Annotated in this window: 73 protein-coding genes (1 of these 73 cut by a window edge); 32 read left to right on the forward strand and 41 right to left on the reverse strand. The window is 50.8% G+C overall.

Annotated features, from left to right (window positions below):
* From RTP97_RS07505 to RTP97_RS07515, 3 genes are all read right to left on the reverse strand, one after another.
* On the reverse strand, window positions 1-362 hold the 5' portion of the coding sequence (locus RTP97_RS07505; protein WP_312412239.1) for an RES family NAD+ phosphorylase. 352 nt of this gene lie to the left of the window's left edge; only the first 362 of its 714 coding nucleotides appear in the window; it begins with the start codon at window positions 360-362; its stop codon lies beyond the left edge, outside the window.
* A gap of 209 nt (window positions 363-571) precedes the next feature.
* On the reverse strand, window positions 572-1231 hold the full coding sequence (locus RTP97_RS07510; RefSeq protein ID WP_312412242.1) for a fumarylacetoacetate hydrolase family protein: 660 nt from the start codon (window positions 1229-1231) through the stop codon (window positions 572-574).
* A 55-nt stretch (window positions 1232-1286) separates the two neighbouring features.
* Window positions 1287-1571 carry a YcgL domain-containing protein gene (locus tag RTP97_RS07515; protein ID WP_312412245.1) on the reverse strand — a complete coding sequence of 95 codons (285 nt, stop codon included), beginning with the start codon at window positions 1569-1571 and terminating at the stop codon, window positions 1287-1289.
* A 259-nt stretch (window positions 1572-1830) separates the two neighbouring features.
* On the opposite strand from RTP97_RS07515, the gene RTP97_RS07520 reads away from it, so the two are divergent.
* Genes RTP97_RS07520 through RTP97_RS07530 form a run of 3 tightly spaced genes read left to right on the forward strand, consistent with a single transcriptional unit; the run spans window position 1831 to window position 4549 of the window.
* Window positions 1831-2193: a GtrA family protein gene (locus RTP97_RS07520; RefSeq protein WP_312412248.1), complete on the forward strand. Its 363-nt coding sequence runs from the start codon at window positions 1831-1833 to the stop codon at window positions 2191-2193.
* Entirely contained in the window at window positions 2190-3110 is a 921-nt protein-coding gene (locus tag RTP97_RS07525) for a glycosyltransferase family 2 protein (RefSeq protein ID WP_312412250.1), read from the forward strand. Before RTP97_RS07520 ends, RTP97_RS07525 begins: the two co-directional genes overlap by 4 nt.
* A gap of 23 nt (window positions 3111-3133) precedes the next feature.
* Complete coding sequence (locus RTP97_RS07530; RefSeq protein WP_312412253.1) at window positions 3134-4549, forward strand: glucosyltransferase domain-containing protein; 1416 nt, start codon at window positions 3134-3136, stop codon at window positions 4547-4549.
* A 21-nt stretch (window positions 4550-4570) separates the two neighbouring features.
* On the opposite strand, the gene RTP97_RS07535 is transcribed toward RTP97_RS07530, so the two are convergent.
* The 37 genes from RTP97_RS07535 to RTP97_RS07715 form a co-directional block, all read right to left on the reverse strand.
* A complete protein-coding gene (locus RTP97_RS07535) occupies window positions 4571-6601 on the reverse strand; it encodes a phage tailspike protein (RefSeq protein WP_312412255.1) in 2031 nt (676 codons plus the stop codon).
* 153 nt (window positions 6602-6754) lie between these two features.
* On the reverse strand, window positions 6755-8764 hold the full coding sequence (locus RTP97_RS07540) for a lytic transglycosylase domain-containing protein (RefSeq protein WP_312412256.1): 2010 nt from the start codon (window positions 8762-8764) through the stop codon (window positions 6755-6757).
* Entirely contained in the window at window positions 8764-9954 is a 1191-nt protein-coding gene (locus RTP97_RS07545) for a phage DNA ejection protein (RefSeq protein ID WP_312412258.1), read from the reverse strand. The genes RTP97_RS07540 and RTP97_RS07545 overlap by 1 nt, the downstream gene beginning before the upstream one ends.
* 9 nt (window positions 9955-9963) lie before the next feature.
* A complete protein-coding gene (locus RTP97_RS07550; RefSeq protein WP_312412261.1) occupies window positions 9964-10611 on the reverse strand; it encodes a DNA transfer protein in 648 nt (215 codons plus the stop codon).
* A complete protein-coding gene (locus RTP97_RS07555; RefSeq protein ID WP_312412264.1) occupies window positions 10608-10976 on the reverse strand; it encodes a hypothetical protein in 369 nt (122 codons plus the stop codon). The genes RTP97_RS07550 and RTP97_RS07555 overlap by 4 nt, the downstream gene beginning before the upstream one ends.
* Complete coding sequence (locus RTP97_RS07560) at window positions 10973-11674, reverse strand: phage tail protein (RefSeq protein WP_312412266.1); 702 nt, start codon at window positions 11672-11674, stop codon at window positions 10973-10975. Before RTP97_RS07560 ends, RTP97_RS07555 begins: the two co-directional genes overlap by 4 nt.
* Window positions 11674-13092 (reverse strand): packaged DNA stabilization protein, encoded by a 1419-nt coding sequence (locus RTP97_RS07565; protein WP_312412269.1) that lies wholly within the window; start codon window positions 13090-13092, stop codon window positions 11674-11676. The genes RTP97_RS07560 and RTP97_RS07565 overlap by 1 nt, the downstream gene beginning before the upstream one ends.
* A complete protein-coding gene (locus tag RTP97_RS07570; RefSeq protein WP_312412391.1) occupies window positions 13058-13567 on the reverse strand; it encodes a packaged DNA stabilization gp4 family protein in 510 nt (169 codons plus the stop codon). Before RTP97_RS07570 ends, RTP97_RS07565 begins: the two co-directional genes overlap by 35 nt.
* Window positions 13503-13775, reverse strand: coding sequence for a hypothetical protein (locus RTP97_RS07575; RefSeq protein WP_312412272.1), 273 nt, complete (start codon window positions 13773-13775; stop codon window positions 13503-13505). Before RTP97_RS07575 ends, RTP97_RS07570 begins: the two co-directional genes overlap by 65 nt.
* 39 nt (window positions 13776-13814) lie before the next feature.
* Entirely contained in the window at window positions 13815-15119 is a 1305-nt protein-coding gene (locus tag RTP97_RS07580) for a P22 phage major capsid protein family protein (RefSeq protein ID WP_312412275.1), read from the reverse strand.
* Window positions 15119-16027, reverse strand: a complete 909-nt coding sequence (locus RTP97_RS07585; RefSeq protein ID WP_312412277.1) for a scaffolding protein — start codon at window positions 16025-16027, stop codon at window positions 15119-15121. The genes RTP97_RS07580 and RTP97_RS07585 overlap by 1 nt, the downstream gene beginning before the upstream one ends.
* A 13-nt stretch (window positions 16028-16040) precedes the next feature.
* Window positions 16041-18227 carry a portal protein gene (locus RTP97_RS07590; RefSeq protein WP_312412278.1) on the reverse strand — a complete coding sequence of 729 codons (2187 nt, stop codon included), beginning with the start codon at window positions 18225-18227 and terminating at the stop codon, window positions 16041-16043.
* Window positions 18228-19676: a terminase large subunit domain-containing protein gene (locus tag RTP97_RS07595; RefSeq protein WP_312412279.1), complete on the reverse strand. Its 1449-nt coding sequence runs from the start codon at window positions 19674-19676 to the stop codon at window positions 18228-18230.
* Window positions 19645-20142, reverse strand: coding sequence for a terminase small subunit (locus RTP97_RS07600; RefSeq protein ID WP_312412280.1), 498 nt, complete (start codon window positions 20140-20142; stop codon window positions 19645-19647). Before RTP97_RS07600 ends, RTP97_RS07595 begins: the two co-directional genes overlap by 32 nt.
* Before the next feature lie 12 nt (window positions 20143-20154).
* A complete protein-coding gene (locus tag RTP97_RS07605) occupies window positions 20155-20397 on the reverse strand; it encodes a DUF2560 family protein (RefSeq protein ID WP_312412281.1) in 243 nt (80 codons plus the stop codon).
* Window positions 20398-20447: 50 nt separating this feature from the next.
* Window positions 20448-20714: a hypothetical protein gene (locus RTP97_RS07610; RefSeq protein WP_312412282.1), complete on the reverse strand. Its 267-nt coding sequence runs from the start codon at window positions 20712-20714 to the stop codon at window positions 20448-20450.
* Window positions 20715-20823: 109 nt separating this feature from the next.
* Window positions 20824-21018, reverse strand: a complete 195-nt coding sequence (locus tag RTP97_RS07615) for a hypothetical protein (RefSeq protein WP_312412284.1) — start codon at window positions 21016-21018, stop codon at window positions 20824-20826.
* A 144-nt stretch (window positions 21019-21162) separates the two neighbouring features.
* Window positions 21163-21600, reverse strand: coding sequence for a DUF2570 domain-containing protein (locus tag RTP97_RS07620; RefSeq protein WP_312412286.1), 438 nt, complete (start codon window positions 21598-21600; stop codon window positions 21163-21165).
* Complete coding sequence (locus tag RTP97_RS07625) at window positions 21594-22220, reverse strand: glycoside hydrolase family 19 protein (RefSeq protein ID WP_312412289.1); 627 nt, start codon at window positions 22218-22220, stop codon at window positions 21594-21596. Before RTP97_RS07625 ends, RTP97_RS07620 begins: the two co-directional genes overlap by 7 nt.
* Window positions 22213-22536, reverse strand: coding sequence for a phage holin family protein (locus tag RTP97_RS07630; RefSeq protein ID WP_409455928.1), 324 nt, complete (start codon window positions 22534-22536; stop codon window positions 22213-22215). The genes RTP97_RS07625 and RTP97_RS07630 overlap by 8 nt, the downstream gene beginning before the upstream one ends.
* Window positions 22537-22958: 422 nt before the next feature.
* The gene (locus RTP97_RS07635; RefSeq protein ID WP_312412291.1) at window positions 22959-23456 is read right to left on the reverse strand and encodes an antiterminator Q family protein; all 498 of its coding nucleotides are present in this window, start codon (window positions 23454-23456) and stop codon (window positions 22959-22961) included.
* Window positions 23453-23611 carry a hypothetical protein gene (locus tag RTP97_RS07640; RefSeq protein ID WP_312412293.1) on the reverse strand — a complete coding sequence of 53 codons (159 nt, stop codon included), beginning with the start codon at window positions 23609-23611 and terminating at the stop codon, window positions 23453-23455. The genes RTP97_RS07635 and RTP97_RS07640 overlap by 4 nt, the downstream gene beginning before the upstream one ends.
* A gap of 88 nt (window positions 23612-23699) precedes the next feature.
* Window positions 23700-24161, reverse strand: a complete 462-nt coding sequence (locus RTP97_RS07645; RefSeq protein ID WP_312412295.1) for a hypothetical protein — start codon at window positions 24159-24161, stop codon at window positions 23700-23702.
* A gap of 9 nt (window positions 24162-24170) precedes the next feature.
* Entirely contained in the window at window positions 24171-24626 is a 456-nt protein-coding gene (locus RTP97_RS07650) for a YbcN family protein (protein WP_312412297.1), read from the reverse strand.
* Between the two features lie 458 nt (window positions 24627-25084).
* On the reverse strand, window positions 25085-25351 hold the full coding sequence (locus RTP97_RS07655; protein WP_312412299.1) for an eaa protein: 267 nt from the start codon (window positions 25349-25351) through the stop codon (window positions 25085-25087).
* Window positions 25348-25956, reverse strand: a complete 609-nt coding sequence (locus RTP97_RS07660) for a hypothetical protein (protein ID WP_312412301.1) — start codon at window positions 25954-25956, stop codon at window positions 25348-25350. The genes RTP97_RS07655 and RTP97_RS07660 overlap by 4 nt, the downstream gene beginning before the upstream one ends.
* Window positions 25953-26129, reverse strand: a complete 177-nt coding sequence (locus RTP97_RS07665) for a hypothetical protein (RefSeq protein ID WP_312412302.1) — start codon at window positions 26127-26129, stop codon at window positions 25953-25955. The genes RTP97_RS07660 and RTP97_RS07665 overlap by 4 nt, the downstream gene beginning before the upstream one ends.
* Window positions 26130-26131: 2 nt before the next feature.
* A complete protein-coding gene (locus RTP97_RS07670) occupies window positions 26132-26539 on the reverse strand; it encodes a hypothetical protein (RefSeq protein ID WP_312412303.1) in 408 nt (135 codons plus the stop codon).
* Window positions 26536-26985, reverse strand: a complete 450-nt coding sequence (locus tag RTP97_RS07675) for a hypothetical protein (RefSeq protein ID WP_312412305.1) — start codon at window positions 26983-26985, stop codon at window positions 26536-26538. Before RTP97_RS07675 ends, RTP97_RS07670 begins: the two co-directional genes overlap by 4 nt.
* Window positions 26986-26989: 4 nt before the next feature.
* On the reverse strand, window positions 26990-27175 hold the full coding sequence (locus RTP97_RS07680) for a hypothetical protein (RefSeq protein WP_312412308.1): 186 nt from the start codon (window positions 27173-27175) through the stop codon (window positions 26990-26992).
* On the reverse strand, window positions 27172-27471 hold the full coding sequence (locus RTP97_RS07685) for a hypothetical protein (protein WP_312412310.1): 300 nt from the start codon (window positions 27469-27471) through the stop codon (window positions 27172-27174). The genes RTP97_RS07680 and RTP97_RS07685 overlap by 4 nt, the downstream gene beginning before the upstream one ends.
* Window positions 27468-27767 (reverse strand): helix-turn-helix domain-containing protein, encoded by a 300-nt coding sequence (locus tag RTP97_RS07690; protein WP_312412313.1) that lies wholly within the window; start codon window positions 27765-27767, stop codon window positions 27468-27470. Before RTP97_RS07690 ends, RTP97_RS07685 begins: the two co-directional genes overlap by 4 nt.
* On the reverse strand, window positions 27768-29114 hold the full coding sequence (locus tag RTP97_RS07695; protein WP_312412316.1) for a replicative DNA helicase: 1347 nt from the start codon (window positions 29112-29114) through the stop codon (window positions 27768-27770).
* Window positions 29114-30022 (reverse strand): replication protein, encoded by a 909-nt coding sequence (locus RTP97_RS07700; RefSeq protein ID WP_312412319.1) that lies wholly within the window; start codon window positions 30020-30022, stop codon window positions 29114-29116. Before RTP97_RS07700 ends, RTP97_RS07695 begins: the two co-directional genes overlap by 1 nt.
* Window positions 30023-30084: 62 nt before the next feature.
* On the reverse strand, window positions 30085-30357 hold the full coding sequence (locus tag RTP97_RS07705; RefSeq protein ID WP_312412321.1) for a hypothetical protein: 273 nt from the start codon (window positions 30355-30357) through the stop codon (window positions 30085-30087).
* A 23-nt stretch (window positions 30358-30380) separates the two neighbouring features.
* The gene (locus RTP97_RS07710) at window positions 30381-30695 is read right to left on the reverse strand and encodes a CII family transcriptional regulator (protein ID WP_312412323.1); all 315 of its coding nucleotides are present in this window, start codon (window positions 30693-30695) and stop codon (window positions 30381-30383) included.
* Between the two features lie 106 nt (window positions 30696-30801).
* Window positions 30802-31017, reverse strand: a complete 216-nt coding sequence (locus RTP97_RS07715) for a helix-turn-helix transcriptional regulator (protein WP_312412325.1) — start codon at window positions 31015-31017, stop codon at window positions 30802-30804.
* A 104-nt stretch (window positions 31018-31121) separates the two neighbouring features.
* On the opposite strand from RTP97_RS07715, the gene RTP97_RS07720 reads away from it, so the two are divergent.
* The 3 genes from RTP97_RS07720 to RTP97_RS07730 all read left to right on the forward strand — a co-directional run bounded on the left by RTP97_RS07720 (window position 31122) and on the right by RTP97_RS07730 (window position 33322).
* The gene (locus RTP97_RS07720) at window positions 31122-31754 is read left to right on the forward strand and encodes a LexA family transcriptional regulator (protein WP_312412327.1); all 633 of its coding nucleotides are present in this window, start codon (window positions 31122-31124) and stop codon (window positions 31752-31754) included.
* 8 nt (window positions 31755-31762) lie between these two features.
* Window positions 31763-32170 carry a hypothetical protein gene (locus RTP97_RS07725; RefSeq protein ID WP_312412329.1) on the forward strand — a complete coding sequence of 136 codons (408 nt, stop codon included), beginning with the start codon at window positions 31763-31765 and terminating at the stop codon, window positions 32168-32170.
* 978 nt (window positions 32171-33148) lie between these two features.
* Window positions 33149-33322 (forward strand): hypothetical protein, encoded by a 174-nt coding sequence (locus RTP97_RS07730; RefSeq protein ID WP_312412332.1) that lies wholly within the window; start codon window positions 33149-33151, stop codon window positions 33320-33322.
* Here the strand turns inward: RTP97_RS07730 and RTP97_RS07735 are convergent.
* Window positions 33312-33590 carry a hypothetical protein gene (locus tag RTP97_RS07735; RefSeq protein ID WP_312412334.1) on the reverse strand — a complete coding sequence of 93 codons (279 nt, stop codon included), beginning with the start codon at window positions 33588-33590 and terminating at the stop codon, window positions 33312-33314. The genes RTP97_RS07730 and RTP97_RS07735 overlap by 11 nt on opposite strands.
* Before the next feature lie 187 nt (window positions 33591-33777).
* Between RTP97_RS07735 and RTP97_RS07740 the strand changes: the two genes are divergently transcribed.
* From RTP97_RS07740 to minE, 26 genes are all read left to right on the forward strand, one after another.
* Window positions 33778-33936, forward strand: coding sequence for a hypothetical protein (locus tag RTP97_RS07740; protein WP_312412336.1), 159 nt, complete (start codon window positions 33778-33780; stop codon window positions 33934-33936).
* Window positions 33937-34083: 147 nt separating this feature from the next.
* Entirely contained in the window at window positions 34084-34353 is a 270-nt protein-coding gene (locus RTP97_RS07745; protein ID WP_312412339.1) for a hypothetical protein, read from the forward strand.
* Window positions 34354-34396: 43 nt separating this feature from the next.
* On the forward strand, window positions 34397-34639 hold the full coding sequence (locus RTP97_RS07750; RefSeq protein WP_312412342.1) for a DUF551 domain-containing protein: 243 nt from the start codon (window positions 34397-34399) through the stop codon (window positions 34637-34639).
* Between the two features lie 128 nt (window positions 34640-34767).
* Entirely contained in the window at window positions 34768-34962 is a 195-nt protein-coding gene (locus tag RTP97_RS07755; protein ID WP_312412396.1) for a hypothetical protein, read from the forward strand.
* A complete protein-coding gene (locus tag RTP97_RS07760) occupies window positions 34959-35582 on the forward strand; it encodes a hypothetical protein (RefSeq protein WP_312412344.1) in 624 nt (207 codons plus the stop codon). The genes RTP97_RS07755 and RTP97_RS07760 overlap by 4 nt, the downstream gene beginning before the upstream one ends.
* The gene (locus RTP97_RS07765; RefSeq protein ID WP_312412346.1) at window positions 35575-35784 is read left to right on the forward strand and encodes a cell division protein FtsZ; all 210 of its coding nucleotides are present in this window, start codon (window positions 35575-35577) and stop codon (window positions 35782-35784) included. The genes RTP97_RS07760 and RTP97_RS07765 overlap by 8 nt, the downstream gene beginning before the upstream one ends.
* 7 nt (window positions 35785-35791) lie before the next feature.
* Entirely contained in the window at window positions 35792-36034 is a 243-nt protein-coding gene (locus RTP97_RS07770; RefSeq protein WP_312412348.1) for a hypothetical protein, read from the forward strand.
* Between the two features lie 69 nt (window positions 36035-36103).
* Window positions 36104-36301 (forward strand): hypothetical protein, encoded by a 198-nt coding sequence (locus RTP97_RS07775; protein ID WP_312227598.1) that lies wholly within the window; start codon window positions 36104-36106, stop codon window positions 36299-36301.
* Window positions 36298-36453 carry a hypothetical protein gene (locus RTP97_RS07780; protein ID WP_312412350.1) on the forward strand — a complete coding sequence of 52 codons (156 nt, stop codon included), beginning with the start codon at window positions 36298-36300 and terminating at the stop codon, window positions 36451-36453. Before RTP97_RS07775 ends, RTP97_RS07780 begins: the two co-directional genes overlap by 4 nt.
* Entirely contained in the window at window positions 36446-37054 is a 609-nt protein-coding gene (locus RTP97_RS07785; RefSeq protein ID WP_312412352.1) for an ERF family protein, read from the forward strand. The genes RTP97_RS07780 and RTP97_RS07785 overlap by 8 nt, the downstream gene beginning before the upstream one ends.
* The gene (locus RTP97_RS07790; protein ID WP_312412355.1) at window positions 37055-37516 is read left to right on the forward strand and encodes a single-stranded DNA-binding protein; all 462 of its coding nucleotides are present in this window, start codon (window positions 37055-37057) and stop codon (window positions 37514-37516) included.
* A 15-nt stretch (window positions 37517-37531) separates the two neighbouring features.
* Window positions 37532-37831 (forward strand): hypothetical protein, encoded by a 300-nt coding sequence (locus RTP97_RS07795; protein ID WP_312412357.1) that lies wholly within the window; start codon window positions 37532-37534, stop codon window positions 37829-37831.
* A 36-nt stretch (window positions 37832-37867) separates the two neighbouring features.
* Entirely contained in the window at window positions 37868-38035 is a 168-nt protein-coding gene (locus RTP97_RS07800; protein ID WP_312412360.1) for a DUF1317 family protein, read from the forward strand.
* Window positions 38032-38523, forward strand: a complete 492-nt coding sequence (locus RTP97_RS07805; RefSeq protein WP_312412362.1) for an NUMOD4 motif-containing HNH endonuclease — start codon at window positions 38032-38034, stop codon at window positions 38521-38523. The genes RTP97_RS07800 and RTP97_RS07805 overlap by 4 nt, the downstream gene beginning before the upstream one ends.
* Entirely contained in the window at window positions 38520-39113 is a 594-nt protein-coding gene (locus RTP97_RS07810; RefSeq protein WP_312412365.1) for an MT-A70 family methyltransferase, read from the forward strand. Before RTP97_RS07805 ends, RTP97_RS07810 begins: the two co-directional genes overlap by 4 nt.
* Entirely contained in the window at window positions 39110-39271 is a 162-nt protein-coding gene (locus RTP97_RS07815) for a DUF2737 family protein (protein ID WP_312412368.1), read from the forward strand. The genes RTP97_RS07810 and RTP97_RS07815 overlap by 4 nt, the downstream gene beginning before the upstream one ends.
* A complete protein-coding gene (locus RTP97_RS07820; RefSeq protein ID WP_312412370.1) occupies window positions 39271-39639 on the forward strand; it encodes a phage protein NinX family protein in 369 nt (122 codons plus the stop codon). Before RTP97_RS07815 ends, RTP97_RS07820 begins: the two co-directional genes overlap by 1 nt.
* Window positions 39636-39887: a hypothetical protein gene (locus RTP97_RS07825; protein ID WP_312412372.1), complete on the forward strand. Its 252-nt coding sequence runs from the start codon at window positions 39636-39638 to the stop codon at window positions 39885-39887. Before RTP97_RS07820 ends, RTP97_RS07825 begins: the two co-directional genes overlap by 4 nt.
* Entirely contained in the window at window positions 39884-40315 is a 432-nt protein-coding gene (locus tag RTP97_RS07830; RefSeq protein WP_312412374.1) for a DUF551 domain-containing protein, read from the forward strand. The genes RTP97_RS07825 and RTP97_RS07830 overlap by 4 nt, the downstream gene beginning before the upstream one ends.
* A 263-nt stretch (window positions 40316-40578) precedes the next feature.
* A complete protein-coding gene (locus RTP97_RS07835; RefSeq protein ID WP_312412376.1) occupies window positions 40579-41436 on the forward strand; it encodes a hypothetical protein in 858 nt (285 codons plus the stop codon).
* Between the two features lie 133 nt (window positions 41437-41569).
* Complete coding sequence (locus RTP97_RS07840; RefSeq protein ID WP_312412379.1) at window positions 41570-42187, forward strand: Eac protein; 618 nt, start codon at window positions 41570-41572, stop codon at window positions 42185-42187.
* A 261-nt stretch (window positions 42188-42448) separates the two neighbouring features.
* Window positions 42449-42877: a hypothetical protein gene (locus tag RTP97_RS07845; RefSeq protein WP_312412382.1), complete on the forward strand. Its 429-nt coding sequence runs from the start codon at window positions 42449-42451 to the stop codon at window positions 42875-42877.
* Window positions 42878-43117: 240 nt separating this feature from the next.
* The gene (locus RTP97_RS07850) at window positions 43118-44167 is read left to right on the forward strand and encodes a tyrosine-type recombinase/integrase (RefSeq protein ID WP_312412385.1); all 1050 of its coding nucleotides are present in this window, start codon (window positions 43118-43120) and stop codon (window positions 44165-44167) included.
* Between the two features lie 174 nt (window positions 44168-44341).
* Window positions 44342-45052: a septum site-determining protein MinC gene (minC, locus tag RTP97_RS07855; protein ID WP_312412386.1), complete on the forward strand. Its 711-nt coding sequence runs from the start codon at window positions 44342-44344 to the stop codon at window positions 45050-45052.
* 22 nt (window positions 45053-45074) lie between these two features.
* On the forward strand, window positions 45075-45887 hold the full coding sequence (gene minD, locus RTP97_RS07860) for a septum site-determining protein MinD (RefSeq protein WP_312209374.1): 813 nt from the start codon (window positions 45075-45077) through the stop codon (window positions 45885-45887).
* Window positions 45888-45890: 3 nt separating this feature from the next.
* Window positions 45891-46157, forward strand: coding sequence for a cell division topological specificity factor MinE (minE, locus tag RTP97_RS07865; protein ID WP_042391279.1), 267 nt, complete (start codon window positions 45891-45893; stop codon window positions 46155-46157).
* Window positions 46158-46230 lie beyond the last annotated feature (73 nt).

Below are 46230 nucleotides of genomic sequence, written 5' to 3' on the forward strand. Positions count from 1 at the left end.
ACCGCTTCCACCAGTCTGACGATGTCTATCGAACACATGTAGTGCTGAGTAAGAACTGACTCTGGATAGCTGATGGGACCATGATTCGCCAGTACTCGCCCATACGCCTCAGCGGCAGCGGTGAGTGCCGAATCAGATGCGTACCATACCCCAATTTTTCCACCGGGAGGGTTATAGCGACCGCAGTCTGACGCGGCTGCTGGTGCAGCAAAGTTGATGGCACTGCTGTACAACTTTTTCTGGTGACGCTTCAAAACAGCAATACCGACTTGGATCGCCAATGTTGGAAAACGTAGTGAACCTTTTAGCGCTAAGATTCCCTGCGCCACATGATTAGGGCTAAAAATCCATTTGTTGGTCATGGAATTATTCTGTCCGTATAACAGATTGAACCATAGGCTTTTCAATATCCGTTTGCAAAAACCCCTAAGTGCTTGTCAACGAGGGGAGTTAAGCACAATCGTTTCGCTCGATATTATACACACAATTTTGGCGTGGGTATAAAGAGAAAATATTGGTTAGGCCGGGTAAGCATCAGCGCTGCCCGGCATTGGTTCATGAAGAGAGAGGTTTACAACACGCGGGTGGTAAGGGACTGACCGTTAAAGCTCACTTCCAGCTCGTCACCGCTGTGCAGCGGGCCAACGCCCTCTGGCGTACCGGTGAGGATAACGTCCCCGGCGCGCAGGGTGAAGTAGCGGCTCATATAGGCAATCAGCGGCACGATCTTATGGATCATATCCGCCGTGGTGCCCTGCTGGCGCATCTCGCCGTTGATCTTCAGCCCCAGCGGGGTCGCCTGCGGATCGCTCTTGAACTCTGCCGCCGGAATGAAGCCGGAGATTGGGCATGAGTTGTCGAAGCCTTTCGCTTTCTCCCACGGTTGCCCGGCCTTCTTCATTTTGCCCTGAATATCGCGCAGGGTGAGATCCAGCGCGACGCCGTAACCGGCAATCGCCTGCTGGACATGCTCTTCCGACGCCTGGCGCAGCGTGGAGCCAATCAGCACCGCCAGCTCAACCTCGTGGTGCACCGACCCTAATCCTTGTGGCAGGGCCAGCGGCTGACGAAGATCGCAGAGCGCGGTTTCAGGCTTGATAAACAGCACCGGCTCTTCCGGCGTGGCGCTGCCCATCTCCTGAATATGTTTCGCATAGTTACTGCCAACGCACACAACCTTACTGACGGGAAAATCTAACAGCGCACCCTGCCAGTTATGATGCTGATACATGTTACCCCCTGAGTAACTCATTGAACGCGAGTGAAATTTGACTATCACCGCCGTCTCAGGATTTGTCAATCTTCCCGCTGCTCTGTAAGTGCTGCTTAAGGAGATCCTCCTGCGGCGGCGGCATCTGCAGGTAATAGCCCTGCGCCTGCAGCGCCTCTTTAACCTTCTGCAAATCGGCGTTGGCTAACTGTTTGCGTCCGTCAAGCGGCAGCAGCATCGTCATCACCGGCTGGCCAAAACTTTTCATCAATGCTTCAGGCACGCGAGAAAAATCATCCTTTTTCTCGATATACAAATAGGTCTGTTCACGCTTAGCACTTCGGTAGATCACACAAAACATACTTTTACTCTTTTTAATGCGTAATTTCGACATACGCTAACATCAATCAAACCCGCACCACAAGCCAGTCTCAGCCAATTTCACCTGCAGATTTTTGCATCATTTCCCCAATTTGTGTCATTCCTGTGGCACAAATCCGTCACAGAGAGCGCAAAGCCCTGCACAGGTGCAGAGATGGCCTTTCTCCGTCTAAGCCATGTCGATCATTAAGCCGACTGGTGGTAGACTCCCACCCTTTCAGAATTCACTGATTTCTATCATGTTAAAACTTTTCGCCAAGTACACATCAATAGGTATCATCAATACGCTCATACACTGGGTTGTGTTTGCTATTTGTGTTTACCCCTTCCACAGCAGCCAGGCACTGGCAAACTTTGCAGGTTTTGTGGTGGCTGTGTCATTCAGTTTCTTTGCCAATGCCAGGTTTACTTTTGGATCTCACACAACAGCCATGCGCTACATGCTGTATGTCGGATTCATGGGCACGCTTAGTGCAGCCGTGGGCTGGGGTGCTGACCTGACCGCTCTCGCGCCGATAGTAACGTTGGTAGCTTTCTCTGCCATCAGCCTGGTGTGCGGCTTCATCTATTCAAAGTTCATTGTCTTTAGGGATGCGAAATGAAAATTTCTCTGGTCGTTCCGGTATTTAATGAAGAGGAAGCAATTCCAATCTTCTATAAAACCGTGCGGGAGTTTGAAGGTCTTCAACAGCATGAAGTCGAAATAGTATTCATTAACGACGGCAGCAAAGACGCAACAGAATCAATCATAAATGCACTGGTTATCGCAGATCCTCTTGTGGTTCCGCTGTCTTTCACCCGCAACTTCGGGAAAGAGCCTGCTTTGTTCGCCGGCCTAGACCACGCTACCGGTGAAGCTATTATTCCGATTGATGTTGACCTGCAGGATCCGATTGAGGTTATCCCCCGCCTGATTGAGAAGTGGCAAGAAGGTGCTGATATGGTTCTGGCTAAACGTTCAGATCGCTCTACCGACAGCCGGTTAAAGCGCAAATCTGCTGAGTGGTTCTACAAGCTGCACAACAAAATCAGCAATCCGCAAATCGAAGAAAATGTTGGTGACTTCCGCCTGATGTCTCGCGAGGTAGTGGAAAACATTAAGCTCATGCCAGAACGCAACTTGTTCATGAAGGGTGTTCTGAGCTGGGTTGGCGGCCACACCGATGTGGTTGAATATGCCCGAGCTGAACGTGTTGCCGGCAGCACGAAATTCAACGGCTGGAAGCTATGGAATCTTGCACTCGAAGGGATAACCAGCTTTTCAACATTTCCCCTGCGCATGTGGACCTATATCGGCCTTATCGTGGCAGGTGTCGCATTTTTATATGGCTCATGGATGATTATCGACACATTAGCTTTCGGCAATGCGGTTAGAGGCTATCCTTCGCTTCTGGTCTCTATACTGTTTTTGGGTGGAATTCAATTGATTGGTATTGGCGTACTTGGAGAGTACATTGGGAGAATATATGTTGAGGTTAAAAACAGACCTAGATATCTGTTAAAAGGTGTTAAGAAATGAAATATTGCACCCAAGATCTAAAAATGTTCCTGTTAGATAACAAAGTGGCAATTTACATATCGCTTCTTTTTTCTGCAGCATTTGTTCTGCCAGTTATATTGGCTGGCTCTATCTATATAGACGACAACACTAGAATATTCAACGACTTCAACTGGTCTGGAGATGGGCGTTTCGCTACAAACATACTGTTTGAGATATTTTCTTTCGGTAATGGCATTGTAAGCATTTATCCATTTGGACAACTTATAGCATCTTCTCTCCTAGCGCTATCAATAATTTTGGTATGCTTCTCTGCAGAAGTTAGAGGATCATTATTCATTGTTCTGTCCACCATCATTGCATTCAACTCACAATTTTTGATAAGTAATTTATCATATAGATATGATTCGTTGCCTATGTCCATGTCTATATTACTAGCCGTCATTCCTTTTATTTTCCTGAGAAGGAATTGGATATTCTTTCTTTGCTCTATTTGCTGTCTCGTACTTTCCTTTCAAATGTATCAACCATCAGCAATGGTCTATGTGATTTGTTCGCTGGTTGTTAGCGCTGCAAAATATGAGGGTCCAATTGGTTACATTAAAAGCAACTCAATTGCAGCAGCGGCATTCGTATCCTCTTTCGTTCTGTTTAAAATTATAATCATCTCTGTTGGAGGTGTTGGCAGGGCTGACTTCTTTACTGCGGCAAATAATCCCGGTGAGACGTTAGGTAGGAATATCGCACAGCACATGCATTTATTTGACATGTCCGCTCAATCACCAATGAAGATCATCTACATCATCCTTACTGCTTTGATGTTAATGAGCATAGTTCTAGTGTTCAAGAAAGATAAGGGCAAAGGCACTATTATATTGCTTACCACGCCCATAGTATTTGCATTAACATTTATCGCTAACGCCTTACTCAAGGAAGCGTGGTTTACAAGCAGAATACTTATTGCATTCCCTTTCTTTATGGTCTTTGTAATTATTTGCAGCTATCACGCATCTGTTAACAGGTATTTTGTCTATACCACGTTGATTTTATCATGCATTTCATCTTTGGTGTTTTCCGCAACATACGCATCAGCGCTGCGTTCTCAAGATGAGGTCAACAACAAATATCTAAACGAAATATCTTTGGTAACTAACGGGGTTGGTGTTGATAAAGTTGCTATTTACGGCGAAGCCCCCAGAAGCAAAGAGTACATGAGGGCTGGATTCATTTACCCGATAATATCCAATATTGTGCCAAATTACCTTAAGCAAGGAAGCGGGTGGGCACAAATGCTGCTCATAAGGAGGTCAATATCTGCAGAGTTCTTTAAAATCAATGAGCAGGACAAGATATTCAAACAATCCTGTGATATTGGTGAAATGAGGAAAAGCTCCTCTTTCAACTATCAGATAATCGGCTCGTTGGTTGTCATTGATTTTACTAAAAGACTTTGCGGATGATGCGCCGTCCTTGGCATCCAATTACGATATCTGGTACATCTGATTCATTGTGCCGTCGAACCTCAGCATTGCCCTAAACTCCACAGGCACCCCAGCGGAGAGGTTAAATGGAACGTTTCCTCTGGGGTACACATTGCTTGTGTTGTTTATGGTGGAACCAGATGTGTTGGCGATAACTACGAGCCTCCTACCGTATGGGTAGTTAATCATGTCGACGATAGTTGTGGCTGATTGCAGCCAAAAGTTAACGTTTGGCGGGAATTGACTTAGGTCTATCGCTGATGATGAAGGGCTAATTGCTACCATGGTTGGCAGCCCTCCATCCTCCCCGGAAAGCGTGCATCCTTTGTGAACGTAACCATTGACATATGTAGGGCTAGTTGTCGGGTATGTATTGTTACTTACATATACGGGGTCAAAGCGAACATCATCTGTCTGCACCAAGTACCCCTGCGTCCTCCGCGATCCAGAAGCGCCAACTAACCCCATCCTACACCCAGTTACAACTCCCCCTCTTCTTACATACACACCATAGCAGCGCGTCGTATCTTGCGATATGTCTAGAGTAAAGTCACAGTTCGATATTTTTGCGTAATAACTATCGATACACGGGCGGGCTGCATCTATGCCCGTGAATAAAGTGTCAGATACAACTGCAGACCTAAAATTAGGATTCGCTATAACTAGAGGTGATATTGAATCCCTGCCAGCGTTAAATCTGCAACTATTAATCGTAAACCTCTCCCCCTGAACATTCATGAAATACGGAACGTTCACCCTTGGGACCCCCAAGTGAGCAGAGAGGGCTGCGTTAGATACCGGTATGAATATGCAATTCTGGAATGACCAATCATTACCTGAGCCAATTTGAATCGGGCTTTGTTTGTAAACAAAATCCCACTCGGGCCCCAGAGCTCCGTTGTAGTCCCCATGCTCAATATGGCATCCACTCCAGAAAACGTATCTTCCGTACAGAGTGGCGTCAGTATTGTCTATGAAGTAATGACACGCCATTAATAAGCAGTTTTGGAAGTATAGATAATTGGCCCTTGCAACAAATTTAATAGCAGCAATATCTTCGGTTCCGCATCTTTCCACGAATAAACTGACGAAGTGCGTATCTTGAAGATATCCTATAGTTAACCCTACGCCACCAAATCCTGATATCGCACAATTCTCCACGTAACCCTGAAGCCCTGTATTATGCAGTCTTAATCCCGCATGACTCGTGTTTGACCTTTGGTTTGGATGCCCAATTAATGCTATGTTGCGTATTGACATTCCGAACTGATAGTTTGGGGGGCTCACATTTAGCGTGAAACCAGATGTATTATTACCTACTATCACAGATCCAATAAAAGGAGAATCCTGTTGCGATGATGTTGTTACGGCTACTCCATTGGCCCCCTCTCCATAAATAACGGGTGCATAGGTGGCCGTAAGATTGCCGTTAATCAAATACCAGCCAGAGGGTACGAAAAGAGCCTTATTACTAACCTTGCAATAGTCAAGCGCAGTCTGGAAAGCTACCGTGTTATCTGTGCCAGTATTAGTTGTTCTGTTGAAGTCAGGGATTGCGCCAAAGTCCTGCACACTAACCACCTCAGCATTAACGTCATGCTGAGTTCGTGCAACTGCGCCTGTAAAAGGCTGCTTAACACCTACCAGGGCATCACCATAGCCATCTCCGTCACTAGCAAGCTGCTGCCTTAGCCGATCAGGGTCGTATCCTAGAACATTTGGGTAATAGAATTGCTGCACTCCGTAGGCATCGTAAACCGCCATCGAGTGCCCTTGGACCGTAACAAACTTCGACACCTGCCCGTTGTATACAGGGTAGCCGCCAGCATTGATAATAATAGGCTGCGGAACCGGTATGGTGCTACCATCCTCACTCTCCAGATACACCTGTATCTGATTGGATTGGATGGTTGGATCGGTATCAATCTTACCAATATAAATTCTGCCGTTTGCCACGGCTTTGAAAGACCGGGCCATGGTAAATAGCTGGCTCGGCATGCTCACTACCACATTAGCGGTGATATCTGACATTTACTGTGCTCCGGGCGCAGCAAAGCCGCACAACAAATGTTGCGCAGCGTTGCATTAAGGTCGGTTATAATTGGTTAAAACATAGGATGATGTATGGACAGAGATTTACTGAATTTTGCTTTCCTGATATTCGGCATTTGTGTCGGCGTGGCGCTATTCGCTTAAAGCCTCTGACTTAGCGCCCTGAGCTACGGAATTTATGACGCGCTCAGCGTCCGCTAACGCTTTTTCAAATGCTGTGGAGCCACGCGGTGTATTAGCTAGCCTAAGCATTGCATTGCGAGCTGGCTCACTCTCATAGACTCGCGCAAGCAGACCATATCCGCCGCCAACCCCAACTAATGCCGGGTTAGTTACGGAACCTATGCCAAGGATGAAAGGAATGGTTTGCTGGCCGGTTGGCGTCGTTACCCCTGCCTGACCTGCCCTCTTCGTAGATTCCAGGTAGTTCTTCAGACCATTTAGATACGTTGCATCGCGCCCTTTGAACGCAATGCCGGTCTGATTAGACATCAGATTAACTTGCCTCAGGAACTGGTCCGGGGATCCGCCAGATTTCTCCATCGCCTTGCCGATAATGCCGTTACGCATCTGAGCACGACCCATCTGACCAACAGAATTGTAGAGGTTCTGCACTTCTGACCTGTTTTTGCTGAAGAGCATGTTGTTCACAACCTCTGGGGTCAGGTCGCCCTTCATCAGGACGTTCTTGAGTCTGGTATTCTGGAGTTTACTGGCCTCGTCTGCGTATACGGCATTGGCCTGCTTGTAGCGCCTCAGCGTATCACTCCCAAGGCTTGTTCCTATGGCACTATCTATATCCCCAGTCATTGCGTTATAAACACGCTGAATAGCGGCATCTGAGCGATTGGGTAGAATCGTACGCTCCCCCTTCACATCCTGCCTAAACTGGCTGCGAAGCCCGCTAAGCTGCTGCAAGTCCATCGCCATTGGCCCGCTTGACCCAGCATTTCTGGTCAGTTCATCACGATATGCCTTGAGCTTAGATATGGTCTCGTTGTCTGATACTTTCCCCAGCCTCTGAAGGCCTGCGATCTCCGTGTCTATCTGCTGAATTGCTCTGCTTGGTTGGATATTGACGCCAGTCATCGCATTCTGCACTTGCTCAAGACGGCTGCCTGCAGCACGTTTGATGCCTGCAGTTTTTGCCTTGAGACTGCCAATCACAATTGACGGATCATACTCACCGAATCGTGAGGAGAACTCATTTACCAGCTGACTGCGCCCTTCCTGCTGAGCTGCTCGCATTGAGCTTGTCCCGGCAAAGGGAATGTTTTCAGCGGTGGTCTGCGCCATGCGTCCAACACGGGAGTTCGGCTGCAGTACATCCGTCGTATGTAGAGGAACATCTGCAGAGTTAGCAAAGCGGATCGCCTCTTGCGCCTCTGGAGAAATAGCCCCACGCACGCCGCGATACGCAGCGCCAGCAACTCGACCAACCTGATTAATCGCGCCGCCTAACGCTACGCCTGTAGCTAAATCAGTTGCGAGAGCCTCAGGGTTATTTTGCTCGCTATTGGCAGCCAGAGAACCTGCTGCGTTTTCTGCCAGCAGGCGAGATGTTCCCTGTGCTACTCGACCTGCAATGGTTGTTCCCTGTGCCGCTGCTCTTTCAGCGCCTATTGGTGTCAGGTATGGTAATGCCTCGGCAAATACCTTCCCCTCTGTGGTCTGAGGGGTTAAAGAACCAGGCTGCATCCCAAAATCCTGTGCTAGCCCTTCAGTGGTTACACGCGGAGCTGGTTGGTATGTCCCGTCACCTAACCCCAGCTTTTGACCTGCCCATGCGCCTGCGCTGGAAACCGCATCTGCAATAGATGCAGGAATGTTAGCAACATTTACGCCAGCCTGTAGCAGCCCACGGCCAGTCTCAGCCACCGCATTCTCTAGATCAGAAATCATGCCGCCTTGCTGCTGTTGCTGGGGCTGGGGTTGGGAGGCAAGTTGCTCGGTTGGCTGTTTCCCCTGTGCCGTAGGCAGTGGGTATGCAGCATAGAAAGCTTGCCTAGCTTGCTGTGCGTTGCCGCCAGCCTGAGGCGCTACTACCTCAATGAAGTATTGCTCCTGCGCCTGCGCCTTCTGCTCTGGCGGCAACGCCTGGTACTGCTGCGACGCCAGCACGTCTTTCCATGCCTTAGCCATTAGTCACCCCATAGTGAAGAAAAGCCAGCCTGCTGCTGCGGCTGTGATGTGGCGGGTTGCGAGGGAGGATCCTGGTAGTCGAATTGTTTTTTGACGTTACCAAGCTTGCTCTCAAGCTGAGTGCGAATTTTGCCAATAGACGACCGGAAGGCGTCCTCGCTCATTTTCGGACTAAGCGCCCCTACAGCATCAGACAGCTTTTTACCCTCAGCATCTGAAAGAGCCCCCATGCCTTTCAGGCTGGCTACCATCGGGAGGAATGTCTGAGCTTTGAATGTATCAAGACGGGCTTCGAAGTTGGCCGCGTCAGAGCCAGGAATGGTTGGGAACGCTGAGCGGACACCCACAGCTTTGGCAAGACCCGGGCTTTTTTCGATTTCGCCAAGAGAATCAAGAGCAGTGCTGAACGTATCGACTGCACCCTGCGCCGTTGCCTGCCTGTCAGCACGAGCGACCTCTGCTTTCTGTCGCACATCAGTCTGCTTCTGCCTCAGTTCCTCAAGCTTCAGCGTGTTGGTTTCACGCGCAATCTGGCGATCAAGAACCTTATCCTGCAGCTCTGCCCTTTGAATCTCGCGTGATAACGCTGCATTCTGCGCACTAATATTTTGCCCGCGAACAGTAATGTCCTGACCTCGCGCAGTGAGTGCTTCTCCGGCCTGATTGCTTCTGACCTGCTCGGCAAGCTTTGCTCTATCCCCAGTCACGCTGTAGTAATCTTTGGGACCGAGAGCGCTCAAGCCTACCGCATCTACAATGTGGGCAAGGTACTGAGGGTCTTGCTGATATTGTTGCAGTATGTCTTCTGGAGACGAACCAATAGTGCCTAGCACCCCGGCATTTCGTGATGCGGCTGCCCCAATTGCTTGCGGGTTTCCTGATGCCATAGCAATGCGAAGGTCTCGAGCTGCGCTTCCCAGCGCCATTTGATGCTGCTCATCCTGAAATCCTATACCAGCTTTGATGGCTGCCATCTGAGCTGGATATTTAGCGACGAGTTCAGACATCTTTTGTGGATCTCCAAAAGATGCTTTCCAGTCAGAGTTGAAGGATTTCAGTGCTTCCTGCTGTGCCGCGGCTTGCTCATTAGCCATACGTGCCTGCTGAACTTCCTGAATGCCACTGTAAGCTCTCAGTCCCTGCAAGAATCCACTTCCACCGCTATAATCAATTGGGTTAACAACCGCCATACCCCCTCCTTAAAACCAGCCTTTAACAATACTCCCGATACCGGAGCCCAATTCCTGACCTGCACTTGTACCTGACAGGAAACCAAGCCCGCTGGTTAGTGAATTCCCATTAGCGAGGTAATTACCGGCTTTCGCCGCACCTATCTGAGACATATTTTCGCCGTAACTATTTGCATAACTCCCTGCCGCAGCATTAGATGCACCTGCCGCTGACAGGCCAACATTTGATAGCCCCATCAACTGTTGATACATGTTATTCTGCTGGTCGGTCATCATGTTGAGGTAATTTTGCCCAAGTTGAGGCGCGATGGACGAAAGCATATTTCCGGTAGCTGTAGAGCCGAGACCGCCGGTAGCTTCTGCTGCATTAAGTCCTTGATAACGAGCCTGATTTGATAGTTGCTGATACTCAGGGCTGTTAAAATAACTTGTCAGCAGAGCGTTTCTGTCTATCGGTTGACCTGCAATACCTTGCAAGCCAGCCAGCCCTGTTTGTCCAGCAGTTAACCATGGCGACAATCTCGCCTGCTGCTCGCGGTATATTTGCAGGTTTGTCGCATTGGACTGGTTTGCAGCATCCTTTTGTGCGTCTGCCGCCTGATTTGCACCTGTGATGGATCCGACGACCTTCCCGATGCCCTTGGTGATGCCGCTCATTGCGCGTACCTCTTCATTAAGATTAACTTTCCGCGAGTGTCATCGACATACTCGACCTCTCCGCGCCATGTTTCGATAAACCCAAACTTTTTAGCCAGATTACAAACCTGCTTGTGCTCAATACGTATTGCCGCATGTATCTCTCGATTGCCAATCAGATCCAGAACATCCGCCACGGCATCCCTACATAGGTGGCGCTCACCCGGCTTCATCGCCATATGCAGGTCCACATGATCGCCAAAATCCAGGCAGACAAATATTCCAACCCCGCGCCAAAGCAAGTAATCGCCTTCAGTTTCGGGCCATGAAGTGACACCCCATAGCCTCATGAGCTGTGAGCCAGTAACTTTGTCTATTGAAGTCATGCGATTAATCCATGATTCCGAGCCATATCCTCAAGTGCCTTGATTCTTTGCCTGGCTTGTTGAAGGCCGGTTGCCAGAGCCTGACTCTCCGATTGCGTGTAAGTAGCGCTAGCGGAATAGGCCTGGCTTGCATTGAATGAGCCCAGCAATGCTACACCAGTCGCGGCAGTCCATCCTGCTTGCCGTGCGCCTACGACCTTTGTGCCGCCGACAGAGTAAGAGGTGGTGACGTTGAGAGGTGATGCCAGAGTTTGAGATGCAGTAACCGATTTTGATACGTAATCAGCTTGAATGTTGTCGATTTCTGTTTCTGCGGCACCAATGCGACCGTCAATTGCTACCAGCTCAGCCTGGATATCGATAACCTCATCAAGCAGGTAATCAACATCGCTGCGGAGGGTAATAATCTTGCCTTCAGCGGTTGTTAGTCTGACCTCAAGCAGGTTTATCGCATTGGTGTTGGCGGTGATCCTTCCCTCATGGTCGGCCAGTGTGACGTCCTGTTCGTCATTCCTGACCTGCGCATCATAAGCTCCCTGCCCGGCCTCATTAGCTTTCCCTGCCACATTGCCAAGGTCCGTTCCTTGGGCAATCACATACAGGAGGTAGGACTGGCTGAAGATATTCCTTGGCAGGATAGTGGCATCAAGCCGCGTAGCTTGCACAATCACCGGGGTATTGAGTGAACCATCTGCCATTACTCAATCCTTATCTGGCATCCAGATAGTGTTACGGGTGATTTCGTTATAACGCGCACCTTAAAGCCAACCAGTCTTCGTATGCGTCCGACACGCTTCCAGAGCACCCGCTTGTCATAAACGAATGGGACGTTCTGCTCAATCATCTGCTCTCGCCCATAATTGATGCCGTCGGTGGTTGCAGACAGGAAAAGGCGGTCTGCGTATTGAGCTACGCCAGTTGATGCCTCAAGCTCGAAGTCGAATACCCTGGCATTGTCGGCCCGGAATAGCGGCGTATAGAGCAAATGCTCTTGCTGCTTGTCGTACTGGCTGCTGATATCAAACTGCAGTTGTCCTGTTAACGCCTCTGACTTATCACCACAAGTTATCTGGTTGCCTTCATACATGAAGTCGATTGCCCGGTAGACATCATCGTACAGGCCTGTCTTCAGCACGCACCACTGAGGCCCATTCTGGCTTGCGGCCGCGTCATAGACCAATACATGGCGAGGAAGGTGGATTATCAGCAATTCGTGCGAGTCGGACCTCAGCGTCTCCATGACACCAGTAGCCAGCTCATCAGCGGTATATGAGCGGAGAATCTTCTCTATGCTCGCTGTGGCTATCGGAGATGCCTGTCCTGAGCCGATCACATAAATAGATGGCGCTCCGGTTGCCGGATGGCTGATAAAGGCGTGAGAGTCGGCAAATTGGGTTTTGCAGTAAGTCCCTGCAATACCCTTCTGGACCATCAGAGACGGCTGGGCCACATAGAGAGATGCGCCTACAGTCGTAGCTCCTGTCAGCGAGAAATACTCAATGGTCGATGAACCGAAACAAACAATGAAATCACGCCATGTCCCAATGCCAATTATCCCGTCTGGCTGCGACTCGGCTCTATACTCTGCGCTGTAACGATCAGGGTGTGATTCGTCTTCGAGGTCAGTAATAAACCAGGAGTCAGAATTATCTTTCGACCATGCGTATCGACCACGTAATCGAGTGATGTCACGAACTGAACCTAATTCATACTGAGTAAATCCACTATCTGTCGGCCAGTTTGATACTGTCTTTGTCGTGCCGTCGTAGCGATACTCAGTAAGTTGCCCATTGGTGCCTACGGCCTGAGATGTTCGCCCGTGAGCCATGGAGACCCGGCCCGCCCCCGTGACATCACCAACCTCTTCCTGTCCCTTATACAGCTTACCACCACAGACGCGATATACAGCGTTCTGAGCGGTGTTGTACTCTACACCACGCGATGACCCGCTAACATCACCACGCTTAGATATACCAGGAAAGGAGCGCAAATAACCGCTGCTATTGAGCACCTCTTTCGGTGTCGCCAGCATGTTCACAGGAAGATAATCGATGTAATCGGCGTCCCGGTGATTTTTACCGTTACCCTTCATCAGAGGGAGTTGAACTGTCGGCATCTTTCTTTTCCCGTCTGTGGTAGAAGTTAATGTTGCTCAGGGTGGCCCCTCGATTTCCGGAACCTACTGGCATGCGATTGGGGTAACAAAGACGTCCAGAGCTTTCTGCGCGGGTTAGCGCGGTTGATTTGTAAAGCAGCTCTTTCCCGTTTCGGGCGCTCGTTACGATTTTTGCAGAAGGCTCGACTGCGTAGTCAGGAGCAATACGCACCGCGAGGTTGAAAACAACAGCACTCACCTTCGATGAACGCATGCCGTGTTCGTCGCCAGTCGCCGGCGGATTCTCGTCAGAAGAGAAAACGTAACCGGTGATAATGCCTGCACCGTCCTGATACCACTCCGCCATCATAATTTCTAGGTCGTTAACAGCATCTTCGACTGACTGCGGCTCGACGTCGGTCAATGTGGCATCAGACGCCACTCCCAACTTCCGAAGTGCCGCCAGAACCAGATCGCCCTTCGTCGACATGCTCATCATCTACCTCTTCAGCCGCTTCGGCATTGGTCTTGCGGGTGCGCTTGATTTTGGGTTGTTCAGCCTTCATAACATGAACATCGTCAGGGTGTTTATGCCAGCCTTCGGCAAGATGCGAATCAACGTCCGAATCCTTTACTACGATGGTATTGTACTGCTTGCCCCAGACACGCGTCCCCTTGCCTTCTTTGTAAAGCATTGTGCTCATGATGTTCTCCAGTAAGAAAGGGGCCGAAGCCCCTTATCATCAGCCTTCAATGGCGGTTGCAACGTCCTGATTCGCCAGGCCAACGCCGATAGCTTCCGGACGCACAGCGGTGGACTTGTACCACAGCGCGATACGGCACTTACCGCCCAGCGTAGAGATATCACCCTGGAAGGCGATAACGCCATTCAGACCGGTACCCGGGATGCTGAAGCTTTCGGACTTCATGCCTGAGAAGAGGCTGTGGTTCAGCGGGATAGGCTGAGACACAAGACGGATAGAGTCATCAGCCCAGAACACGTTGGTCGGCGCGGTGTCGGTGTTCAGAACGTTAATTGCCGCACCGGCTGCCAGTGAGGTATTAACGTTCGCATAAGCACGTTCAGCAGCGGTTAACGAGGTGTCATCCAGTGCGATCGGCTTCGGCGTAATGGTGAGAGCATTTCCGTTCACAGCCACGACAGAGAATGTCGCGTCCTGAACCAGTACGTTTTTCGCCATCTGTGCCAAGAACTTAACGCCAGTAAAGGAAATCTTATCGCCGCGCTTGAAGCCTGTACCTGAACTTACGTTCACCACCGCGAAACGGTTGTCCACGTTCTCACGGCTGTTCTGCTCATCTAAACGCCATGCTTGCGGCTTAAACTTCTGTGCGCCAGAAACTGTTACACCCGTCGCGGTGGAGCCAACCAGCGTAGGCAGTTTAGGGGATCGCATAACGTCGTTAAAACCGGCCACCTGCTTCTGGATGGTGCCATTGCGGTAGGCATCATCCTGGACGCGGCCGTAGAAATCTTTGTTAATCAGATCCTGGCCGGCTTTGTTGTAGTCGATTGGGTTAAAGAAATAGGTCAGGCCAGCATCCCGGTTCAGCTCTCGGGCAAACATCAGCGTCTCGGCTTCAGAGATGAAGTTCCAGCCAGTGTTTGTGTTAGAGAGGTTAGTGGTGCTGGTAACGATCAGGGATCCCATATCAACCGCGGTGCGGGCGATATCGAGTTCAACATTGTTAGCCAGTTTTTTCGCTGAGGCAGCAATGCGGCGGCGATAGGTGCTTTCGTCGCGGACGTCGTCAGCACGGAGTTCGAAGAAATCATTATCCGGATCATCGAGCGTTACTTTGACGTTCAACTCCAGCAGGTCGGTTTCCTTGTCGGTCAGGTCCCACCCGCGCTGAGTCGGGGCTTCCTGCTCGATAGGCATCCAGATCGTGTTATCGCCACGCTGCATCTCACGTCCAGGCGGAGTGTACTTTTCCACCTTGCTAACCATCGGCATGATGTTCTGCATTGTTTCGATAACCTCGTCTACTGCGAGAGTTACCATTTGACCTTCATTAAGAGCCATTATTTGATTCCTTTAAGCTGGGCTTTGTACTTGCGATAAGCTTCTGTGTCGCCTTTCTTCGCTGCTTCATCCATCTTCTTCTGAATGGCTGATACGTTCGCAGCGGCAACACTTCCCTGCACAGGCTCATCTGCCTGCGGGGCGTTAGATCTCGCATTAGCACGGGGCTTGAGAGTTAATTGTTCAGATAACCTAGTGAGTTCGATGAGCGCACGCTGACCGTCCAGCGCTAAGATGCGGCGTAATTTCTCCGGGTTTGACCCCAGGTGATAGATGATCGCTGCCGATTTCTCAGGGAAGAGGTCCATAATGGTTGTATCCACATCAGGCGGGACAGCCTGCCGGAACACCTCCTCTTTCTCCTGATAATCAGGCAGGTTTAGCTTCTCTGCCGCATCATAGTGCTTACGTACTGCCTCAACGATTTGTGCTGAATGTCGGGTAAACTCCTGAGTCTTGCGTCCCTGCTCTGCCACCGCATTACTGCGGGCATCCAGCGCTTTCATGTGCCAGTCATTGTTGGCCTGGTTAAAGGCTGCCTGCGCACGGTTTGTGTCCCAACCATATTTCTCCAGCGCTTCGTCTGAGAAGAAGTCGTTGTAGTCTGGCTGTGCTGGTAACTCAGGTTTTACCCGCAGGTCTTCCGGAATCTCTCCGCGTTGTACCGCTTCAGCCCGCTGCTCAAGCTCACGCTGACGCTTACGCTCAAGGCGGCGCTGTGCGAATTGCGCATTGAGTGCCGGATCCTGCTTATGTTTGGTCTCATCGTCCTTCAGGACAATCTCGAAGCCTTCATCGTGCACACCATCGCCACTGGCATGTGATGCTGTATCGACTGCGGATGCCGCCGCATTATCGACGTGCGCGGGTGAGTCTTCAGTTACCTGAATTTCGGTGGTATCGGTCATGATTAACTCTCTCTTATTGAGGTGTCTCGGCTACGCCGCCGGAGGGTGAAGTTTGTCTCTGCGATTGCAGGATGTTGGCAACGTCCATGCGCTGGGTGTGCGCCTGACTGTTGCCTTTAAGGATTAACTCAGCATTAGCGCGTGCATCATTGCTGCTCTGTTGCTGGAATTTGGAGATGGTTTCAAGCGCCTGGCGGAATTCCTTCTGCTTATCCAGGTCGACGCCGTTGAGGATTTCGGCAATCTTAGCTGCTGCAAGCTGGTTCTGAGCTTCAACCTTGGCCGCTTCAACTGCGATCTTCTTGTCCTCGTTCTGTGCTTTGATTAGCTCTGCCTGTCCGGCCATGTACTGGCCTTGGGCAACGAGCTGTTCAGGGTTTGGCTGCTCCTGTTGCTGTTGAGCCTCCATCAGCCACTGCTGCTCTTCCGGCGTTTCTGCCTGCTTCAGACCTCTGACCACGAGCTGCTTGTTGGCGTAATCACGGGTGATATCCATGCCCTTACCGTCCAGCAGTTCGAGGAACTGAAGAAGCAGCACATTCCACATATCAGGGTTGGCTTGCATGAGTCCCGGCGCATTAAGCAGCTCTGCCAGCTGCGCCCGGCTCTGGTCTTTCATCGACTGGAACGACGGCCCAACGTCCGTGTAGCACTCATAGCGGCCACGGATATCGTTGAGCGTTACGATGCTACCGGTTTGAAGGTCTAGTTCCTGTGAATAGAGTTGAACCTCCTTCTCGCTGCCATCTTCCAGAGTCATGGTGACATTGCGCGGCACGTCGTAGATATCGCTGACCATCGCAGCGTAAATCTCGCCGTCACGACGCATAGCCGTAGCAAGGTTGTCCTGAAACACGTAGGTGTCCAGGTCAGCACGCATGTTGATCTGATTAACGGTATCGAAAGCCACCTGCCGGCCGCCGATATCCTCTGCATCGACCCCCACACTGGCTGTCTGCTCAACAGCATTTGTTGCTGCTTCCAGCATGTAGGCATTGGCTTGAGGAACCTGCACTGGCTCCTCAAACTGAATAGGCCCCGGTGGCAGGTCTGCTCCGTTCTCATCAGTGCGGTTGATTAGCTTGTAGCGATAGGCGTTCCCGCTGTCGTGCATCTGCTCATACCCTGCCACCTGCTCAGGATAGAAGTAAGGCACGCGTTTAGGCGTCACGGCCACAATGTCAGCATTGAAAGACATGATCATGTTGCGCAGACGCTGTCCGTCTTTGGTGCCGCGAACGATGCCCTCATAAACTTCCTTATCGCCAGCAAATGCCCACTCGCCATAAACCGGCACGACAGGGATATGCTCGCCAGCAATGCGCTCACGATCTTTCAGGATTTCGGTCATGGTGATGAGGCTTTTGTATACCCGGCGGCGCTTAACCTTGCGCTCACCAATCTTCACCATTCCCTTATCTGCGAGCTCCTCGATAACGTCCTTAATATCTGCTTTGAAGTAGCTAACTGGCTCACCTGTCAGCGGATCCTGATAGATGAATACCGTCTCTTTCTTCTCTTCCACCTCATAGTATTCGCCGACATAGAATGTCTCGCTGGTTGCCCAGGGGAATATCCAGTTGGAGGAAGGAGACTGGAAGGTAGGATAGTCATCAGCATCAAGACCATGCTCTTCAGCAAACGCATCCCAGCCATCTTTGCTCATCGCGCTGATGATGGTGCAGTGCAGCGCATCGCTCTTGTCGAGCTGCTTGGCGTTACTGTCCCACACGACATGGGAGCACGCCTCGTGAATCGGAACGCGCCGGATTATCTGGTTATTGCTGGTAGGATTCTGGTCTTCGTATTCTGTAATCAGACGCCAGGCACCGACGCCAGCCTCTATCTGCTCACGAACTGCTACGTTGACAGATATCTTCGCGGTGTTGTGCCGCATATCTGTGCGGTACATGCCCATCAGGATGTCAGCAGCGTCAGGGCTGGCTCCATCCTTCGGTTTATACAGCACGTCGACGGGGTTCTTACGCATCTCAGCAACAAGCTTGCGAACCTTCGGCTTAACAACATCGAACTGTCCGCGATACTGCAGCGTTGTGTAGTCGCTCAGCCAGTCATCCCATTGTGATACTCGGGAGAAGAATAAGTCGTTGCTTGCCTCTGTCCTGGCCTCGTCGCTTGCCGACCAGTCCCGGTCGAACTTCCGGAGAATGGTCTGCAATTTCTCATTGGTATCGGCCATTTATCTACTCCGGGAGATTGGGCGAATTGGTGCAGGCATTACTTTTTCTTTAACGATGCCAATATCGCCGTAGCGCTTGGCAAATCGCCGCATCATGTAGGCATACCGCGTGGCGTCGAGGAGGTCATCACGGATCTTCACGATGCGCCCCTTGTCGTCACGATGATAGAAGTTGAATTCTTCGAACCAGTCACGCAGACCGGCGAATACTTTGAATCGGCCTGAACTCATCAGGTCGTGAAGCTCAAACAAACCGGCCTCAACTGACCTAGAGCCGTCGGGCCACTGTGCAGGCTCTGGAAGCATCAGGAATCCAGCATCGGCATAGTAGGACTTCTGCTGCAACCCACTGCCTTTCTCTGTCTGTAGGCCATCCTGAGGCCATGAGGTAGGCACACGATTAGCCCATGACTTAGTAGCGCCCCAGGCTTCAGCGGGTGAGGTCTTGCTGGCCTTCCATGCTTTGGTGACGTAGAAGGTCTCGCTGTCCATGTCGATAGCAAGTTGCACTCGGCTTTGAGGGTGATCCCATCCGAAGTCCATCCCATCGATAACCATGTAATGCTTGGGTATCGGGAATGGCTCGCAGGTGATACGGTCTTCGCTGAAGTCAAATATCCGCCCCTGCCCCAGCATTGGAATGCCCTTGGTTCGCATGTCGCGCTGATGAGGCGGATAAGACTCCAGAAGACTCCGTTTAGTCTCTTCAGTGAGGTGCGGGGCGTCATCCCAGCCAACGTTCATGCAGAATTGCGAGTCGGCTGGGTCGTCTAATAGCTTGATAACCAGTTCTGTGCGCCCGTTCTCCGGCGTGAACGTCAGGATGCCACGACCGCCGCGGCCTTTATCGCCTGTGGCGGTACGAGTCAGTACTTGCGGATAGATTGTCTGGTCCTCTGGCTCTTCATCGATGTGGAACCAGTCGATGTCATCACCCATCAGTGCGTGCTGCCCCTGAGTGTATGACCAGAACTGCACCTTACTGAGGTCACCGCTGCTATGCCGGATATAAGCTGAGCGTACAGCGTTTGGCGTGCCGGTCATTGGCTCAGTCGATACAATGCGATCTGCCGGTATAAGCCCGCCGCTGAACTCACCGTTTACCTTCTTGCCGAGAATGGCAGCCTGAAGCAGGTCTCGGCACTTCTCCCCAGAATATCCAAGGCACCACATCAGCGGTGCATGGTCGAACCTGTGGCCTTCCCAGCCTTCAGGGTACTCCCCCAACAAATGGATGGCGTCGATGTAAGTTGCCGTATCAGTCTTGCCAACACGGTTAGCGGCGATGAGTGCGCATTGCCTGAAATCTGCGGTCTTAGATATGAATTTGCGCTGCCAGGCATAACGAGTCTCAAAATAATTCCGGTACCGGTACACATCTGCACGGCGGGCTTTCTCTTCCAGCAGGCGGATTAACTCAAGCTTCTCCTCGCGCTTCAGATTGTGCATTTACAAGCCTCGCGAGTTTTGCATTAAGTTCTTCGTCAGACATTGTCTCGATGCTACCTGAGTGCTCTACCTTGTCAGTGAACAACTTCAGATGCTTGCCAAGCAGTTCGTAGCCCTTCAGCGCTGCGTTGGCATCGTATTTGTAGACTGGCGACATAATTCCATCGGGTGTTTCAACCATCACTGGCTCACCCTTTTTGTCGTAAACCATTTCAGCCTGCTCGCACCGACGGATGTTTTTAATCACCCCTTCAATTACAAACTCTGCGCTGAGGCCTACAGCGGCGTTACGCTCTTTTGCTAATTCAGTGATTCTTGCCCGCAAGTGCGGTTTAGTCAGGTTTTCGTGACCAATCGACTTGGCAGACTTCTCGCTATAGCCTGAGCGTATCGCCGCTTGTGTTGCATTCAGATCAATCACGTACTCCTGACAGAATCGCTCTTGTTGTTCGTTGAGTTCAGCCATCAGGTTTCTCTCTTACTCAAACAGCGGCAGAGCTTCTTTCATGCCCTGTAGCGCTTTGGTTGTGCGGGATACTGCAGTGGGTTCGCTTTGTGCCAGGGTGTACTGGCGCTTGAATAGCTCAAGCTTCAGCGGGTCATCTGCGATATCGTCGATTGCCTTCTTGGCTGCAGCAGTGTCGTATTGAACAAGTGACAGGATTTCGAGTCGCAATTGCTGCTGTGAGGTCAGATCGGTTTGTGCGGTTACATCGGACATGGTGGTCTCCTTTGTCATTATCGAGCACCCCTTGAGATGCTCTGTAATGATCACTTCAGCAGTGAGTACTCTTTGGTGAAGTCTTTCGCTTCGACGTAGTACGGCTGACCATCAACCGACTCGACGTAGTACCCGCCTTCTTTCGGCTTGTTCTGGCTCATGAACTCAGCAGATACCTGAAACTGCGGGTAGGACTCGTCTTCCGGCGTGAGGTATGCAGCGCCGTCCGGATCCTGATGGATTTCTTTAATCTTCAGGGCGCGGACTTGATGATCTTTGCCTTTGTACAGCGGCAACTGGTGACGTTTGATTGACATTATTTTTCCTCTTAGCTTCCGATAACGAACATGCTGAAAGTGGTGTTTGCCGGTGCGTCTGCGTAAGGGCTTCCGTTTAATAACAGCTTGCCTACCGCTTGCAGTTTTATCACTGAAAAAGGCTGGCGATGGTGACCGCAGGCAACGCAAACAGGCATAGCACTACAGCCCACTTCGCCATAAAGTGTGCAGCCATTAGCGCACGGTCTTTTGCCGTTACTTTAGGCAGGGTATGATTGAGAACGTCATCCCGGATTATCGACATGCCGTACAGCAGCGTAATCTCTCGCTCTCTTTTACTCATTTCTGAGCCCTCAGCCTTTCCTCCTCGATGATCCTGATAGAGGTTATCTTCCCGTTGCAGTCATCAAGAGCGTCCAAAAGCTTAGAGTTAAGGATTACGCTGTCACCGAATGTCATCCCCTGCGGCACTTCAGGAGTGAAGCAGTCACTTAGCAGGCTTGTCGGTATTGGAGCCTGTAGAGACTTCACCATTTCGTACTCTGTCTGCTTGCTGGCGCAGGCCGTCAACGACAGAATCAGGCACAGGGATGATGCTGCACTGATTATTTTTGAGTGCCTGCTTAATCTCATCCTGAAGCCTCTGGTTTTTCTGTTCGGCCAGATTGCGACGAAGCCTTTCGTCTTCTGCGATCTGATTAGTGCGCTCAAGCGCCTTAGTGAAGTTTGCGAAGGTGTTGGCAAAGTCATCATTCTTGCTGCGCAGGTTTTCAATCCTGTCAGCCTTGGCTTTGTCTTCCTTCACAAGCCCTTCGTTCACAAGCCGAAGTTGCTGATTTGTGTTGTAAAGGCTGTAAAGGAAAAAGCAGATGATTACCGCGAAGAGTATCGGGATGTAGTTCCTGAGCATTGAGAGGCTTAACATAAAACTCCCTCCGCAACTTTTAGTCGCGCCCGGCGGTCATCAATACCGTTCAGGCCACCGTTGATTGCCTTTGTCAGTCCGTTGAAGTCACCGTTATCTGCAAAGCGGTTCAGGTTGTTGGCCTTCCAGAACCATCCTGCGGATCGAGCTGCATTTCGAGGGTCAAGGAGCAGGTCAGGATTATTGACCAGTTCCAGCCCAAGTGCCTTTCCACATTCTTCGTAATTCGCCTTAAACGTTACCTGCTTCAGCCCGCGGCCACGGTATTTCCAGCCGTCACCATTCAGGTTGTTGCCATAACGCCCACCGTAAACAAGGTTTGCTATTGCCGCCTGCCGTGCCGCTGACAGCGCTGGCTCTCCTGGCTTGCGACCTAACTGCTGTCTTTGGGCTGCCGTTAGTCGGTTGCCGAAGATAGTCAGACCTTCAACTGAATAGTTCAGAGATTCCTGAACTGAGCGAAAGCCACCTGATTCAGTCCCGATCTGGGCAATGAAGGCAGCCTGCCGCTTTGGCGTGCTAATGCCAAATTCTTGCATCGTCGCAACGATGTGGGAGTACCACTTATCAGCCAGGATGGCGCTTACCCCGGCCGCCTTCATGAATTGTTCTTTAGTCATTAGCTTCCTCCTTCCCGGAAACTTTGCTTAAGAAGCGCTTTTCAAGAGACTTGATGAAGGAGGAGCCGGCCCAACCAGCAAGCCCACACGTAGCGCCCATAACTTCAGGAGGCCAGCTGTAGTGCACTGCAATTAAAGCCATAGTCAATCCGGCGAATATCGACACGATTAGCTGAAGGCACAATGTCCGCCAGCTGAACACCTCGCCGCCAAGAACTTTAAATGAGTAGCTTGCTATTGCGCCGATGATCGTCATGCCGAAAGCGATTAGGATCGACCAGAAGTTCGGATCGCTTTTGTATGGCATCTTGTTCATTTCCACCCCCAGAGAGGGGATTTGTTCATATTTAGGAATACAGGTAATTGAGAGCTGAACAAATCCGATTTAAGGTCACCGTGTCTGATCAGACGGTGTGGGCCTTCGGTCTTTGTTCGTGAGTCAAACCATGAGCAAGATGGCAGGAATCTGTTAGCGCAGATTCTTGCCGCCCATATTCACGAGCCCGCCTAGTGCGGGCTTTGTGCTTTCTGGCGCTGAGAGATCAACGCTTATGAATAAAAAAGCCAGTGGCGAAACTGGAAATGTGAGGGGTCGAAGTGGGCTCTACGGCCTATCCCAGTTGGCGGGATTTGTTGCAATAAAAAAGCCCCGGCATTTAACCGAGGCTTTATTGATTCAAAATGTCATGTCACACACAAGAATGGCAACATATACGATTTATTCTGCTCATTTGTTCATTAAAAAGCAAGCTCGTTAACAACATTTTTTGCGATTTTCTTCGCATTATCGCGAACGATGAACGCTTTTTGCATTGGTTGGTGCAGGCAGAATAGCGCGGCGTTGAGTGTGTCTTTCACTTCACGCCTTATGGTTGAGATGCTGGGTTTCTTATACTGGTTGCCTCCGCGCGTCTTCATCAGACGAGGACAGGCGATTGCGTGCTGCCATGAGGCGATCCGGATTTCGCTGGACTGGTACACGTAATACGCCAGCAACATCTTGTAGGCGTTTTCGTCAATGGCCTTCAGGTGAGACCCAATAACCTGGCTTATCAGCATGCCGTCATCGTCGCTGCATACAGGGCGGTTTGTCTGCTGTGGCTCAACGGTAGCCATAAATTTTGCAATCATGTTGATCATCGACTTATCGATGCGTCCGGTCTGAACCCATGCCCCCCACAATTGGAGCCAGCCATCAATCCAGCGATATTGCTCTGCGGTTAACTCAATTTTCATGCTGGGATCTCCTGCTTTTTCTTTCTCTCTGCCTTTCGGCGCTCACTGTTGCGGATAATCTGCTGTGCTGTGCCACCCGGGCCGCGTCTGTTGATGTCGAATCCGGTGCGTAGGATGGATTCACGCTGGTAGCGCTCGATTTCGGATCGGTTCATTGCGCCACCCTCCGGCTATACAGGAAGTCGCCAATAGCCAGCGCGGCGATGAGAGCCACGTAGCCGATGCAGTAAATGGTTTCGATGCTCATGCGGCCTCTCCCATTCGCAAGGTTATGCTCTGCTGATACCAGTCAGGTGCGGTGAACTCGATGCGGCCAAGCATTCCGGTGATGCGGAGAGCTTTCAGCCTTGCCAGTTCCTGCTTGTAGTGCTGGTACATCTCCTCTTTCTGCCACGGCTTAATCTTCATCGGGTGCAGCGCGGCGCGGGCCACCTGCTCAACAGTCATAGCACCGTATTCATACTCAGCGTGGCGGGCGAACTGGATCGGCTCCTCACCTAAACGACGATGACAGCCAACACAGTGGGCCAGCGCGTTGAGGGGGTGCCAGCGGGTAGAGGTGTGGCGGCGACCGTTGATATGTGAGCAATGGAGTGATGCGCGGTTTGTGCTGAAATCACGACCGCAACTTTCACAGCACCAGTTAGCGCGTTCGCGAACCAGCTCAGAAAAAATGGAGTCGTGTTTATCTCTTTTGAGTGCCATGAGCTTTCCTTACTGGTCTTGTTTTTCGCGCAGCACCTGGAATTCGCTGCTTTGAGGGATGGTCAGGACGAGACCGAATTGCGCACACCACCGCTCCACCTGGCACATGAAGTGGTGCATATCGCCGGTATCAAGATCGGAGGTGTGGCGGAGTTGGCGTTCTACCGTTTTCTCCCCGGTAGTGAAGTCGGTGTATTCAACGTCTTCGTACCCGAGAAAGGTCTTTTTTAGGTTTCGCTTTACCCATTCCTTGGTGGCGTCAGTGCGGCCGGAAGCGATCAGGTATGCACTGATCTCCTCGTACCAAACGTGGCTAAGGCTATTTTGAGAAAGACTGCGTTTCTCACGCCAAGGCTTGAGTTGAAGTCGGAAACATTGACCGTCGTTCAGGAGTGGGTGTAGATGCTGGGTTATAGCATTCAGGTTGCCACGATGTAGCTTGATGCCGTCTTTCGGGAGATTCATACGCCACCCCCGAGAGGTAACGCAGAATGCAGAAAATCGCAGGTGACTTTCGTCATCTGTGACAGGAGAGATGTTGCGTTCAGTTGCGTCATAGATATGTTCTCATCTATGACACACGAGCTATGGCTGTTCGGGCCGGAGGAGTTGTTCAGACTCCATGCACAAAGTTGTTCAGGCTCTGTGCATGGTAATTATAACCTATTTTCAGCACATCAGAAACAAAGAAGCCGAACGCATCTCTTCGATTTTGAAGGTATACGTCCGGCCTCAGTAATGCAAAGAATTCAGCACAATGTCCAACTCCCCAGTCCGACATTGATGCTAATAGTTGCAGACCCCTAATAGAGCCCTTGCTATGGCAACAAAACATTACCGTAGCAGTATAACCTATGCGGTGAAAATGCAGAAACTAAAAGGCCCCGAAGGGCCTGTTTTATGCTTTGCGCCTGGCTGGAGATTTAGGCATCACGCACCTCAAGCTTCCATACTGCCTGTCCAATGCGGCTGCGGTACGTATCCTTGGACACTAACCCTTCTTTTGCCAGTTCAATAAGCACCTCACGGAGTTCCGCCGATTTCCACTCCTCATCCGGAAAGGCAGACTCCATCGCTAATCGCAGACTCCATGTGGCCATTGTGAAGGCGTATCGACCGCCTAGCACTTTTTCTTCCTGCGCAGCGCGTGCACGCATGACCTGCAAAATCTTCTCTTTGACGTCCATCACTCACTCTCCTGCTTCGGTGCTGCGGCTAACATGGCTCTCCATCCGCTCGCGAGGTCAAAGCTACCTTCCCAAAAATCAACCTCTTTCCATGCATTTGAATAATCGAATGCCTTACACATCTCAGTAGTAGGCTCAATAGGCACCAGTGCGTAACCATCCGGAATATCCGGATAGTTGAGTTGTTCGGTGTTACCGAACGACTGAGACTCGGCATACAGCGGCACATAGACAGCAGTATCGGTGGCTGCATCTGGTTGCTGCTCCAGAGTGAAACACGCTCCTGAGAAACGGTTCATGTAAAGCACAGGCCCTGCGGTGACTGCCGGCGCTGGTGACGTGGCGTAGAGCGCGTGTTTTATGATGGATGGTCCAACATTGCAGTAATCTACCCAATAATCTGCCTGAGACTCTTCTTTGTGAAGCCGCGGGAAACTGGCATCACCTTCCCGGGTAGTCATCCACGCTACAGGCTCCTGCTTATCCCGCTCCCGGCGCTCCAGCAGTTCGGCGGCCATTTCGTGCAATATAGCGACATCAGCAACGCCCAGCGAATAACCTGGTTTCAAGTCAGTTACTGCGGTTATGTTTTCTTTGCTCAGTGTCATGGGTTAGTCCTCCTTCCAATTTCTGCGCAGATAAGCCCTGCTAAAAACATGCTCACATGACCGGAAAACAAAGCCCAATCTGGAACATCAAGGTCAGCCAATGCCATTGAAACAGGGGTGCTTACTAAACCGATAAGTACGATTACGAGAAAAATAACCAGGCGATCGGACATACTCACTCCCCCTCAATCTTCAGGCTGATGCCAGCGGCGGCAGCGGCAGCGGCGGATTTTTCATGCGCTCGTTTGGAGGCGTTGAGAATTGCTGCCAGTGGTGTATAGCCTCCATCCATTCTGATTGTGTTGTGAATGGCCGCCAATGTGTCTCGAAGCTTGCTGTGGCTCTCTGCCAGCTCAGCTATCTTCGCTTTATCAGCATCACGCTCTGCCAGCAGGGCCAGTACGTCACGGTCAGAGTTCACAATACGTCGCTCGGCGGTTTCTAGTGCGTCAAGAGTTAGCTCCAGAATGTCGCGCATATGCTCGGCGTTGCCGTGACAGGCTTCATCGTATCTTTCCCAAAGCCGAGAAAATCGTAACGCATAAGGTTTCGCTGCTATCAGCGCTGCGTATTTGTCGCTCATACAGCCTCCCCGTTGCGCAGATGGGCTGCAAACACAGTAGCCGTCGATGCGATATCAGAGCGGTACGCGGCACTTGTTGACCCTGGGTGCCGCCCGGCCAAATCCCTCTGCGCGGTGGCAAACGCCTCCACACCCCTCGCCATCTGCTCGCGCTGCCAGGCGTCGGTAGCGAGAGCTTGAGGTCGTTTGCAGCAAAGGATTTCAAATGCCGCCATCATTCCCTGCTCTGGCACATCCTCGTGGTACTCATAGAACGCATCAAGAGCCTCCATCATCGCCGCACCACTCGGTTGTGGACGGTATTCACGCTGCGCCGCATTCTCCGCCGCCAGTTGGTCACGCTCAGCAAGCACACGCATCAAATATTCAGTCTTGCCTTCGTTGCTTTTCATGTCGTCCGGGCGGTACTTGCCGAACATAAATTCACAAGCCTGCTCTTTGTTCATCTTATTATTCCCCCTTCGAAATCTGCTCAATGCCTGCTGCTGTTACGTACCACTGACGAGTGCCGTAGGAGTAATTGAGCAGGCCTAGTTTGTTTAATGTGTTGCCGATGGTGTGGGCTGAATTGCGCTCTACTGCGCCTTTGTGGATGGAGATGAGGAAAGCGCGCTGGGCCTTCGTGAGTTTCTTCATGCTCTCTTCACTCCGAATGTCTTGACCAGCGCCGACTCCATACGGCCTACACAGGCACGAATACGGGCTATCTCAGTCTCAGGAAACATGCTGACTGCCATCTGCTCCAGAGCGCCTTTGAGGGGCTTAGATTCGACCTTGCTGATACGGTCGCGGGCGAATGCCTTCAGTGCCTGCTTGATGCTGCGGCCTTCGATGCGGGCCATTGCGCGGCAGAGTTCAGCGTTAAGGATGGTCTCCGGAAATTCTGCATATTCCTGCTCAATGATTTCACGGGTGTTGCGAGCTTCGTTCATGCTCTGTTCTCCCGGGCTGCCATGAGCAGGCTGTTAAACATGGCGTGGAGGTTTACCCCTTCAGCTTTTGGCTCGGGCTTCACCCTGCCGTTTGGGGCCGGTTTATCTACGGCGATATAGCGGTACTGCTTCTCAAATCCTTCACGCCGGACACGCTGGTCGATTACGAGCCTGCTAAGCGTGCCGTTGACGGTTGATTTATTCAGCCCGGTACCGGCGATAATGTCGGTTGAGTGGCAGCCTGGATGCTCTGCGATGTAGCTAATGATTTGCTGAAGGTAGGAAATTCGTTTCATTTAGCCTCTCCAGTTGGAGGAATTGGATTTAGCAGCCTGTCGCTCGTTCTCTGCAAAGCGGTTGGCTGCATCCTGCTGATCGATGTTCACGAAGTGGCCGTTGCGCCATTCCATGTAGAAGGTCTTTGGCTGGCCGGAGCGGTATTTCCCGACGATGATTTCTGCGAGTCCTTTCAGGTCGCTGTTTTCGTTATAGACCTCATCGCGGTACGGGAAGATGATGACGTCTGCATCCTTTTCGATGGAGCTTGAGCCAGCCAAGTCACCCATGTTTGGTCGCTTGTCTCCTCGCCCGTCAACGTTGCGGTTTAGCTGCGCCAAAAGGACTACAGGCACTTTGTTTCGCAGGCAGAACTGCTTCATCTTGCGGGTAACCTCAGCAATCGCCAGGTCAGAACGCTCGGCTTTAGGCATGTCGATAAGCGTCAGGTAGTCGATGGCGAGAAAGCTAAGTCCGCCGTCCATATTCATCCGTTCTGCATGGCTGATGATTTCGTCCGTGGTGAACGAGCCGGTAAGGACGTGGTTATCTTCGTCCAGAAGCATCCCTGTAGCCGCTGTCAGTTTCGTGTAATCTTCCTGCCTCATTCCCAAAGGGTTACGTAGCGCTCCGATTGACAAGCCTCCACGGTCAGCTATATGACGCTCAACGACCTGCGTTTCAGACATCTCCATCGAGATCAGAAGCCCAACGCCTTTCTGCCGGCCGATTGAGTTGGCGATGTTGATTGCCAGCTCGGTCTTACCCATGCCAGGTCGGCCGGCGATGACGATCAGGTCAGTTCGGTCAAATCCGCCGTACTCCGCGTCCATCGGCTCAATGCCCGTTTTGAGGTACAGCCCGGACTCCTCACCCTTCAGGCGCTCTTCCAGAACCTCCAGATAGTCGGGAATCAGATCTGCGATACGCCGTGGCAGTCTGTCGTTGGTTTCGAACTGCAATCTGCCTACGATGCCGGTAGCCTCAGCAATGCGTTCGTTGATGTCGTGAGTTCCTGCCGCTGCGAGAATCTTTGCCGCGTTCTGCAAGTCCTCAACACCCTTGCGGATCATCCAGCACTGCCGGACACGCTTTGCCCACCCCCTGATGTTTGCGGCGCTAATCGTCTTGGTAGCGACATCAAGAACCAGGTCCTTTGTAGCCGCCGGTACTGCTCCCTGCACCGTGAACATGTCGATTGGCTCGGCCTTGTTCAGCAGCGTGACGATTGCCTGATACATGCTGCGAAGGTGGAAGTTATCAAACGCCACGGCTGGGAGCTTCCCGGCGATGTCGCGGCAGTCGATATGGTCGCCTTTCATGATCATCGAACCGATGAGCTGGTATTCAAATTCGTAACTTTCCATCAGCCCTCCTCCGCCAGAATCTGGTCAATATTTTTCTGCCGGAGCGCGGTATCGATGCCGTACTTCTTGCCGGTAGGATTTGCTCCGCAAGCCCAGTCTGTAGGCTTGTAGCCAAACTCGATGTAACCGTTGATGAACGTGTCAATATCGCGAGGCTCTTTGCCAAGCTCCTTGCACTGCTTCAGGTAGGACTGCCAGAGTCGCTTGATGCCATCCTCGGTGGTGGTGGTGATACTGAGAATGCTAGGGAGGCCGAACTGACGGGCTTTGCAGTTCCAGGTATCTTTGAAGCGCTCCCGGTCGAATGTTGGGACTGATGCACGGGGATTGGTTTTCTTTGCCCGGGGATTAGTGCCCTTCTGGCGGGGTGTTAATTTCTCATCACCAGACAAGCCCACTTCGTGGGTTTGGGTAATGTTTTTATATTCTTGTTCTAATAACTTCTTACTCTGCTCTACCTCGTTACTTACCTTCTTTGTTACCTCAGCTATGCCACAGGCCGCGTGGTTGCTGGGTTTGTTTGTTACCTCGTTACTTACCTGCTTTGTTACCTCAAAATCGGCCTGATAATCCGTGTAATTTATGACCGTAATCACAGTTCCGTGGCGGTTTCCGGCAAAGGTGATCATCTTTTCTTTGGCGAAAAATTCGAGCATGTCGCGCACTTGCTTGGCTGATTTCTCATTGCCCTGAGAGTCCTTCAGCTTTCTTGCTAAATAAGGGATCTTCGTGACCATTTGACCTGGCTGCAAATCCCACTTTACCCCGTCAAAATCGACGGTACGGGGCTTGTATTGAGCCATTCCGATGATCCTCACCCAAAGGGAGAACTTGGCAGTGTCATTGGCCCAATCCTTGGACAGAAGGCTCCTGAACAAGGCAAAATGCCCCTGCTTTTGGTTTTCCATCCGTGAACTCCTGCGCTCGTGTGCGGCGCTGAAATCGTAGACTCTTGCTGTATTGCTCATCGCTACCTGCCTTGACGGAAAATGGCTAAAACTGAATTGAACTGCGCGACCGATAGATCCTCTTTCAGAAGCCTTTCCAGGAAGGCATTAGGGATGAAAGTGAACCCTTCTTCTTTCGGTAACTGAGGCAATAAACTCCGCGCCTCAGCTTTGAACAGCTCAGTTCTGGCTACTGACGCAAAATGCAGGGTGGTTTCTCTGTCGATAGACTGGAGGTAGCGTGAACGCTTCACATCTTTATGCGTTTCATGTGGATGAAAGCCTTTGTTTCGCATATAATTGACCTCGTGAAATGTTGTTAAAAATCCATCTGGATTTGGTCAGAGCGCTCTGTTACCGCAGGGCGCTTTTTCTTTCCTAATCCCCTTTCCTCCAGCAGATCTGCCAGTCCCACCACAACACGAGAAATGTCATCGTCAGTAATGGCGTATCCAATGAACTCAAGAAGAGCAGCCATGCGTGGGATGTAGTGCTTTTTCCACTGAGTGACGGATGACTTGTTCACCCCGAGATGCTCAGCCACCTGAGTGGTTCCGAGAATCGCGATGCGGTTTAGAATCCAGCTCTCAATTTTTCGAGCGCTGGCTTTGTTGCGTGTTGTTAAGTCTTCCATTTGTGATAATTCCTGTTAGTTAAATTTGTTTATTCGCATCCATTGATGCGGTTGTGTTTGCCATCCCGTAACAGGCTGGCGAGCTAATTGTTAAAGAGCGGTGTTGCTATGCTGCTTTACCGGGCTTCTTTCCGTATAAGAGCCAGGCTGGATCACATCCGAGTGCGTTAGCCAGTTCAAACAGATAACGGGGGCGTTTAGTAACTCCTGCCTCAATCAACTGAATGGACTGCTGCTTTACTCCGGCCTTCTCGGCCAACTCGGCTTGTGTCATGTCGAGCTCAAGTCGCTTTTTCTTTAAGCGCTCTTTGATAGTTTGCATTGCAGTTCCTCCAACAAACTTTCTTGTATTTAATTACAAAATATCTTGTTTGTCAAATACAGGATTTCTTGTAAGCATCAGGGGGTCAATAACTGAGGTGAAATATGAGCATCGCGAGCCGCGTTAAGGCTAAAAGAGAGCAGCTTGGACTGACTCAGACAGAGCTGGCCGAAAAAGTAGGAACTTCACAGCAAGCTATTGAACAACTTGAAGGAGGGAAGACTAAGCGCCCTCGTTACTTGCCGGAATTGGCATCCTTTTTGGGTGTATCAGCAGAATGGCTACTTGATGGGACGGGGCATTCTAATGTTACATTCGTAGGGAAGAATGAGCCGAAAGGGAAATATCCATTGATCAGCTGGGTTAGCGCGGGTGAATGGTCAGAGGCCTGCGAGCCTTATGACCTGAGTCAAATAAGTGAGTGGATCGAGTCAGACACGCATCTTCTTGGAGATGGGTTTTGGCTTCGTGTCGAAGGTGACTCTATGACGTCTCCAGTGGGCCAAAGTATCCCTGAAGGGCATTTGGTGCTGGTAGATACCGGGCGTGAAGCCAAGAACGGCAGCCTTGTGGTAGCGAAGCTCCTTGATGCTAATGAGGCTACGTTTAAAAAGCTGGTTATCGATGGCGGGCAGCAGTATCTGAAAGGCCTCAATCCATCATGGCCCCTTATTCCTATCAATGGGAATTGCAAGATTATTGGCGTCGTCGTCGAAGGACGCATCAAATACATCTAGGAGAAGTTGTGAGAAGCTTAATTCTTGGTATTGCCATGATGTCACCGTTGGCAGCCTCTGCGCAATGCTGGGTCGTTTCTAACTTGCATGGCTACGGTGCTATGGAGCTCGATAAATATGAGTTTTCAACGGACCGCATCACTAATGGAGTTTTTCAGATAGCTATTGATGGCGACAAGGCTAATCTATTCAATGTCGGATCAAGCCTGGTCGGCTCTGGTCTTATGTATATCCCGCTCGCTGACAACACCATGACGGGGATATACAAGGACCTGGAAAAGACCACGATAGAGACCTGGTCTATCACACAAGACAACAAAGTAATGTACACCAAGGTCATAAACTCATCGACCATTGGCAGCTCAACCAAAGCCTTTGTTGGCGACATTGTTGGAACCTGCACCACCAAGCCATAACCCCACCTAAAACAAAAATAAATATCGTTAAAAAACAACGATATTTGTTTTTCATGTCATTAATTACAATATTTCTTGTTTACATATTACAAACTATCTTGTAATTTTAACTCATCGAAACGAAACATCGATGCGGCGCAGGAAGTTGAGCCGCGCCAGACAGGAAGTCAGGCTGCTTATTTAAAAAGATGATCCCTCCCTGTTGCGGGGAGGCCGAAGAAAGTGCTTCGGGTTTCAGGCTCCGCGCCAAAAAGTAACGCAAGGTCATGCGCAGATGACATGCGAAGCGGGATGGCAGTAGGCGCTGCTGCGATGCGAGCCACAATGTCACGCAGCCTGAAACACCAAAGCACTTACTGAGGACACTTTTATGAACTCAAGACAGCGTTACAAGGCTAAACGCGCAGCTGAGCACCGAGAGCGCAAAGAGTATTGCCAGAAGATAGAGCGTGCATTTTCACGCCTGTCAGAAGATTGCAGCAACCGCGTACTGCGAGCCACTTCGCTCGGTAGTCTGCGTGACACCAGTATCGGCGGCGCAAGCTGCTTACCAGAAGTAGCTATCTTCGCAGCTGGGCATCGCAAATCCAAGCAAGTTACAGCTCGCTGAGTCGGCTTATGAAAACGCCATTCGTTGCCCGGTTTGCGGTGAGGACTTCGACCCACGCACACCGGTGTGTCACATCAGCAATCATCACAAAGGCGCAACAGAGCATCAGCTTAGACAGATACGCGATGCCCGGCGTCAGCATTTCAAGAGCTGACTTCATCAGTATCTTTAAGCCCGCAAGGGCAATACACACGCATGGCTAGCCGCTGCCACCCTTTTCGACGCGGCATACTGGATCGGAGGACTTATGTAGCAGGTAACAGCGAAGGCTGAAAACTCGGCTGCCCTGGCAACGGGGCAGATTTCCCAGCGGCTCTTCACGAGGGGCTGACGGCAAATCTACTCCACTTATTTAAAAGAGACGGTATATGGATAATCAGGATAATGAGTTAAGAAAGGTTGTGCAGGAACTGGCGGATGAAGAAGGCATCAGCTTTTCAGATGCCCTGGACGTTTCGATTAAAGCACTGAGATACGAAGTTCAGCGCAGAAAGTCTTTTACTGGTGAAGCTGCTGACGGCGGTTGCGGGCCTACTTCTTAGCCAGCCACCATGATATGTCAGCCGCTTCAGTAATTAACAGGTAATAATTAGGCCTGACGCTTCCAGCAATCCCCTTGACTTCTTCCCTTATATTATCAACGGTTGAGTTTTTTAGGGTGGTGTACTCGGCAGTAGGAAGCCTGAACACAGTTCCATCAAAATCCTGAATATCACGACTATAACCTCTGGCTTCCATTTTTTCGTGAAGCCTTTCATAGTCTTCCGAATCAGCACCACGCAGTTCAACCCTAACTATGTATCTCGACATAAGAATATTCCTATATTGACTGTGGAATGAGCAACATATCAGTTTCCTTTGACTGTGGAAAGCAAAGGCCACGTGCCGGGCGTGGATAAACATCCCGGCATTAATTCAACTGGTCGCTTAGGCGGCCTTTTTTATTGGCTGGCTCCCTTCACTAGGGGCTGACGGCAAATCTAACAGAGGGTGAGATATGGATAAGTTAAGCGATGCCGTATTAAAGCGGCTTGTCAGTGATGCGGCTAAAGCTGTTCAAAGCGCCCGCAAGGCAGAAGCCGAAGCAAAAAGGAAGCATTCACAGGCTGTTGGTGAGTTAGTGCGTCGGGGTTATGTGGTCAGCATGACATTCTGAGGCCGCCTAGCGCGGCTTTACTGAGGTATTTGGTGTGTGGTGGATGCAGGCGATTGAATAGCAAAGACAGTCGTATGCATGGGGCTGGTAACCCTGACCACACAGCCAAATATTTCATAGCGGCGACGCAGGGGATGAGGGGGAGAGATGAGTGATTTTCCACAGATGAAAAGGCCATGGAGCGTGGTAGGTGCTGGGTTTAATGACGATGGGGTTTACTTCACGTTTGATGACACGGTCATTGACCGCAGGGATATAAATTTGATGCAAGCGGCACCTGATCTTCTAGAGGCGTGCTTGAGAATGAGAAATCAACTACACGCTGCCGGATATCAGGCAGAACAAGGCTCTTTAAATCCGACCAAGTGCTTATTGGCTCAGGTCGAAACTGCGATTGATAAGGCATTGGGTCAGTAACCGCTAGCCCGGTCGGGTTTCTTATACAGAGAGGGGAAAGAGGATGGAGTGGATTAAGTGCAGTGACAATAAGCCAGGTTACCCTCGAGAGGTTCTTGTTGCATTTACATCTGATGCTGATGGAGAACCCTGTTTTGATACAGGAGTTGCAATTCTATTCCCTGACGGAAAGTGGCGCGGTGCTGGAGTTTTTTACGTGATGAATGGAGAAAGAAAATATCAATACAGAGAGTGCGTAAGGGAGGTAACGCACTGGATGCCTAAACCTAAGCCACCAACTGAATAGACCCGCTCCGGCGGGTTTCTTTTTGCCCAAACAAAAGCTCATCCATGTGGTGGGCTTCTTTTTTGGCAACAGACACGCGAGTTAATTGTTCAACGTTCCGCGCCGCGGCGATAAGCGGGGAGATGATTATGTCCACTATCGAGATTGGCGGCAGCCCTTTGACCGTCACCCACAACTGCAAGCAGTACACCGTAAAGCGCTGTGCACTCAACGATAACCAGTGGCGGTTGACGTCGGTAGATAAGCCGCGTGAGCAGATTACTCTTAACCGCTGGCAGATGCATATCGCTGGCTTCGGTCACTTAACGGAGATGAAGGCATGAAGCTGATTGAGATTTTAGTACGCGACTTGCCCGCGTTTGGCGGCTGGCCTGAAGGTGCTGTTGAATGCCATCGTTTTGTTGATGAGGCTAACATCGACTTTTATGACGAGCATGGTAACTGGGACGCAGACTGCGGCCTTGAGTACGGGATGAATTTTGCTGAAGAGGCTGTTAGAGAGAGGGCAGCAGGTGACCCAATGCGCACTGAAAGTGTAACTCGCGATGAATACGAGGCCGCTCTCGCTGCCAGCAAAGAGATGCTGGTTAATAAGCCGGTTTGGGATGGGCAGGGATTGCCGCCGATGGATATGGAGTGTGAAGCCGTTTTTTCAGATGGAAGTGAAGTGCTTGTTGGTAAAGCGGCTTACATTGGAGAACACACCATATTCATCACTCGCAAGACTAATAACCAGCATCACCCAGAGGTTGAGAGCGTGCTTCGGACAGGAAATTGGTCCTTCCGCCCGCATATAAACGAAGCAGGGCGTAAGCGTGAAGAAATCATCGATGCTCTACATAAAAGCCTACCAGACATTACCTATACAGACTGCATTGATGTTTATAACCTGATTTTATCAGGCGATATCCCCGGCGTAAAACTGGAGGATCCAGATGCATAGCCACTATGGCCACATGCCAATCATCCGCCAGTGTGTTGAGCCTGGCATGCACGTACTCCATCAGGGACGCACCTACCGCGTATCAGCGGTTAAGCACGACAAGAAGTGTCTCTACATCCATACGGTGCTGGAGAGCCTTCAGATTCGTGATGGTGTGGTTGAGGTCTTATTAAACGGTCGCGGGCTGCCGCTGACGCACTGAGGTGGATATGGAATTAGTGCCTTTTATAAAACGCGTTAAGGATTATTACGACGATTGCCACCTCGATTTTCCAGACATTGTTGAAATCACGAATGAAAGGCCGTTCGAGAGGCAAGAAGATACGATTCACGGGATGCCTTATGTGCTCGTTGAGCAGCATACTAACTATCCAAGCGAAGACTCATTCTGGGGATATCTCTACTTCCCACTGAAAAAGCGCAAATACATCCGCGTCCCATTCTCGATGTAGCACCACCCCACCCTATTTCCACACCGGCAGCCACTACGCGGCGGCCCTCGCTCACCCAGGAGTTGAGCTATGAAGATTAAATGTAAATGTGACAGCGTGCATGGCTACCTCGATAGCCAGCGTAATCAGGTAGTCGAGCTGGAAGGCGTTGTTCTCGATGGCACAGTAGACACCCGTGAGGTTCTGATGCAGCTGGACGGCGCTGTAGTGCTGGAGTGGCTGGCAGAGCAGGGCTACACAGTCATCGCACAGGAGCAGGCAGCATGAGCGCGTTAGAGCGATGGGATGACGATGCTTTTGTGCGGCTGATGCAGGATGTGATCGGCGAACCTGAAATGACTCACGAACTGGCAGCGCAGGAAGCTATTGCTGATTACCGCAGTGAGCAACAAGCAGAAAGGATGGGAATGTATGAGTAAAGAATTTTTCTCGCGCCTCGCAAAAATTCAAAGCGAGCTTGTCGCCCCAAAGGGGCAGACGAACACTTTCGGCAATTACAGATACCGCAGCTGTGAGGACATCCTCGAGGCTGTTAAGCCGCTGCTTGACGGCCTCTTCTTGTCTATCAGTGATGAGATAGTCCAGATCGGAGACCGGTTTTATGTAAAGGCAGTCGCCACGATAACTGATGGTGAGGCCTCTCATTCTGCTACTGCAATGGCTCGAGAAGAGGCACAAAAGAAGGGAATGGACTCAGCTCAGGTAACTGGCGCAACCAGCTCCTATGCTCGTAAATACTGCCTTAACGGCCTGTTTGGCATTGATGATTCAAAGGATGCTGATACTGATGAGTTGAAGCATCAGCAAAACAATGCTCACGCCAAGCAGACGATAAACGCTGATGCTGTTCTGAAAGGATTCTCATCTTACGCCAATTCTGAAACCGATACTTCAAAGCTGACTGACCGATATCAGGCCGTATGGCATGAGCTTGATGGCTTCCCTGAGCATCAGGAAAAGTGTCGAGAAGTGACGACAATCAGAAGAAAAGAACTCAAGCAACAAACTCAGGCGGCATAAATGGCTATCAACATTATCACTATCTCCGGCAACGTGGGGAAAGACGCGGTTGTCCGCGTCACCCCTAACGGCAAGCATATCGCACAATTCTCCCTCCCGGCCAAAAGCGGATTTGGCGACAACGAGAAGACATCCTGGCTGAACTGCAAGATGTTTGGCGCTATGGCTGAGAAGCTCTCAGCTTCGATTCTGAAGGGCGTAAAGGTAACGGTGACGGGAGAGTTCGTTATCGAGGAATGGAAGCGCAATGACGGCTCACAGGCGCAGACGCCTACGATTCTGGTAAGGGATATCGATCTGCCGCCGCGCTCATCTAGTCAGGCAGCGCAGCAGCAACCACGCACCGCACAAAGACCGCAGCAGCTGCCTGCAGTCAGTGAGCCGCCCATGAACTTCGACGATGAGATCCCCTTTGCACCTATAACCCTGCCGTTCCAGCGCCACACCATTCACGCCATTTAATAACTGGAGTCTCCAATGAGCACCTCTTCACCCGGGGCGGGATATCTGCGCCCACCAAAACGCTCCGGCACCAAAGAAGAGGTGCTGGCTGGCTTATTCTCACACCTGGATAAAACGCTAGGCACCCAATATGAGGTCGAGAGCAAGCAGCAGCGCGAGCAGCGGCTCATGGATGAGCTGTGGGCTAACCGGGTCTGGCAGGACAACTATGAGGCTTCTTTTCGTCCAGCATGGCAGACAGTTGGCCCGAGGCAGCCTGCCTACACCGAAGAGCGTCGCTACATTGGCCGATACGGACACACGAGGATGGACTGAAATGAGCAGAACATTACGCATTGAACAAGGGGAGGTGTGACCGTGGACAACCCATACGCAGACATCCGAGTAGGCAGCGTTACGCTTGTCTATTCAATCGTTAAAAGAGGCTGGGTATATCCCGGCCTCTCTGTTATCAGAAACCTACTCAAGGCGCAGCGTGTTGCGGAAGAACTGAACAGAGTAAAGCAGGAGGCGGCATGAATGACTATACCGGAAGTAACACGCCATTAGATCAGCGTATTTGGAAGCCAATTAATGGCTATGAGGGGCTTTACGAAGCTTGCTCATCCGGGGAAATTCGCTCAGTTGACAGGATTGATAGATTTGGGCGGGTGCGAGCCGGTAAGCAATTAAAGCTGCACGACCATTCGAATGGATATAGCTCGATAGGACTATGCAAAAATGGCGTCAAAACTCATTACCTTGTTCACCGAATTGTCGCCTCAACTTTTATCGGCGAGCCACCTGATGGATTTGTAGCAAATCATATCAACGGCAACAAAAAAGACAACAGAGTTGAAAACCTTGAGTGGTGCTCTATGGCCGACAACAACAAGCACGCCCATCGAACGGGATTGAATTACATCTCTGAAAAGAACAGAAGCTGCACCTCTGAGCGAATGAAAAAGAGGCATGCCGAGAGTAGAAAAAGAAAGGCGAAAATGCTCGCCCGACGGGAGGCGGCATGACCAACAAGTACACCCTGATTTATGCAGATCCGCCGTGGTCCTACCGCGACAAAGCAGCCGACGGTGACCGCGGCGCGGGGTTCAAATATACGGTTATGAACGTGCAGGATATCTGCCGGATTCCGGTTTGGGATCTGGCTGCAGATAGTTGCCTGCTGGCCATGTGGTGGGTGCCAACGCAGCCGGTAGAGGCGCTGAAAGTTATCGAGGCGTGGGGGTTTCGCCTGATGACCATGAAGGGCTTCACCTGGCACAAGACGAACCGCGTGAAGGGTAACAGCGCGATCGGCATGGGCCACCTGACCCGGGCTAATAGTGAAGATTGCCTGTTTGCGGTGCGCGGAAAATTGCCTGAGAGGATGGATGCTTCCATCTGCCAGCATGTCACCGCGCCGAGGCTGGAGAACTCCCGCAAGCCGGATATCGTGCGCGAAAAACTGATGCAGTTGCTCGGTGATGTTCCGCGCATTGAGCTATTCGCCAGGCAGTCATCGCATGGATTTGATGTTTGGGGAAACCAGTGTGAAGGCCCGGCAGTTCAGTTGTTGCCCGGCTGCGCAATAGATGTTGTGAAAACGGAGGCAGCATGAGAAGCGAGCAAGCTACATACAGAACGGTGTGCGTTGGCGGGAAGCGCAATAAAGATTCTGCGCCAACAAAGGAAGAGCTGATGCAGCGAAACAGCTTCCCTTCAGTTAACCAAAACCGGCACCTTGATAAGATGCTCAGAAAACAGAGGGACGCGTGATGGATTACAGCAAGATGAGTGATGTAAGCGTTAATGAAGCGGTGGGGAAGCTTGTTGCACGTGATGGCCTGACGGTAAAGAAGTCAAGTGGAGAAGTATTTATCCATGAGTATGCCGACTTTGGTGGACATAAAGGAATTTGCACCGGATGGAAGGCCTTCGACCCCTGCAACAACGCCGCCGACGCATGGCCGATTATCGTCGAAAATAACATCAGCATCATTCTCGAAAGTGGACGAGAGCCATGCGCTCTTGGTGGGGTTATAACAGGGCATGGTTTAGAGCTAGATTTTAAACATCTTTGGCAGGGAGATAATCCTCTGCGCAATGCAATGATCGTCTACTTGCAGCTTCAGGAGGCCAAATGAATAAAAAGCAGCTGGCAATTCTGGAAAGGGCTTGGGAGGCCGATATCGCACACGCGCTTAAAGAAAGCCCATTCCCACTATTTCAGTCTAAATCAAAGGTTGTGCAGCAGCTGGCAAATGATGGATATCTTGAGTACATCGAATTTAAAGACAGGGGTATTACCTTCAAAGGCTACCACATTACTCATCTTGGAATTTTGACGTACTGCGCCAGCCTGCCACCGGAAGAAAGTAAGGAGGCCAAATGAGCGAGCGCGAGCAGTTTGAGGCGTGGGCAAAAAGGACGGGCGCATGTAGCAAAAGCATAGGTTTCAATAAGTGCATCTTCCCCGGTTCAGATGTTTATGACGACCCTGTGCTACAGGGTTATTGGTCTGCATGGCAGGCAAGCAGGGAGGCGCTTAAGGCTGAGCAGGGAAATGATGGCTGGATAGCGTGCGCGGATAGGATGCCGGAGGAAGGAGGTCGGTACTGGTGCTATGTCGAGGAGCAAAACAGCCTGGGGAAAAGCCATTATCAGTGGAATTGCTCATGGAATGGTGATGAATGGGGCGGTGAAGCACTCAGTGGACGCGTAACTCACTGGATGCCACTCCCCTTACCTCCTGCAATCAACCACCCCATCGACACAACACCTAACCAGTATGACGCGCTGGGGAAAGGAGGTGAGCAGTGAGGGGTAGGATGTGCTGCATGATGACAGCCGGTCTGGCTTGCGGCGTTGGCATGGGGATAGGCGGTTTGACAGGGGCGCTGGTTGTCATCTGCATATCGGCGAGCTTTGTTCTTGGAATGATAGCAATGATTGACTAATGAGCCGCTAACACTGCGGCTTTTTTAATGCCCATGCGGCAGTAAATCTATCAACTAACGACTGCTCTAAGCGGGCAGTGAAAATTAAACGGCCCTTTAGGGCTTTTTTTGTGCCCGGAGGTTTTTATGCCAGGGTTTACCAAAGGTTTCATTCCGCAGAAAGAATTCACCCATCGACCAGAACGCTTCAACGTTCTTTCATCAGGGGGGGGCACGCAAAGCAATGCAATCATCTGCCTAATCCACGCAGGTGTGCTACCAAAGCCAGACATTATAGTCATGTCCGATACCGAGCGAGAGGCCAGCAACGTATTCGAGTATCAGAGACAGTACATCGCCCCTCTCTGTGAAGAAATGGGGGTTGAGTACCATATTATCCCCAAGAGTAAGTATGCCACCTATGACCTTATAGGTTCCGATGAGGATGCCCCTCTGCCTGGGTATTTCACTGAATACGAAGGCAGAGATATTAGAGGTCAGTGTTCAGGAAAGCAGCCTGCCTTCTGTTCAATTAAGTGGAAGACAGAGGTCATTCACCGGTTCCTTAATCAAAGATACGGAGAGAAATATCTTACTGAACGCGGCGTAGATACATGGCTTGGAATCAGCATTGAAGAGGCTCAGCGCCGTGCTAAATTCCCCGCGGGGAAATGGCAGCGTCGTTACCCTCTGATAGAAATGATGATGACAAAGCAAATGGCTATTCAGTGCGTTGAGGATTACGGACTCCCTACCCCTCCAGCCTCTCTATGCTGGATGTGCCCGAACCGCGATGATGACCTGTGGCTTTTCATGAAGAATAACGTACCTGAAGACTTCGCTAGAGCGTGCGCTCATGAAAAGGAGATTCAGAAATTATGGCCACACCTTTGGCTCACAAAGTACGGAGTGCCACTGGCGGAGGCCCCCCTTAAACCGAGTGGCGGTAAAAACACGCAAATGGACCTCATCCAGTTCTGCGACAGTGGCCAGTGTTTTGTGTAGACGGCAACTTACAGCCCACTCCCTGAGTAGGCTGTTGGGTGCAATCCAGCACCGCTCTGACACAGGAGACTGGCGTCAGAGTTCGGATTGATTATTTAGCCCGCCACTGTGCGGGCGTTTTTTTGGAGGGAATATGTCAGATCAGAGCAAACACTACGATTACTATCTCGTTGAAGGTCCGGAAGTGAAGTCACTCATCGATGGCTACAACACTATAAATGAACAGAGAAACGACATTCTTGAAGCCGCAATAGAGAGTGTTGGAGCTATAGCCTGGACAAACAATAGCCGCTGGGGTGACAAAGGAGATCTGCTTGAGTCATTTGTGTGGGAAAAAGGATTTGAGTTTCCCTGTCTGGTGACAGTCAAGAAAGAGCTTTCTTTTGAAGGTAAGCGAGTTGTTATCGCCAGAGGGAAAGGAAACACCAAGGAGGGTCGTGAATATAACAAGCAGCTGGACAAGGTGAAGGCTGACGCCAACCAGAAACTAAAAGACCTGCCTATCTGGCAATCCTACATCATCAACCATTACGACATCATGCGTACCGGCATTGGAGGTCGAGCCGGAAATAGCGGATTCGGTATGGCGATGCTGAGCACATACGGCGGCAAGCACCCAACTCGCGACGACACCCTTCTATTTGCAATCCCCAACGATAAGGAAGATCGCCATAGAGAGGTTGTCATTCCTGACAACTTCCAAAAACTAACGTACGGACAGTTTTACGACATCACCGAAGGTGCCGAATAAGAGTCTTATTTTGCAAGGAGTAACCAATGCGGGTTCACATACTCGTCAGGCATCACAGAAGGTCGGTAGTAAAAGTTGAGGAAGTCGTATCGGTGCACGAAAGCAAGGCCGACGCCCTGAAAATCATGTTCAACAAGAACTCCATTCACGAATCACGTCAGCCGTACCTTTACCGCGTTATCAGCAAGAAGCTTCTGTAACGCTACATCATCATGGCCGCCGAATAAGACGGTTTATTTTTGCCCGGAGGAAAGCATAGATATGGAAGCTAAAACAATTGGGGACGTTATTGAATTTGTATCACGATCAGTAAATCCACCACCACATCACATGACCGTCCTTAGCTTTTTATCCAAAAATTTGGGGTCTGGAACTGCCATTGAAGATGTGGATGTTGACAAAGTTTACAACGAGAGAGTAGCCAGGAACACCCTTCTTAGCTACCGACACTACTGGCGTAAATACGCAAAAATAGCGAACCCTGCATCAAAACCAATGAGATATGCCCAAGGTAGCGGGATGAATAAAAAGCCTGCAAAGACCAAAGAGCAGCATGTCTCTTGTGTGTCTATGCGCATCCCCATCCCTCTTCCTGAGAGAGGGATTGTTGTTTACGTAACGTGCCCAGTGAACATAAATGCACAAGAGGCCGAGCTAATAGGAAACGTTTTAAGTGCTTATGCAATCTGAGCATTCAGCGCTTGAAATCTTTCTTCAGGAGGAAACCGTGGATAAAGAGCCATTCATGAAGCTACGCGCATTTGCAGAGCGTATCTGCGTGTCGCCCAGCACTATCTATCGCGACCCTGCCCGATTCCACATGTTCAAGGTCGGAGGGTCATGGAGGGCTAACGAAGAAAGCGTGGAAAATTTCACTAAAACACCTAACAATGTCTTCCGGCTGGCTGTGGTCGGTAAGGAGTCAATGAAATGCCGATCTATAAACGAGGTAAAAACTACTGGATTGATATCTCAGCACCGGACGGAACGCGAATTAGACGCTCTGCTGGCACCGCGGAGAAGGTCAAAGCGAAGGAGTACCACGACAAGTTAAAGCATGAGCTGTGGGATGTGAGCAGACTGGACAGGAAGCCGGTTCATTACTTTGATGAAATAATATCGCTCGTTCTGAAGGATGCCGAAGAGCAGAACGCATACGAAAATAAGAAGGGTTATGCCAGGTACTGGCTTAAGGTTTTCAGGGGCCGGGTGATTACCGAGATTCAGGGATACGAAATCGCAAAGATGATGCCGACGCACTCCAGGCATAAGTCAAAGAAGCCGCTGGCTAACGGAACCGTTAACCGGTACCGGGCATTTATCATCCGGGCGTTCTCTCTGGCTTTGAAGCATGGATGGATTGACCACCGGCCATACGTGCCTGAGCTAAGAGAGCCGAAGGTTCGGGTTCGGTGGATCAGGAAGTGGCAGGCCAGAGATTTAATCGACAGCCTGAAGACCGACATCATGCGAAGAATAGTCTCCTTCGCCCTGCTTACCGGAGCAAGGCGCGGAGAGATTTTATCGCTGACGTGGGAGCATGTGGATTTTGAAACTGGTAACGCGATAGTCACTGCTGAGAATGCCAAATCAGGCAAGGCTAGACCACTGCCATTGAATGAAGAGGCGGTACGGATTCTACGTGAATGTGACATGTCATGCGAATACGTATTCACCGTGGGTGGCAAACGGCTTACCGATATCAATCGCAGCGATTTTGAGCAAGCTTTAAATGCATCGGATATCTCTGATTTCAGATTTCATGACCTGAGACATACATGGGCAAGCTGGCATGTGCAAAATGGAACACCGCTGATGACGCTGAAGGAACTTGGCGGATGGGAAACGCTTGAGATGGTAAAAAAATACGCCCATCTGAGCGCCGAACATTTGACCCGGTTTGTAGGCTCTGTCACGTTTTTGGCACACGAAAATGAAGTTGAGGCCATGCGTAATAAAAAAATCTCTGCATCAGGTTGATACATATAGGTTTTTGAAAGGCCGTTTTTGAGTAAAGTTACTTAGTAAATAGACTTTTACTCTTAATTAACGGGAGGTGTCTTGCCTCAATATAGCGGGGACTATAACATGCCTGAGAGTCTTCGGAATATCACCCCGTGCGCGGGGGATAATAGCTAAATGAGTAAGGTCAGGATGTCAAACACGCCCATCGAGCTTAAAGGCAGTAGTTTTACCTTATCAGTGGTTCATTTGCATGATGCGAAACCCGAGGTTATTCGTCAGGCCTTAGAAGACAAAATCGCACAGGCTCCCGCTTTTTTACAGCATGCTCCCGTTGTTATTAACATTTCCGCGTTGGAAGAGGCGGTAAACTGGCCTGCTTTGCAAAAAGCCATCGTCAGCACCGGTTTGCGCATTGTCGGCGTCAGCGGCTGTAAAGAGGCCGAGCTGAAGGCTGAGATTGACCGCGCCGGGCTACCGCTGCTCACTGAAGGCAAAGAGAAAGCGCGCCAGCAGCCGGCCACGCCAGCTCCTGCAACGCCTGCTGTTGAAGAGCCAATCGTCGCGCCGATCACAAAAACACGCTTAATTGATGTTCCGGTTCGTTCCGGACAGAGAATCTATGCCCCGGGCTGCGATCTGATCGTCACCAGCCACGTCAGCGCGGGCGCAGAGCTGATCGCCGATGGCAACATCCATATCTATGGCATGATGCGTGGACGGGCGCTGGCGGGGGCCAGCGGCGACAGGGAAGCACAAATTTTTTGCACACATCTCACCGCGGAGCTGGTCTCAATCGCGGGAGAATACTGGCTGAGCGATCAAATCCCGGCCGAATATTATGGCAAAGCGGCACGCCTGCTCCTCGCGGATAACGCTTTGACTGTTCAACCATTGAATTAAGCCCTTATAACAAGGAACTCCTATGGCACGCATTATTGTTGTTACTTCGGGTAAAGGGGGTGTCGGTAAGACGACCTCCAGCGCGGCCATCGCGACTGGTTTGGCCCAGAAGGGAAAGAAAACCGTCGTTATCGACTTCGATATCGGCCTGCGTAACCTCGACCTGATCATGGGTTGTGAACGCCGGGTTGTCTATGATTTCGTTAACGTTATTCAGGGCGATGCTACGTTAAACCAGGCGCTGATCAGAGATAAGCGCACGGAGAGTCTCTATATTCTTCCCGCTTCCCAGACGCGTGACAAAGACGCGCTGACCCGTGAAGGCGTCGAGAAAGTGCTCGACGAGCTGAAGAAGATGGATTTTGATTTCATCGTCTGCGACTCCCCGGCCGGGATCGAAACCGGTGCGCTGATGGCGCTCTACTTCGCCGATGAAGCCGTCATTACCACTAACCCAGAGGTCTCCTCAGTACGCGACTCGGACCGCATTCTGGGCATTCTGTCGTCCAAGTCGCGCCGCGCCGAGAACGGTCACGAGCCGATCAAAGAGCATCTGCTGCTCACGCGCTACAACCCGGGCCGCGTCAGCAAAGGCGATATGCTGAGCATGGAGGATGTGCTGGAGATCCTGCGCATCAAGCTGGTCGGGGTTATCCCGGAAGATCAGTCCGTGCTGCGCGCCTCTAACCAGGGCGAACCTGTGATCCTGGACGCGACATCAGATGCCGGTAAAGCGTATGCTGATACCGTTGAACGTCTGCTGGGAGAAGAACGCCCTTTCCGCTTCATCGAAGAAGAGAAGAAAGGTTTCCTCAAACGCCTGTTCGGAGGATAAATTATGGCATTACTTGACTTTTTTCTCTCACGAAAGAAGAGCACCGCTAACATAGCGAAAGAACGTCTGCAGATTATCGTGGCCGAGCGCCGCCGTAGCGATGCTGAACCGCACTATTTGCCGCAGCTGCGCAAAGATATTCTGGAAGTGATTTGTAAATATGTGCAGATCGATCCGGAAATGGTGACGGTACAGCTGGAGCAAAAAGATGGCGATATCTCTATTCTCGAGCTGAACGTTACCCTGCCGGAAGCTGAAGAGACGAAATAACGTTTTATCGTTATCTCCTTGACTAGTCCTGGAATAGGTTGACACTTTTCAGGCCTGTAACGCCCGGTGAACT

The organism is Pseudescherichia sp., from assembly GCF_031998825.1.
Classification (GTDB): domain Bacteria; phylum Pseudomonadota; class Gammaproteobacteria; order Enterobacterales; family Enterobacteriaceae; genus Pseudescherichia.

Excerpts from the sequence above, each read along its gene's own strand:
- RTP97_RS07510 (WP_312412242.1), bottom strand. The coding sequence starts at position 1,231 with ATGTATCAGCATCATAACTGGCAGGGTGCGCTGTTAGATTTTCCCGTC.
- RTP97_RS07515 (WP_312412245.1), bottom strand. The coding sequence starts at position 1,571 with ATGTTTTGTGTGATCTACCGAAGTGCTAAGCGTGAACAGACCTATTTG.
- RTP97_RS07520 (WP_312412248.1), top strand. The coding sequence starts at position 1,831 with ATGTTAAAACTTTTCGCCAAGTACACATCAATAGGTATCATCAATACG.
- RTP97_RS07525 (WP_312412250.1), top strand. The coding sequence starts at position 2,190 with ATGAAAATTTCTCTGGTCGTTCCGGTATTTAATGAAGAGGAAGCAATT.
- RTP97_RS07530 (WP_312412253.1), top strand. The coding sequence starts at position 3,134 with ATGTTCCTGTTAGATAACAAAGTGGCAATTTACATATCGCTTCTTTTT.
- RTP97_RS07535 (WP_312412255.1), bottom strand. The coding sequence starts at position 6,601 with ATGTCAGATATCACCGCTAATGTGGTAGTGAGCATGCCGAGCCAGCTA.
- RTP97_RS07540 (WP_312412256.1), bottom strand. The coding sequence starts at position 8,764 with ATGGCTAAGGCATGGAAAGACGTGCTGGCGTCGCAGCAGTACCAGGCG.
- RTP97_RS07545 (WP_312412258.1), bottom strand. The coding sequence starts at position 9,954 with ATGGCGGTTGTTAACCCAATTGATTATAGCGGTGGAAGTGGATTCTTG.
- RTP97_RS07550 (WP_312412261.1), bottom strand. The coding sequence starts at position 10,611 with ATGAGCGGCATCACCAAGGGCATCGGGAAGGTCGTCGGATCCATCACA.
- RTP97_RS07555 (WP_312412264.1), bottom strand. The coding sequence starts at position 10,976 with ATGACTTCAATAGACAAAGTTACTGGCTCACAGCTCATGAGGCTATGG.
- RTP97_RS07560 (WP_312412266.1), bottom strand. The coding sequence starts at position 11,674 with ATGGCAGATGGTTCACTCAATACCCCGGTGATTGTGCAAGCTACGCGG.
- RTP97_RS07565 (WP_312412269.1), bottom strand. The coding sequence starts at position 13,092 with ATGCCGACAGTTCAACTCCCTCTGATGAAGGGTAACGGTAAAAATCAC.
- RTP97_RS07570 (WP_312412391.1), bottom strand. The coding sequence starts at position 13,567 with ATGAGCATGTCGACGAAGGGCGATCTGGTTCTGGCGGCACTTCGGAAG.
- RTP97_RS07575 (WP_312412272.1), bottom strand. The coding sequence starts at position 13,775 with ATGAGCACAATGCTTTACAAAGAAGGCAAGGGGACGCGTGTCTGGGGC.
- RTP97_RS07580 (WP_312412275.1), bottom strand. The coding sequence starts at position 15,119 with ATGGCTCTTAATGAAGGTCAAATGGTAACTCTCGCAGTAGACGAGGTT.
- RTP97_RS07585 (WP_312412277.1), bottom strand. The coding sequence starts at position 16,027 with ATGACCGATACCACCGAAATTCAGGTAACTGAAGACTCACCCGCGCAC.
- RTP97_RS07590 (WP_312412278.1), bottom strand. The coding sequence starts at position 18,227 with ATGGCCGATACCAATGAGAAATTGCAGACCATTCTCCGGAAGTTCGAC.
- RTP97_RS07595 (WP_312412279.1), bottom strand. The coding sequence starts at position 19,676 with ATGCACAATCTGAAGCGCGAGGAGAAGCTTGAGTTAATCCGCCTGCTG.
- RTP97_RS07600 (WP_312412280.1), bottom strand. The coding sequence starts at position 20,142 with ATGGCTGAACTCAACGAACAACAAGAGCGATTCTGTCAGGAGTACGTG.
- RTP97_RS07605 (WP_312412281.1), bottom strand. The coding sequence starts at position 20,397 with ATGTCCGATGTAACCGCACAAACCGATCTGACCTCACAGCAGCAATTG.
- RTP97_RS07610 (WP_312412282.1), bottom strand. The coding sequence starts at position 20,714 with ATGTCAATCAAACGTCACCAGTTGCCGCTGTACAAAGGCAAAGATCAT.
- RTP97_RS07615 (WP_312412284.1), bottom strand. The coding sequence starts at position 21,018 with ATGAGTAAAAGAGAGCGAGAGATTACGCTGCTGTACGGCATGTCGATA.
- RTP97_RS07620 (WP_312412286.1), bottom strand. The coding sequence starts at position 21,600 with ATGTTAAGCCTCTCAATGCTCAGGAACTACATCCCGATACTCTTCGCG.
- RTP97_RS07625 (WP_312412289.1), bottom strand. The coding sequence starts at position 22,220 with ATGACTAAAGAACAATTCATGAAGGCGGCCGGGGTAAGCGCCATCCTG.
- RTP97_RS07630 (WP_409455928.1), bottom strand. The coding sequence starts at position 22,536 with ATGAACAAGATGCCATACAAAAGCGATCCGAACTTCTGGTCGATCCTA.
- RTP97_RS07635 (WP_312412291.1), bottom strand. The coding sequence starts at position 23,456 with ATGAAAATTGAGTTAACCGCAGAGCAATATCGCTGGATTGATGGCTGG.
- RTP97_RS07640 (WP_312412293.1), bottom strand. The coding sequence starts at position 23,611 with ATGAACCGATCCGAAATCGAGCGCTACCAGCGTGAATCCATCCTACGC.
- RTP97_RS07645 (WP_312412295.1), bottom strand. The coding sequence starts at position 24,161 with ATGGCACTCAAAAGAGATAAACACGACTCCATTTTTTCTGAGCTGGTT.
- RTP97_RS07650 (WP_312412297.1), bottom strand. The coding sequence starts at position 24,626 with ATGAATCTCCCGAAAGACGGCATCAAGCTACATCGTGGCAACCTGAAT.
- RTP97_RS07660 (WP_312412301.1), bottom strand. The coding sequence starts at position 25,956 with ATGACACTGAGCAAAGAAAACATAACCGCAGTAACTGACTTGAAACCA.
- RTP97_RS07665 (WP_312412302.1), bottom strand. The coding sequence starts at position 26,129 with ATGTCCGATCGCCTGGTTATTTTTCTCGTAATCGTACTTATCGGTTTA.
- RTP97_RS07670 (WP_312412303.1), bottom strand. The coding sequence starts at position 26,539 with ATGAGCGACAAATACGCAGCGCTGATAGCAGCGAAACCTTATGCGTTA.
- RTP97_RS07675 (WP_312412305.1), bottom strand. The coding sequence starts at position 26,985 with ATGAACAAAGAGCAGGCTTGTGAATTTATGTTCGGCAAGTACCGCCCG.
- RTP97_RS07680 (WP_312412308.1), bottom strand. The coding sequence starts at position 27,175 with ATGAAGAAACTCACGAAGGCCCAGCGCGCTTTCCTCATCTCCATCCAC.
- RTP97_RS07685 (WP_312412310.1), bottom strand. The coding sequence starts at position 27,471 with ATGAACGAAGCTCGCAACACCCGTGAAATCATTGAGCAGGAATATGCA.
- RTP97_RS07690 (WP_312412313.1), bottom strand. The coding sequence starts at position 27,767 with ATGAAACGAATTTCCTACCTTCAGCAAATCATTAGCTACATCGCAGAG.
- RTP97_RS07695 (WP_312412316.1), bottom strand. The coding sequence starts at position 29,114 with ATGGAAAGTTACGAATTTGAATACCAGCTCATCGGTTCGATGATCATG.
- RTP97_RS07700 (WP_312412319.1), bottom strand. The coding sequence starts at position 30,022 with ATGGAAAACCAAAAGCAGGGGCATTTTGCCTTGTTCAGGAGCCTTCTG.
- RTP97_RS07705 (WP_312412321.1), bottom strand. The coding sequence starts at position 30,357 with ATGCGAAACAAAGGCTTTCATCCACATGAAACGCATAAAGATGTGAAG.
- RTP97_RS07710 (WP_312412323.1), bottom strand. The coding sequence starts at position 30,695 with ATGGAAGACTTAACAACACGCAACAAAGCCAGCGCTCGAAAAATTGAG.
- RTP97_RS07715 (WP_312412325.1), bottom strand. The coding sequence starts at position 31,017 with ATGCAAACTATCAAAGAGCGCTTAAAGAAAAAGCGACTTGAGCTCGAC.
- RTP97_RS07720 (WP_312412327.1), top strand. The coding sequence starts at position 31,122 with ATGAGCATCGCGAGCCGCGTTAAGGCTAAAAGAGAGCAGCTTGGACTG.
- RTP97_RS07730 (WP_312412332.1), top strand. The coding sequence starts at position 33,149 with ATGGATAATCAGGATAATGAGTTAAGAAAGGTTGTGCAGGAACTGGCG.
- RTP97_RS07735 (WP_312412334.1), bottom strand. The coding sequence starts at position 33,590 with ATGTCGAGATACATAGTTAGGGTTGAACTGCGTGGTGCTGATTCGGAA.
- RTP97_RS07740 (WP_312412336.1), top strand. The coding sequence starts at position 33,778 with ATGGATAAGTTAAGCGATGCCGTATTAAAGCGGCTTGTCAGTGATGCG.
- RTP97_RS07745 (WP_312412339.1), top strand. The coding sequence starts at position 34,084 with ATGAGTGATTTTCCACAGATGAAAAGGCCATGGAGCGTGGTAGGTGCT.
- RTP97_RS07750 (WP_312412342.1), top strand. The coding sequence starts at position 34,397 with ATGGAGTGGATTAAGTGCAGTGACAATAAGCCAGGTTACCCTCGAGAG.
- RTP97_RS07755 (WP_312412396.1), top strand. The coding sequence starts at position 34,768 with ATGTCCACTATCGAGATTGGCGGCAGCCCTTTGACCGTCACCCACAAC.
- RTP97_RS07760 (WP_312412344.1), top strand. The coding sequence starts at position 34,959 with ATGAAGCTGATTGAGATTTTAGTACGCGACTTGCCCGCGTTTGGCGGC.
- RTP97_RS07765 (WP_312412346.1), top strand. The coding sequence starts at position 35,575 with ATGCATAGCCACTATGGCCACATGCCAATCATCCGCCAGTGTGTTGAG.
- RTP97_RS07770 (WP_312412348.1), top strand. The coding sequence starts at position 35,792 with ATGGAATTAGTGCCTTTTATAAAACGCGTTAAGGATTATTACGACGAT.
- RTP97_RS07775 (WP_312227598.1), top strand. The coding sequence starts at position 36,104 with ATGAAGATTAAATGTAAATGTGACAGCGTGCATGGCTACCTCGATAGC.
- RTP97_RS07780 (WP_312412350.1), top strand. The coding sequence starts at position 36,298 with ATGAGCGCGTTAGAGCGATGGGATGACGATGCTTTTGTGCGGCTGATG.
- RTP97_RS07785 (WP_312412352.1), top strand. The coding sequence starts at position 36,446 with ATGAGTAAAGAATTTTTCTCGCGCCTCGCAAAAATTCAAAGCGAGCTT.
- RTP97_RS07790 (WP_312412355.1), top strand. The coding sequence starts at position 37,055 with ATGGCTATCAACATTATCACTATCTCCGGCAACGTGGGGAAAGACGCG.
- RTP97_RS07795 (WP_312412357.1), top strand. The coding sequence starts at position 37,532 with ATGAGCACCTCTTCACCCGGGGCGGGATATCTGCGCCCACCAAAACGC.
- RTP97_RS07805 (WP_312412362.1), top strand. The coding sequence starts at position 38,032 with ATGAATGACTATACCGGAAGTAACACGCCATTAGATCAGCGTATTTGG.
- RTP97_RS07810 (WP_312412365.1), top strand. The coding sequence starts at position 38,520 with ATGACCAACAAGTACACCCTGATTTATGCAGATCCGCCGTGGTCCTAC.
- RTP97_RS07815 (WP_312412368.1), top strand. The coding sequence starts at position 39,110 with ATGAGAAGCGAGCAAGCTACATACAGAACGGTGTGCGTTGGCGGGAAG.
- RTP97_RS07820 (WP_312412370.1), top strand. The coding sequence starts at position 39,271 with ATGGATTACAGCAAGATGAGTGATGTAAGCGTTAATGAAGCGGTGGGG.
- RTP97_RS07825 (WP_312412372.1), top strand. The coding sequence starts at position 39,636 with ATGAATAAAAAGCAGCTGGCAATTCTGGAAAGGGCTTGGGAGGCCGAT.
- RTP97_RS07830 (WP_312412374.1), top strand. The coding sequence starts at position 39,884 with ATGAGCGAGCGCGAGCAGTTTGAGGCGTGGGCAAAAAGGACGGGCGCA.
- RTP97_RS07835 (WP_312412376.1), top strand. The coding sequence starts at position 40,579 with ATGCCAGGGTTTACCAAAGGTTTCATTCCGCAGAAAGAATTCACCCAT.
- RTP97_RS07840 (WP_312412379.1), top strand. The coding sequence starts at position 41,570 with ATGTCAGATCAGAGCAAACACTACGATTACTATCTCGTTGAAGGTCCG.
- RTP97_RS07845 (WP_312412382.1), top strand. The coding sequence starts at position 42,449 with ATGGAAGCTAAAACAATTGGGGACGTTATTGAATTTGTATCACGATCA.
- RTP97_RS07850 (WP_312412385.1), top strand. The coding sequence starts at position 43,118 with ATGCCGATCTATAAACGAGGTAAAAACTACTGGATTGATATCTCAGCA.
- minC (WP_312412386.1), top strand. The coding sequence starts at position 44,342 with ATGTCAAACACGCCCATCGAGCTTAAAGGCAGTAGTTTTACCTTATCA.
- minD (WP_312209374.1), top strand. The coding sequence starts at position 45,075 with ATGGCACGCATTATTGTTGTTACTTCGGGTAAAGGGGGTGTCGGTAAG.
- minE (WP_042391279.1), top strand. The coding sequence starts at position 45,891 with ATGGCATTACTTGACTTTTTTCTCTCACGAAAGAAGAGCACCGCTAAC.